This window comes from Mesorhizobium delmotii, assembly GCF_900149755.1.
Taxonomy (GTDB): domain Bacteria; phylum Pseudomonadota; class Alphaproteobacteria; order Rhizobiales; family Rhizobiaceae; genus Mesorhizobium; species Mesorhizobium delmotii.
Genome location: NZ_FUIG01000039.1, coordinates 119,698 through 175,937, shown reverse-complemented (window position 1 = coordinate 175,937; position 56,240 = coordinate 119,698). Strand labels below are relative to the sequence as shown.

The 56,240-nt window shown below is 62.7% G+C and carries 46 protein-coding genes and 1 tRNA gene (1 of these 47 running past the window's edge); 25 read left to right on the top strand and 22 right to left on the bottom strand.

Translation table 11 applies throughout. From position 1 onward, the window contains the following. Window positions 1–235: 235 nt before the first annotated feature. Window positions 236–661, top strand: a complete 426-nt coding sequence (locus tag BQ8482_RS23140; RefSeq protein WP_133254814.1) for a hypothetical protein — start codon at window positions 236–238, stop codon at window positions 659–661. Next, window positions 612–1,571 (top strand): ankyrin repeat domain-containing protein, encoded by a 960-nt coding sequence (locus tag BQ8482_RS23135; protein ID WP_244602938.1) that lies wholly within the window; start codon window positions 612–614, stop codon window positions 1,569–1,571. The genes BQ8482_RS23140 and BQ8482_RS23135 overlap by 50 nt, the downstream gene beginning before the upstream one ends. Before the next feature lie 402 nt (window positions 1,572–1,973). Here the strand turns inward: BQ8482_RS23135 and BQ8482_RS23130 are convergent, their stop codons facing one another. Then, window positions 1,974–2,801 carry a MurR/RpiR family transcriptional regulator gene (locus BQ8482_RS23130; RefSeq protein ID WP_123149722.1) on the bottom strand — a complete coding sequence of 276 codons (828 nt, stop codon included), beginning with the start codon at window positions 2,799–2,801 and terminating at the stop codon, window positions 1,974–1,976. 148 nt (window positions 2,802–2,949) lie between these two features. Between BQ8482_RS23130 and BQ8482_RS23125 the strand changes: the two genes are divergently transcribed. The 10 genes from BQ8482_RS23125 to BQ8482_RS23080 all read left to right on the top strand — a co-directional run bounded on the left by BQ8482_RS23125 (window position 2,950) and on the right by BQ8482_RS23080 (window position 13,992). Then, a complete protein-coding gene (locus BQ8482_RS23125; protein ID WP_123149691.1) occupies window positions 2,950–3,768 on the top strand; it encodes an N-formylglutamate amidohydrolase in 819 nt (272 codons plus the stop codon). Window positions 3,769–3,787: 19 nt separating this feature from the next. Further along, window positions 3,788–5,350 carry an amino acid permease gene (locus BQ8482_RS23120; RefSeq protein WP_123149690.1) on the top strand — a complete coding sequence of 521 codons (1,563 nt, stop codon included), beginning with the start codon at window positions 3,788–3,790 and terminating at the stop codon, window positions 5,348–5,350. 116 nt (window positions 5,351–5,466) lie between these two features. Further along, window positions 5,467–6,837 carry a glutamine synthetase family protein gene (locus tag BQ8482_RS23115; RefSeq protein WP_123149689.1) on the top strand — a complete coding sequence of 457 codons (1,371 nt, stop codon included), beginning with the start codon at window positions 5,467–5,469 and terminating at the stop codon, window positions 6,835–6,837. Window positions 6,838–6,840: 3 nt separating this feature from the next. Beyond that, a complete protein-coding gene (locus tag BQ8482_RS23110) occupies window positions 6,841–7,203 on the top strand; it encodes a hypothetical protein (RefSeq protein WP_123149688.1) in 363 nt (120 codons plus the stop codon). Window positions 7,204–7,219: 16 nt separating this feature from the next. Beyond that, window positions 7,220–8,605 carry an aldehyde dehydrogenase family protein gene (locus BQ8482_RS23105; RefSeq protein WP_123149687.1) on the top strand — a complete coding sequence of 462 codons (1,386 nt, stop codon included), beginning with the start codon at window positions 7,220–7,222 and terminating at the stop codon, window positions 8,603–8,605. Between the two features lie 17 nt (window positions 8,606–8,622). Then, window positions 8,623–9,795, top strand: a complete 1,173-nt coding sequence (locus tag BQ8482_RS23100; RefSeq protein ID WP_123149686.1) for an iron-containing alcohol dehydrogenase — start codon at window positions 8,623–8,625, stop codon at window positions 9,793–9,795. Window positions 9,796–10,035: 240 nt separating this feature from the next. Next, a complete protein-coding gene (locus tag BQ8482_RS23095; protein WP_123149685.1) occupies window positions 10,036–11,142 on the top strand; it encodes an ABC transporter substrate-binding protein in 1,107 nt (368 codons plus the stop codon). Between the two features lie 72 nt (window positions 11,143–11,214). Further along, on the top strand, window positions 11,215–12,108 hold the full coding sequence (locus BQ8482_RS23090) for an ABC transporter permease (protein ID WP_244602942.1): 894 nt from the start codon (window positions 11,215–11,217) through the stop codon (window positions 12,106–12,108). Continuing rightward, window positions 12,105–12,899, top strand: a complete 795-nt coding sequence (locus tag BQ8482_RS23085; protein WP_123149683.1) for an ABC transporter permease — start codon at window positions 12,105–12,107, stop codon at window positions 12,897–12,899. The genes BQ8482_RS23090 and BQ8482_RS23085 overlap by 4 nt, the downstream gene beginning before the upstream one ends. 28 nt (window positions 12,900–12,927) lie before the next feature. Beyond that, window positions 12,928–13,992: an ABC transporter ATP-binding protein gene (locus BQ8482_RS23080; RefSeq protein WP_123149682.1), complete on the top strand. Its 1,065-nt coding sequence runs from the start codon at window positions 12,928–12,930 to the stop codon at window positions 13,990–13,992. A gap of 30 nt (window positions 13,993–14,022) precedes the next feature. Here BQ8482_RS23080 and BQ8482_RS23075 read toward each other — a convergent pair whose 3' ends face one another. Further along, a complete protein-coding gene (locus tag BQ8482_RS23075) occupies window positions 14,023–14,649 on the bottom strand; it encodes a glutathione S-transferase family protein (protein ID WP_123149681.1) in 627 nt (208 codons plus the stop codon). Between the two features lie 125 nt (window positions 14,650–14,774). Between BQ8482_RS23075 and BQ8482_RS23070 the strand changes: the two genes are divergently transcribed. The 3 genes from BQ8482_RS23070 to BQ8482_RS23060 all read left to right on the top strand — a co-directional run bounded on the left by BQ8482_RS23070 (window position 14,775) and on the right by BQ8482_RS23060 (window position 18,266). Then, complete coding sequence (locus BQ8482_RS23070; protein ID WP_123149680.1) at window positions 14,775–16,325, top strand: cation:proton antiporter; 1,551 nt, start codon at window positions 14,775–14,777, stop codon at window positions 16,323–16,325. A 173-nt stretch (window positions 16,326–16,498) separates the two neighbouring features. Continuing rightward, window positions 16,499–17,413: an endonuclease/exonuclease/phosphatase family protein gene (locus tag BQ8482_RS23065; RefSeq protein WP_123149679.1), complete on the top strand. Its 915-nt coding sequence runs from the start codon at window positions 16,499–16,501 to the stop codon at window positions 17,411–17,413. A gap of 7 nt (window positions 17,414–17,420) precedes the next feature. Next, entirely contained in the window at window positions 17,421–18,266 is an 846-nt protein-coding gene (locus tag BQ8482_RS23060; RefSeq protein ID WP_123149678.1) for an EamA family transporter, read from the top strand. Window position 18,267: 1 nt separating this feature from the next. Here the strand turns inward: BQ8482_RS23060 and BQ8482_RS23055 are convergent, their stop codons facing one another. The 13 genes from BQ8482_RS23055 to BQ8482_RS22995 form a co-directional block, all read right to left on the bottom strand. Beyond that, window positions 18,268–18,582, bottom strand: coding sequence for a Dabb family protein (locus tag BQ8482_RS23055; RefSeq protein WP_123149677.1), 315 nt, complete (start codon window positions 18,580–18,582; stop codon window positions 18,268–18,270). A 10-nt stretch (window positions 18,583–18,592) separates the two neighbouring features. Continuing rightward, window positions 18,593–20,221 (bottom strand): GMC family oxidoreductase, encoded by a 1,629-nt coding sequence (locus tag BQ8482_RS23050; RefSeq protein WP_123149676.1) that lies wholly within the window; start codon window positions 20,219–20,221, stop codon window positions 18,593–18,595. A gap of 12 nt (window positions 20,222–20,233) precedes the next feature. Continuing rightward, window positions 20,234–20,995, bottom strand: coding sequence for a 3-ketoacyl-ACP reductase (locus BQ8482_RS23045; RefSeq protein WP_123149675.1), 762 nt, complete (start codon window positions 20,993–20,995; stop codon window positions 20,234–20,236). After that, window positions 20,992–22,506 carry an FAD-dependent oxidoreductase gene (locus BQ8482_RS23040; RefSeq protein WP_123149674.1) on the bottom strand — a complete coding sequence of 505 codons (1,515 nt, stop codon included), beginning with the start codon at window positions 22,504–22,506 and terminating at the stop codon, window positions 20,992–20,994. The genes BQ8482_RS23045 and BQ8482_RS23040 overlap by 4 nt, the downstream gene beginning before the upstream one ends. Window positions 22,507–22,511: 5 nt before the next feature. Beyond that, window positions 22,512–23,627: an ABC transporter ATP-binding protein gene (locus BQ8482_RS23035; RefSeq protein ID WP_123149673.1), complete on the bottom strand. Its 1,116-nt coding sequence runs from the start codon at window positions 23,625–23,627 to the stop codon at window positions 22,512–22,514. 4 nt (window positions 23,628–23,631) lie between these two features. After that, complete coding sequence (locus BQ8482_RS23030; RefSeq protein ID WP_123149672.1) at window positions 23,632–24,570, bottom strand: carbohydrate ABC transporter permease; 939 nt, start codon at window positions 24,568–24,570, stop codon at window positions 23,632–23,634. Continuing rightward, window positions 24,567–25,523, bottom strand: coding sequence for a carbohydrate ABC transporter permease (locus BQ8482_RS23025; protein ID WP_123149721.1), 957 nt, complete (start codon window positions 25,521–25,523; stop codon window positions 24,567–24,569). Before BQ8482_RS23025 ends, BQ8482_RS23030 begins: the two co-directional genes overlap by 4 nt. A 164-nt stretch (window positions 25,524–25,687) precedes the next feature. Then, window positions 25,688–26,941 carry an ABC transporter substrate-binding protein gene (locus BQ8482_RS23020; protein ID WP_091600411.1) on the bottom strand — a complete coding sequence of 418 codons (1,254 nt, stop codon included), beginning with the start codon at window positions 26,939–26,941 and terminating at the stop codon, window positions 25,688–25,690. A 59-nt stretch (window positions 26,942–27,000) separates the two neighbouring features. Next, window positions 27,001–28,512: an aldehyde dehydrogenase family protein gene (locus BQ8482_RS23015; protein ID WP_123149671.1), complete on the bottom strand. Its 1,512-nt coding sequence runs from the start codon at window positions 28,510–28,512 to the stop codon at window positions 27,001–27,003. A 25-nt stretch (window positions 28,513–28,537) separates the two neighbouring features. Further along, window positions 28,538–29,314, bottom strand: a complete 777-nt coding sequence (locus BQ8482_RS23010) for an enoyl-CoA hydratase/isomerase family protein (RefSeq protein ID WP_123149720.1) — start codon at window positions 29,312–29,314, stop codon at window positions 28,538–28,540. Further along, complete coding sequence (locus tag BQ8482_RS23005) at window positions 29,307–30,908, bottom strand: acyl CoA:acetate/3-ketoacid CoA transferase (protein WP_123149670.1); 1,602 nt, start codon at window positions 30,906–30,908, stop codon at window positions 29,307–29,309. The genes BQ8482_RS23010 and BQ8482_RS23005 overlap by 8 nt, the downstream gene beginning before the upstream one ends. Beyond that, window positions 30,905–31,921, bottom strand: a complete 1,017-nt coding sequence (locus tag BQ8482_RS23000) for a Gfo/Idh/MocA family protein (RefSeq protein ID WP_123149669.1) — start codon at window positions 31,919–31,921, stop codon at window positions 30,905–30,907. Before BQ8482_RS23000 ends, BQ8482_RS23005 begins: the two co-directional genes overlap by 4 nt. After that, window positions 31,918–32,961: a LacI family DNA-binding transcriptional regulator gene (locus tag BQ8482_RS22995; RefSeq protein ID WP_123149668.1), complete on the bottom strand. Its 1,044-nt coding sequence runs from the start codon at window positions 32,959–32,961 to the stop codon at window positions 31,918–31,920. The genes BQ8482_RS23000 and BQ8482_RS22995 overlap by 4 nt, the downstream gene beginning before the upstream one ends. A 235-nt stretch (window positions 32,962–33,196) precedes the next feature. Between BQ8482_RS22995 and BQ8482_RS22990 the strand changes: the two genes are divergently transcribed. Both BQ8482_RS22990 and fcl read left to right on the top strand, forming a co-directional pair. After that, complete coding sequence (locus BQ8482_RS22990; RefSeq protein ID WP_123149667.1) at window positions 33,197–34,351, top strand: dihydrodipicolinate synthase family protein; 1,155 nt, start codon at window positions 33,197–33,199, stop codon at window positions 34,349–34,351. A gap of 142 nt (window positions 34,352–34,493) precedes the next feature. Continuing rightward, entirely contained in the window at window positions 34,494–35,456 is a 963-nt protein-coding gene (gene fcl / locus BQ8482_RS22985) for a GDP-L-fucose synthase (RefSeq protein ID WP_123149666.1), read from the top strand. A gap of 337 nt (window positions 35,457–35,793) precedes the next feature. Here fcl and BQ8482_RS22980 read toward each other — a convergent pair. Both BQ8482_RS22980 and cpdR read right to left on the bottom strand, forming a co-directional pair. Beyond that, a tRNA-Val gene (locus tag BQ8482_RS22980) sits at window positions 35,794–35,868 on the bottom strand. Between the two features lie 115 nt (window positions 35,869–35,983). After that, entirely contained in the window at window positions 35,984–36,346 is a 363-nt protein-coding gene (gene cpdR, locus BQ8482_RS22975; protein WP_006199474.1) for a cell cycle two-component system response regulator CpdR, read from the bottom strand. 147 nt (window positions 36,347–36,493) lie between these two features. On the opposite strand from cpdR, the gene BQ8482_RS22970 reads away from it, so the two are divergent. The 3 genes from BQ8482_RS22970 (at window position 36,494) to BQ8482_RS22960 (ending at window position 39,414) form a co-directional block, all read left to right on the top strand. Beyond that, window positions 36,494–37,450, top strand: a complete 957-nt coding sequence (locus BQ8482_RS22970) for an N-formylglutamate amidohydrolase (RefSeq protein WP_123149665.1) — start codon at window positions 36,494–36,496, stop codon at window positions 37,448–37,450. 374 nt (window positions 37,451–37,824) lie between these two features. Continuing rightward, on the top strand, window positions 37,825–38,598 hold the full coding sequence (gene hisN, locus BQ8482_RS22965; protein WP_123149719.1) for a histidinol-phosphatase: 774 nt from the start codon (window positions 37,825–37,827) through the stop codon (window positions 38,596–38,598). A 120-nt stretch (window positions 38,599–38,718) separates the two neighbouring features. After that, window positions 38,719–39,414, top strand: coding sequence for a DUF1579 domain-containing protein (locus BQ8482_RS22960; RefSeq protein ID WP_244602937.1), 696 nt, complete (start codon window positions 38,719–38,721; stop codon window positions 39,412–39,414). Here the strand turns inward: BQ8482_RS22960 and BQ8482_RS22955 are convergent. Next, window positions 39,351–40,325, bottom strand: a complete 975-nt coding sequence (locus BQ8482_RS22955) for an alpha/beta fold hydrolase (RefSeq protein ID WP_123149718.1) — start codon at window positions 40,323–40,325, stop codon at window positions 39,351–39,353. The genes BQ8482_RS22960 and BQ8482_RS22955 overlap by 64 nt on opposite strands. Before the next feature lie 542 nt (window positions 40,326–40,867). Here BQ8482_RS22955 and BQ8482_RS22950 point away from each other — a divergent pair. Further along, window positions 40,868–41,335: an Hsp20 family protein gene (locus BQ8482_RS22950; RefSeq protein ID WP_123149664.1), complete on the top strand. Its 468-nt coding sequence runs from the start codon at window positions 40,868–40,870 to the stop codon at window positions 41,333–41,335. A 177-nt stretch (window positions 41,336–41,512) separates the two neighbouring features. Here the strand turns inward: BQ8482_RS22950 and BQ8482_RS22945 are convergent, their stop codons facing one another. After that, the gene (locus tag BQ8482_RS22945) at window positions 41,513–42,565 is read right to left on the bottom strand and encodes a threonine aldolase family protein (RefSeq protein ID WP_123149663.1); all 1,053 of its coding nucleotides are present in this window, start codon (window positions 42,563–42,565) and stop codon (window positions 41,513–41,515) included. A 471-nt stretch (window positions 42,566–43,036) separates the two neighbouring features. Here BQ8482_RS22945 and gltB point away from each other — a divergent pair, with 471 nt between their 5' ends. Both gltB and BQ8482_RS22935 read left to right on the top strand, forming a co-directional pair. Then, the gene (gene gltB, locus BQ8482_RS22940; protein ID WP_123149717.1) at window positions 43,037–47,785 is read left to right on the top strand and encodes a glutamate synthase large subunit; all 4,749 of its coding nucleotides are present in this window, start codon (window positions 43,037–43,039) and stop codon (window positions 47,783–47,785) included. 144 nt (window positions 47,786–47,929) lie between these two features. Beyond that, the gene (locus BQ8482_RS22935; RefSeq protein WP_123149662.1) at window positions 47,930–49,384 is read left to right on the top strand and encodes a glutamate synthase subunit beta; all 1,455 of its coding nucleotides are present in this window, start codon (window positions 47,930–47,932) and stop codon (window positions 49,382–49,384) included. 173 nt (window positions 49,385–49,557) lie between these two features. Here BQ8482_RS22935 and BQ8482_RS22930 read toward each other — a convergent pair whose 3' ends face one another. Beyond that, complete coding sequence (locus tag BQ8482_RS22930) at window positions 49,558–50,793, bottom strand: SGNH/GDSL hydrolase family protein (protein ID WP_123149661.1); 1,236 nt, start codon at window positions 50,791–50,793, stop codon at window positions 49,558–49,560. Window positions 50,794–50,921: 128 nt separating this feature from the next. Next, window positions 50,922–52,148, bottom strand: coding sequence for a lytic murein transglycosylase (locus BQ8482_RS22925; RefSeq protein ID WP_123149716.1), 1,227 nt, complete (start codon window positions 52,146–52,148; stop codon window positions 50,922–50,924). Between the two features lie 213 nt (window positions 52,149–52,361). Here BQ8482_RS22925 and galU point away from each other — a divergent pair, with 213 nt between their 5' ends. Continuing rightward, the gene (gene galU, locus BQ8482_RS22920) at window positions 52,362–53,267 is read left to right on the top strand and encodes a UTP--glucose-1-phosphate uridylyltransferase GalU (RefSeq protein ID WP_123149660.1); all 906 of its coding nucleotides are present in this window, start codon (window positions 52,362–52,364) and stop codon (window positions 53,265–53,267) included. Between the two features lie 246 nt (window positions 53,268–53,513). Here galU and BQ8482_RS22915 read toward each other — a convergent pair whose 3' ends face one another. Continuing rightward, entirely contained in the window at window positions 53,514–55,262 is a 1,749-nt protein-coding gene (locus BQ8482_RS22915) for an outer membrane beta-barrel protein (RefSeq protein WP_123149659.1), read from the bottom strand. Window positions 55,263–55,414: 152 nt separating this feature from the next. Between BQ8482_RS22915 and BQ8482_RS22910 the strand changes: the two genes are divergently transcribed. Beyond that, on the top strand, window positions 55,415–56,240 hold the 5' portion of the coding sequence (locus tag BQ8482_RS22910; protein ID WP_123149658.1) for a KpsF/GutQ family sugar-phosphate isomerase. 176 nt of this gene lie beyond the right edge of the window; only the first 826 of its 1,002 coding nucleotides appear in the window; the start codon lies at window positions 55,415–55,417; its stop codon lies beyond the right edge, outside the window.

Here is a 56,240-nt window from a genome sequence, read left to right as displayed (position 1 = left end):
TGTCCCCGCAACCAAATACACAAAACGGCCCGCCTCGCGCGGGCCGTTTTGCGTTTGCGGCCTGGCGCGGTCGGTTTTTGATGCTCGTCAAGGCCCGCAAGGGAGGCGAGCCGACACAACTGGACAGAGAATGTCAAATCCTCTCCCGGCAATCAGTTTAAACCTGCCGAACAAGAGCCTCATTGTCTTTTGGTGAAATCCAAGTTGAGTTATGGTGGCAGTAGGGAAGAGCGCGATGCTCCGGCCAATTCTCCTCGCCACCATTCTTGCTGCCGCCATAGCGCCGGCCGCAGCCTACTCCAACGCCGCGAATTACCTTATCGCCGAACAGATCGCTTCGGCTTGCGAGGGCAATGTGGGAGAGATCGACCCCAGCTCCGTGATCGAGCGCGATCTTACCGGCGACGGCAAGGCCGATCTCATCCTAAGCCACGAGGGCATAAACTGTTCAGCAGGCGCGTCAACGAGCCGGAGCAGTTTTTGCGGTGCGCAGATATGCGCGGTGGACATCTATGTGCGGCGGGGCGCGCTTCTGGAGCTCAAGACTGAAATGCTCGGGGCGGGCGTAAGCGTCGGCGAAGGGCAGGTCCCGGAAATCCGAATGCACGCACATGGGGGCGAAGCAGCGACGCTCAAATGGGATGGGCGGGAGTTTCGCTAAGGGGAGGCAACTGATGCGCGCTGGAATGCTCTTATGGATATGTTTCTGTTTGATCCCGCTGACATCACAGGCGGCAGCCATTCATGACGCTGCCAAGAAGGGCGATATGGCTGCCATTACGGCGGCCCTCGATGCAGGCGCAAACGTCAACGACCCTGATGGGTTTGCAACGCCGCTCTACTATGCAGTCAGCAGGCAGCATCTCGATGCGGCCAAATTGCTGATCGACCGCGGCGCAGACGTCAACGCCGGATCGAAGATAGGCGGTCCGCCCCTGAAGGTGGCCGTAGCGAAAAACAAGCTCGAACTCATCACGCTGCTGTTGGCGCATGGCGCCGCTCCGAACTCAGCTGTAGGAGATCAGACTGTTCTTCACGAGGCCGTCCGGCACGGCTGCCTGGATTGCGTCAAGGCGCTGGTCGAAGCGGGCGCCGATGTCAACGCCCGAACAGCGGACTCCTTCGCCCGGACACCGCTCCATCTCGCCAGATTTAACGAATATTCCGAGATATCCGACTATCTCATGGCGCATGGCGCCGCGCTGCCTAAGCCCGCACCGATTGCCACAAACTTGGCTGCCGCCGCTGTCGAGAAGGGCCGGATTTATTTCGGCAAAAATTGTGACGGGTGCCACAACAACGAACCAGGCAAGGGCAGCAAGACTGGTCCGAACTTGTGGGAGGTCGTCGGCCGTGACAAGGCATCGGTGCCAGAATTCAATTATTCCAAGACTTTGCGGGATTGGGAGGGCGCGTGGACTTACGAGGATCTGAACACCTTTCTCTATGATCCCGTCCTCACCACGCCCGGTGTCCGCATGGAAATTTCCGGCGTTCCCGACGAGACCGAGCGTGTTAATCTGATTGCCTATTTGCGTACGCTAAGCGACAAGCCGATCCCTCTGCCCTAAGTCCCGGCTGATGCGCGAGCGCGGCATGCAACTCGATGTGCTTCCACAGCTCCGCTTCGGTCTGCGTGACTCCAAAGAGCGTTCGCCGCGACCTCGCCACTCCGGCCCCTTCACATGGGACCGGTCATGCATCATTTTGGGATTGGCTAGCCCGAGTCCCCGGCGCATCGAAGAGTAGGTTAGGGCGGCTGCAAGCGCAATCTGTTCGACCTGCCGCACGAGTTTGACCGTCCGGGCACCCGACGGCCGCTCTGCTTACCGGCCGCAAGGACAAGACGGTTGCGCGTCCCCGCAACCAAATATCAAAACGGCCCGCCTCGCGCGGGCCGCTTTGGTATTTGGGCCTAGCGCGCTCGCCTTCCCGGCACGGAGGCAATCATGCCGTCGGGGTCAGACCGCGCCCTACCGCAGGCTTTCCAGCTCGCGGATGCGTTTGGCGCCGTCGGCCTCGAGCTGCCGGGTGACGGCGCCGATCAGCGTTTCGGCAACGACGAAAAGGGCCGCGGAGGAGTCCCAGGCCGAGGGCACGGCGGTGCGCCCGGCGATGACATGGCGGGCAAAGCGGGCGATCGGCGACAACCATTGGTCGGTGAACAGCACGATCTGCACGCCGCGCTGATGCGCCGTCTCGGCAAAGCGGACGAGGCTGTCCTGGTAGCGCCTGATGTCGAAGATCACCAGCACGTCGCGCTTGCCCATGTCGATCAGCCGGTCGCGCCAGACGCTTTCCTGTCCGGCGAGGTGAAAGACGTTGGGCTGGATGATGGCGAGGTGGGCGGCCATGTAGCGCGCCAGCGGATCGGTGAAGCGGCCACCGATCAGGAATGTCTTGCCGCGCCGGTCGGCAAGCTTTGCAACGATGTCGGCAAGCTGCTTGTCCGACAGGTGCCTGAACGTCTCGCGCAAGTTGTCGAGCGTCGCCTCCAGCATCGGCGACACCGCGCCGCCGTTCGGCGATGGCGGGTTGAACGTCCGCGACGCCGGCGACTGCAGTTGCGCCGCCAGTTCGTCCTGCAGCGCCGACTGGAATTCCGGGTAGTTCTGGAAGCCGAGCCGGGCGACGAAACGCAGGATCGTCGGCGAGGAGACGCCGGCGGCAGCTGAGAATTCGGCGACCGTCTTCAGGCCGATCAGCGGATAGCTGGCGATCAGCGTTTGCGCTGCGCGGCGCTCGCCCGCCGGCATCGTACCGATGCGGTCCGAGATCAGTTCGGCAATGCTCGAAATCATCTTTTCCCCACCCTGGCCTTTTGCCGAAATCGCATTTGACCCGAAATCGCGTTTGACAAAGCCGGATAAACTGTATGAAATCATCCACAGGGACGCAATGAGACAAAATACGTAATATACGATACAGCGCTCCCCGGGGACTAAAACAATGGAGACGGCACGGCACGCCAGCCTTGCATCGCCTGAGGCCGTGAGGGTGACAAACCCTGGCGGATCGAGCCCTTTCGTGCTGACCTGCGACCACGCCTCCAATTTCCTGCCGCCGGAATTCGGAACGCTCGGTCTTGCTGCCGAGCAGCTTTCCCGCCACATCGCCTGGGACCCCGGCGCGCTGCCGGTCGCCCGCCGCATGGCCGAGGCGCTTGACGCGACGCTGGTCGAGACCCGCGTTTCGCGACTTGTCATCGACTGCAACCGGCCACTGGATGCGCCGGACCTGGTGCCGCCGGTCAGCGAGACCACGGCCATTCCGGGCAATGCCGGCCTGTCGGAAAGACAGCGCGCTGGGCGCATCGCCCTGTCCTGGCAACCCTTCCATGACGCGGTCGCGAGCATCATCGACAAAAGGCTGGCGCGCGGGCTGGAGACGCGGCTAGTTTCAATCCATTCCTTCACCCCGGTCTACAAGGGTATGAACCGGCCCTGGCATATCGGCATCATCCATGACGAGGATCGCCGGCTGGCAGCGCCGCTTGTCGCCGCGCTGCAGCGGCTCGCCGGCGTCACGGTCGGCGTCAACGAACCCTATTCGCCGGCCGACCGCGTTTATTTCACGCTGGAACGCCACGCGCGCCCGCGGGGGCTACCCTGCGCGATGATCGAGATCCGCAACGACGAAATATCCGACGAAGCCGGGCAGCGAAAATGGGCGGATCTGCTCACGGGTATTTTTCTAGATCTGGAGCCCGAGGAGGCCAGGAGCTCCCGACCAAGCGCAGTGGGAAAGTCAGTACAATCGGCCAGCTAAGAACCAGAAGGGGACAAAAATGTCAGCGCAAGACTACACTGAAGTCGACAAGAAGGAGGACCTTAATGTTCTCCACGGCATGGGCTATGCCCAGGAACTGTCGCGAAGCATGAGCCGCTTCTCGAATTTCGCGATCTCGTTCTCGATCATCTGCATCCTGTCGGGTGGCATCAATTCCTTCGCGCAAGCGACATCGTCGATCGGTGGCGCGGGGGCTGGTATCGGCTGGATCGTCGGGTGCATGGTTTCGGGATTCTTCGCGCTCGCCATGGCCCAGATCGCCTCTGCATTTCCGACCGCAGGCGGCCTCTATCATTGGGCATCCATTCTAGGGAACCGTTTCACTGGCTGGCTCACCGCATGGCTCAACCTGCTCGGCCTGATCACGGTGCTCGGCGCGATCAACATCGGTACTGCTTTCTTCTTCGTAGGCACTTTCGGCGGAGCCTTTGGCCTGACTGGTACACCTGGCGAGATCGTCGGGTTTGTCGCCTTCATCACCGTGTTGCAGGCGCTGCTCAACCATTTCGGCATCAAGTTGACGGCTATGCTGACGGACGCCTCCGGCTTCCTGATCCTGGCAACGACAGCCGTGCTGATCGTCGCTTGCCTGATGTTTGCTCCAGCGATCGACATCACGCGGTTGTGGACGTTCACGAACTATTCGGGTGATGCGGGCGGCGGCGTTTTCCCGCAGTCCGATTCCATGGGGTATCTCTTCCTGCTTTGCCTGCTACTGCCGGTCTACACCATCACTGGCTATGACGCGTCGGCGCATACCTCGGAAGAAACGTTGAAGGCGGCGCACTCCGTTCCGCGGGCAATCGTTTCGTCCGTGCTCTGGTCCTCGCTGATCGGCTGGGTGATGCTGTGCGCGATCGTATTGGCGATCCCGGATCTGGCGGCCGGCGCCAAACAGGGCTGGGGCGTGTTCTTCGCGACGATGGACGCGATCTTGCCGTCGTGGCTGAAGACGCTGCTCTATCTCGCAATCCTGATCGCGCAGTTCCTCTGCGGCCTTGCTACCGTGACGTCGGCCTCACGCATGCTGTTTGCCTTCTCGCGCGACGGCGGCATGCCGGCCGGTTCGGCCTCGCTCGCCAAAGTCAGTCCGACCTGGCGCACGCCGGTCAACGCCATCTGGACGGCTGCGGTCCTCGAGATCATCTATGTCTTTCTTGCCCAATTCATTTCGATCGGCGGCACCAACATCTACACCATCGTCGTCAATTCGACGCTGGTGTTCCTGTTCCTGTCCTTCATCATTCCGATCGTGCTCGGCATGATGGCTTTCGGAACCGAGAAATGGCCGAATCCCGGCCCGTGGAATCTCGGCGCCGGTCTGTTCAAGCTATTTTGCATCCTGTCGGTCATCGGCATGGTGATCATCTTCTACATCGCCATCCAGCCGCCGAACGACAAGGTGCTCTACATCACCCTGGGCTTCATTGTGCTGACCGCTGTGCTTTGGTTTGGTTTCGAGAACCGCCGCTTCAAGGGTCCGCCCGTCGGCGACCAGATTGCCAAGCGCCAAGCGGCGATCAAGGCTGCCGAGGTGGCCATAGGCGAAGCCGGCGTCTGACACCCTCTTCATGATCATGGCCGGCGCCTTGCCGGCCATGGCTTTCCACATCTTCAAAGCGACAAGCCCGATCAAAGGGCCAAGCCCAAAACGACAAGCGCTGGAGTGCCGTAGAAATGGCCGGAAATTTATCGTTCGATCAGTTGAAGAAGGCAGTCTCCAGCGGCGAGGTCGACACCGTGCTGGCCTGCATCGTCGACATGCAGGGGCGGCTGGCGGGAAAGCGGTTCCTGGCACAGTATTTCGTCGATTCCGCCCATGACGAGACGCATGGCTGCAACTATCTCTTGGCCGCCGACATCGATATGGAACCGGTGCCCGGCTACAAGGCGGCGAGCTGGTCGAAGGGTTACGGCGACTTCGTCATGAAGCCCGATCTGTCGACGCTGCGGCGCATTCCTTGGCTGGAAAAGACGGCGCTGGTGATCTGCGACGTGCTCGACCACCACACCCATGACGACCTGCCGCATTCGCCGCGCGCCATTCTGAAGAAGCAGGTCAAACGGCTGAGCGACCGCGGCTATCTCGGCTATTTCGCCTCCGAACTCGAATTCTATCTGTTCAGCGAAACCTACGATTCCGCCCGCAAGAAGCACTGGCAAGGCCTCGACACTGCCTCGCCCTATATCGGTGACTACCAGATCGGCATCACCACCAAGGAAGAAGGGGTCATGCGCCGGCTGCGCAACGAGATGCAAGCAGGCGGCATTCCGATCGAGAACTCCAAGGGCGAGTGGGGTCCGGGCCAGGAAGAAATCAATGTGCGTTATGCCGAGGCGCTCGAGATGGCCGACCGCCACGTCATCCTGAAGAACGGCGCCAAGGAGATCGCCGAGTCCGAAGGCAAGGCGATTTCGTTCATGGCCAAGTACAATTATGGGCTGGCCGGCAATTCCAGCCACATCCATAATTCGCTGTGGAGCGCCGACGGCGAGACGCCGCTTTTCTACGACAAGAAGGCCGACTGGACACTGTCGACGCTGGGCCAGCAATGGGCGGCGGGCCAGCTCAAATACGCCAAGGAATTCACCTGGTTCCTGGCGCCCTACGTCAACTCCTACAAGCGCTTCCAGGCCGGCACCTTCGCGCCGACCAAGATCATGTGGAGCGAGGACAACCGCACCGCCGGTTTCCGCCTGTGCGGCGAGGGCACCAAAGGCATCCGCATGGAATGCCGCATCGGCGGCGCCGATCTGAACCCCTATCTCGCCTTCGCCGCGCTGATCGCGGCCGGCCTTGCCGGCATCGACGAAAAGCTTGAACTGCAAAAACCCTTCGTCGGCGATGCCTATCAAGCCTCGCAGCTGCCGGAAATTCCGAAGACCCTGCGTGATGCCACCGAGACGCTGGCGAAATCGGAGATGCTGAAGCAGGCGCTCGGCGACGGCGTGCTCGAGCATTATGTCCATACGGCGCACTGGGAGCAGTTCGAATACGACCGCCGCATTACCGATTGGGAACTGCACAGGGGGTTTGAAAGGTATTAGGCAATGGATCGAAACAAGCGCCATCGCTCGTTTGATACATCGGCTGGAGAATGGATTGCGCTTATTCCGAACGAGTTGCAGGTCGATGCAGTAGGCTTGTGGCAGATTATTCCAGTGGGACGTCACGAGTTTGGATTCGAGGGACGAGATCTTGAAGAGTTCACTAGAGAGGCATTGAAAGGTCTGTTGGCCAAAGGGGCCATGCCGATCACAGGGCAGGAAAAAGTCTGGGTTTTCGAACCCCGCTATGGAACTAAGTCCAACGAAATAATCGACAGGGTTGTGAAGACTTGGCTGTCGGAAGGTATGCGTGAACCAGACGTCGGAGACGTCTGGTTCGGACTCACAGCCGTCGTAGGAAATTGAACTCAGGAGTGCATAATTGGAAACCGTGAAAATAAAATCTCCCGTCGATGGTTCGATCTATGCCGAACGGCCAATCGCCACGGACCAGGCGATCAATGCCGCGGTCGAGCGTGCCAAGGCGGCGCAGGAGAAATGGGCTGAGACGCCGATCGTCGAGCGCGGCAAATACATGCTTGCCATGCTGGAAGCGCTGGTCGCCATGACCGACGAGATCGTGCCGGAGATCGCCTGGCAGATGGGTCGTCCGGTGCGCTATGGCGGCGAGTTCGGCGGCGTCAGGGAACGTACCAGCTACATGGTCGAGATCGCCGAAGCGGCACTCAAGCCGGTGATGGCCTCCGATCCCAAGAACGGGTTTCGCCGCTATGTGAAGAAGGTGCCGCTCGGCGTGGTCATGGTGATTGCGCCGTGGAACTATCCCTATCTCACCGCCGTCAACACCATCGTGCCGGCGCTGATGGCCGGCAGTGCCGTCATCCTCAAGCACGCGGCGCAGACGCTGCTGGTCGGCGAACGTTTTCAACAGGCGTTCGACAAGGCCGGCCTGCCCAAGGGCCTGTTCCAGAACCTCGTCATGAACCACGCGCAGACCGAAAAACTGCTCGGCTCGGGCAAGATCGATCATGTCAATTTCACCGGCTCCGTCGCTGGCGGCCGCGCCATCGAGAAGGCCGCGGCAGGCACCTTCATGACGCTCGGCCTCGAACTCGGCGGCAAGGACCCGGCCTATGTCCTGGCCGATGCCAAGATGGACCATGCCGTCGCCAATCTGGTCGACGGCGCCTTCTACAATTCCGGCCAGTGCTGCTGCGGCATCGAACGCGTCTATGTCCACGAGAAGGTCTATGACGAATTCGTCGAAGGCTTCATCGCCGAAACCAAGAACTACGTCATCGGCAACCCGCTCGATCAGGCGACGACGATGGGGCCGATGGCCCAGGCGCGCTTCGCCGACCTGATCCGCGAGCAGAAGGCCGAGGCGCTGCGCAAGGGCGCCAGGGCACATATCAACATGAAGGTGGCCAATGACGAGCAAGGCTCGCCTTACCTAGCGCCGGAAGTGCTGACCGAGGTCGATCACCAGATGAGCGTCATGCGCGAGGAGAGCTTTGGGCCGATCGTCGGCATCATGAAGGTGCGCAATGACGAGGACGCGATCGCGCTGATGAACGACAGCCCCTACGGGCTGACGGCCTCGATCTGGACACGCGACACCGAGCATGCGGCGGCGATCGGCGATCGCATCGAGACCGGCACCGTGTTCATGAACCGCTGCGACTATCTCGATCCGGCGCTGGTCTGGACCGGCGTCAAAGACACCGGCAAGGGCGCTGCCCTGTCGGCCATCGGCTACGACAATCTGACGAGACCGAAATCATTTCACCTGCGTGAAGCCATCTGATTTTCTGAAAGACAAAAATGACAAAACTGATTTCCAAATGGAATTATCCGACAACCGTGCGCTTCGGCGCGGGGCGCATCAAGGAATTGCCTGATGTGCTTGATGCGACCGGCATCAAACGGCCGCTCTTCGTTACCGATCCAGGGCTGGCGAAGCTGCCGGTAGTCGCTTCTACCTTGAAGATCCTCGACGACGCCAAGGTACCCTATGGCGTGTTTTCCGAGGTCAAGCCTAACCCGGTGGATTCCAACCTGACCGCTGGCATTGCCGTTTTCAAGAAGGGCAAGCACGACGGAGTCATCGCCTTCGGCGGCGGCTCGGCGCTCGACCTCGGCAAGCTGATCGCCTTCCAGGCCGGCCAGACGCGGCCGGTCTGGGATTTCGAGGATGTCGGTGACTGGTGGACGCGCGCCAATTCCGACGCGATCGCACCGATCATCGCCGTGCCGACGACGGCCGGCACCGGATCGGAGGTCGGCCGCGCCGGCGTCATCACCAATGAAGCGACCTACACCAAGAAGGTCATCTTCCATCCGAAACTTTTGCCGGCTATCGTCATCGCCGATCCGGAACTGTCGGTCGGCATGCCGGGCTTCATCACCGCCGGCACCGGCATGGACGCGCTCGCCCACTGCCTCGAAGCCTATTGCGCGCCGGGCTATCATCCGATGGCCGACGGCATCGCGGTCGAAGGCGTGCGCCTCGTCTTCGAAAACCTGCCGAAAGCCTATGCCAACGGCAAGGATCTTGTCGCCCGCGCCCACATGATGAGTGCGGCAGCGATGGGTGCTGCCGCCTTCCAGAAGGGGCTGGGCGCCATCCACTCGCTGTCGCATCCGATCGGCGCGCTTTACGACACCCATCATGGCATGACCAACGCCGTGTTCATGCCTTATGTACTGGCCTTCAACCGCGACGCCATCGAGGTGCGCATCGCCCGGCTCGCGGCCTATTGCGGCATCAAGGGCGGCTTCGACGGCTTCGCCAAGGCCGTCATCAAGCTGCGCAAGGAATTGAAGGTGCCGCACGCGCTGCCGGGCCTGATCAAGGGGCTCGACATGGACAAGAAGCGCAAGGGCCTGATCGCCGACATGGCGGTGGTCGATCCGACCGCCGGCGGCAACCCGGTCAAGCTGACCAGGAAGGCGGCGCTGACGCTGCTCGACAATGCCATTGCCGGCACCGTTTGAGACGGTTTTCGCGCCGGAAATTGATCTGGGAAATGAGGGCAAAGAAAGGGGAAAGATGAAAGGTAAGACCGAAATTCATTAGCCGGAAAAAGAATCGCGGAGCGATTGCTACAGTTGGTTAAAAAGAGTTTACTTTTTGCACTGCAGGGCATCGCTTTCACGAAGCTTTCATCTGGCTGTCACACGAGAACGATACCGCATCGCAGGCGTCCAATGGCGTCAGTTCAACGGAGAGAACACATGTTCAAATTCACGGGAAAAGTGCTTTCCCTTACGGCCGTCGCCCTGATGGCGACCTCTGCCATCTCGTCGGCCCAGTCCATGGATGAACTGGTCGCCGCCGCCAAGGCGGAAGGCCAGCTCACCACCATCGCGCTGCCGCACAGCTGGTGCGGCTACGGCGACGTCATCGCCGGCTTCAAGGCGAAGTATCCGGAAATCACCATCAACGAGCTCAATCCCGATGCCGGCTCCGGCGACGAGATCGAGGCGATCAAGGCCAACAAGGACAATAAGGGCCCGCAGGCGCCTGATGTCATCGACGTCGGCCTGTCTTTTGGCCCGTCCGCCAAGGCAGACAGCCTGATCCAGCCCTACAAGGTGTCGACTTGGGATACGATCCCTGACAGCGCCAAGGATGCCGATGGCTACTGGTACGGCGACTACTATGGCGTGCTCGCCTTCGGCGTGAACAAGGCCGTCGTGCAGAACGCACCACAGGACTGGGCTGACCTGCAGAAGCCGGAATACGCCAACTCGGTGGCGCTCGCCGGTGACCCGCGCACGTCGAACAACGCCGTCATTTCGGTTTACGCTTCGGGCCTCGCGGCTGGCGGTACCGGCGGCCAGGACGCCGCAGCCAAGGGTCTGCAGTTCTTCAAGCAGCTCAACGATGCCGGCAACTTCGTGCCGGTCGAGGGTGAAGCGGCAGCTGTCGCCCAGGGCACGACACCAATCGTGATGAACTGGGACTACAACCTGCTTGCCATGCGCGACAAGATGGCCGGCAATCCGGAAATCGAAATCGTCGTGCCAAAGGGAGCGGTGGTCGCGGGCGTCTACGTACAGGCGATCAGCGCCTATGCGCCGCATCCGAACGCCGCCAAGCTGTGGATGGAGTATCTGTATTCAGACGAAGGCCAGCTCGGCTGGCTGAAGGGCTACTGCCACCCGATCCGCTTCAATGACCTCGCCAAGAAGGGCGTGATCCCGAAGGAGATGCTGGACAAGCTGCCGGCCGCCGAGACCTACGAAAAAGCGATATTCCCAACCTTGGAGGAACAGAACGCTGCCAAGAAGGAAATCAGCACGAACTGGGATGCCATCGTTGGCGCCGTCGTGAAGTAATTCATAGAGCGCCGGGCGGTTCGCCGCCCGGCGCCCTGTGCCAACTTCGGAAATTCCATGGCAGACTCCACAATGTCCCAGACAGCCAGCGTCAGTCCTGGCGCGCCGGAGATCAGCCGCCTTCGGCTGCCACTGCATTGGTTAGGCGTAACTCCGTTCTTCGTTTTCGCACTGATCTTTCTGATCTTGCCCACGGTAGGGCTGATCGCGGGCGCGTTCAAAAATGCAGCCGGCGACTATACGTTCGACAACATCATAGCGTTGTCGCAACCCAAGCTCGCCGCGGCCTATTGGGTATCCATTCAGATCAGCTTTGTCTCTGCGGTCCTTGGCGCCTTGATCGGCCTGGCAATGGCGGTGGCAGTGGTTCGCGGCGGCTTGCCGCCGTGGTTACGCTCGGCAACCTTGACCTTCTCGGGCGTCGCCTCGAATTTTGCCGGCGTACCGCTGGCATTCTCGTTCATCGCGACTCTAGGTCGGCTCGGAGTGGCGACGATCCTGTTGCGAGACATTTTCGGAATTAACATCTATTCGCTCGGCTTCAGTATCTTTTCGTTTTGGGGCCTGATCCTCACCTACCTCTATTTCCAGATTCCATTGATGATCGTCATCATCACGCCGGCGGTCGATGGGTTGAAGAAGGAATGGGGCGAAGCTGCCGCCACGCTCGGGGCAACCAATTGGCAATATTGGCGCATGGTGGTCATCCCGGTGTTATGGCCGAGCTTTCTCGGAACGACGGTCCTCCTCTTTGCCAACGCGTTCGGGGCGGTCGCAACGGCCTATGCACTGACGGGGCCGTCACTCAACATCGTGCCAATCCAGCTGTTCGCGCAGATTCGCGGCGACGTGCTTTACAATCCGAATCTAGGTTATGCGCTTGCATTCGGCATGATAGTCATCACCGGCTTGGCCAATCTCTTCTATATTTTGTTCCAACGGCGAGCCGAACGGTGGCTGAAATGAAGCAAGGCAGCCGTTTTTGGGCTTGGCTCGTTTTTGGCGTGGGAACCACCTATTTTATCCTGCCGCTTTTGGCGACCTTTGAATTCTCTTTGCGTAAGCGGCGAGGGGAATACTCCTTTGACGCCTACCGCTCAGTCTTCGGAGATCCGAATTTCCAGACGACATTTACCTATTCCGTCGTTGTGGCGGTCTTTACCATTCTTTTGGGCGTGCTCCTCGTTGTACCGACGGCCTACTGGATACGGCTGCGGCTACCGCATCTGCGGCCGGTCGTAGAGTTCATCACCCTGCTGCCGCTGGTTATCCCCGCTATCGTCATCGTCTTCGGCTACATCAGAATGTTCGGGTCGAATTCAACGCTGCCTTTTCTGGCGACAGCGCGCGGCACCGATGCTCTGCTGGTCATCGGCTATGCAGTGCTGGCGCTGCCCTATATGTACCGGGCGGTCGATACCGGTCTCAGGACCATCGACGTCAGAACGCTCACCGAAGCCGCACAAATCCTCGGCGCCGGCTGGACCACCATCATCGCCCGCATCATCCTGCCGAACGTACTGATCGCTGTCTTATCCGGCGCGTTCCTGAGTTTTGCCATCGTCATCGGCGAGTTCACCATGGCGTCGCTGCTGAATCGCCCGGCCTTCGGCCCCTATCTGCAGAACATCGGCGCCAACAGTGCCTATGAGCCGTCGGCACTGGCGCTCATTTCGTTCGCCATCACCTGGGGCTGCATGTCGCTGATCCAGATCCTGTCGCGTTTTGCGCCGCGATCGGCGAACCGGCCAAACTGATCGAAAAGTACTGACCGAAAGAAAAGCCATGGCCGAGCCATTCCTCTCCATCCAGCAGGTTCGAAAAGCCTTCGGCGCCACCACCGTCGTCCAGGACTTCAATCTCGACGTCGAGCCGGGCGAATTTGTCTCGTTCCTCGGGCCGTCGGGCTGCGGCAAGACGACGGTGCTGCGCATGGTCGCCGGCTTCGAGGAACCGAGCGCCGGCAAGATCGTCGTGGCCGGCAAGGACATCACCCGGCTCAAGCCCAACCAGCGCAATGTCGGCATGGTGTTCCAAGCCTATGCGCTGTTTCCCAACCTGACCGTAGCGCAGAACATCGGCTTCGGGCTGAAGGTCGCGGGCATGCCTAAGGCCGATGCCGACAGCCGCGTTGCCGAGATGCTCGACCTCATCAAGCTGCCGCAGATGGGCGACCGCTATCCCTATCAGCTCTCCGGCGGTCAACAGCAGCGTATCGCGCTGGCGCGGGCGATTGCGCCGAAACCGAAGCTCCTGCTGCTCGACGAACCGCTGTCGGCGCTCGACGCCAAGGTGCGCGTGTCGCTGCGCGAGGAAATCCGCTCGATCCAGAAGAAGCTCGGCATCACCACCGTCTTCGTCACCCACGACCAGGAAGAGGCGCTGTCGATCTCCGACCGCATCGCCGTCATGTATGGCGGCAAGGCCGAGCAGGTCGGCACGCCGTTCGAGATCTACAACCGGCCGGCAACCAAGTTCGTCGCCAATTTCGTCGGCACACTGAACGTGCTCGAAGGTACCGTCACCGACGCGGCGTCGGGCAAGGTACGCGTCAACGCGCAAGAGATCTCGCTGCAGGGAAAGCTCAACGGCTCCAAGTCCGGCGACACGCTGTCGCTGGCACTGCGGCCCGAGGCGATTTCGCTCGGCCGCCATCCTGGCCGAGACTCCAGCCTTTCGGGCGAGATCACCGAAGTGCATTTCCTCGGCTCGGTCATCCGGGTTCGCGTCGGCATCGGCGGCAGCACGGTGTCGCTCGACACGTTCAACAGCCCGGCCACCCCGCCGCCCGCCGTCGGCGAAAAGGCCGAGATTTCGTTCTCGTCGGGCGACATGCTGGTGCTGCACTGACCCGGAGAGAAACCGACAGGGCCGAAGCGTTCAGGCCGGCGGGATAAAAGGCTGCGAGATCGCCTGAAAGACGGGCAGGGCCTCCATCCGAGCGGCATGAGCCTCTAACGCCGGAAGGCCGACCAGCGGAACCATGCCCGGATGCGCTTCACCAAGGAAACGCAGCACGGCGGCAACCACGACATCGGCATGACCGATGCTATCGCCGAACCAATAGACCCCAGACCTCGCGGCGCGGTCCGCTTCCAATGCAGCCAGGACGCTCTCTATCTGCGTCCGGCAGCGGCCGACCCAAAGGTCGGAGACCTTCTCGTGCAAGCGCTTTTCGTAAAACAGGCTGACGCTCTTGTCGCCGAGCCCGGTGGCCAGGGCCGCAATCCCCAGCGCCTGATGGCGGGCGGGTTCGCCTGTCGGAAACATCCTTCGTTCGACCGCAACCAGGTTGTCCAGATAATCGAGCATCTGGTGGCTTTCCGTCAGCACCTCGCCGTTGTCCAGCACCAGTGTCGGCACCCTCGTCAGCGGGTTGTAGGAACGAATCTTGTCGGCATCGCCGAAGGCCGACCATGGCCGATGCTCGAAGGGGAGGCCGTAGAACGTCAGTGCGATGCCGACGCGGCGAACAAAAGGCGAGTCATACTGGCCAATAAGGATCATGATTGCTGTTATACGCCGGCGGCGCCTGAAGGCATACGGTCAGCCAGCCCGGCTGTGCTGGACAATCAACAGCATCCTGATTCTTTGCCACTGCCAACAATCGCGTTTCGTCGCTACGATGAAACATGGCCCTTTTCGAGCTTACCCTTGTTCTCCTGCTCATCGCCGTTGCGCTGACGGCGCTGTCGCGACGGCTGGAGGTTCCTTATCCGTCCCTGCTGGCTCTGGCCGGGGTTGGGATTGCCTTCGTGCCCGGTGCACCGACCATCGAGATCGACCCGGAACTGGCTCTTGCCCTATTCATCGCGCCGGTGCTTCTCGATGCCGCCTATGACACCTCGTTGCGCGACCTGAAGCGCTACCGGCTGTCGCTGGCGCTGCTGGCGCTTGGCGCCGTTGTCTTCACCACTGGGGTCGTTGCAGTCGTGGGCTGGAAGATGGCCGGTCTGCCGATCGCGGCGGCGATCGCGCTCGGCGCCATCGTCGCACCGCCGGACGCGGTGGCGGCAAGCGCCGTGCTCGGGCAGTTCAAGGTGCCGCACCGCCTCACCGCCATCCTGCAGGGCGAGAGTTTGCTCAACGATGCCACTGCGCTGTTGATCTACCGAATCGCGGTTTCGGCTGCCATCGGCTCGGTCATGCTCAAGGACGCTGTACCTGTAATCCTGCTGTCAACGGTTGGCAGCGTAGTCGCCGGCTATCTGTTCGGCCGCTTCTCGCTGCTGACGCTCTCGCGCATCGAGGATGCGGCAAGCAGCACGGTGGTGCAGTTTGCCGGAACCTTTGCCGTCTGGATCATTGCCGACAAGCTCGGCCTTTCAGCCATTATCACCATCGTCGTCTACGCCATCACCATCGCGCGCAGGGCGCCGCGCCGCATGTCGGCCAGAAGGCGCGTTAGCACCTATTCAGTCTGGGAGTCGGCGGTGTTCGTGCTCAACGTGCTGGCTTTCGTGCTGATGGGCCTGCAGGCCCGATCGATCGTCGGCCGGCTCTCCGGCGAAGGGCAAGGCGATGCATTTCTCTTCGCCGCAACGGTACTCGTAGTCGTCATCGTCGCGCGCCTCGTCTGGGTAACGAGTTACGTTGCGATCATAAGATGGTTTGCCCGCTTCGACGGCGAAGACAAAAGGCAAGATATGCCGACGTTTCGCGGCGCCGTGCTCGTCGGTTGGTGCGGCATGCGGGGGCTGGTGACGCTGGTGGTGGCCATTGCACTGCCGGCCGACTTCCCCGGCCGCGATCCGATCGTGCTTGCCGCCTTCGCCGTCGTGCTCGGCACGCTGGTGCTGCAAGGCATGACGCTGAAGCCGCTGCTGCGCCTGCTCAACTTCGATCCAGACACGACAGTCGATCGCGAAGTGGCGCAGGCGCGTGTCGCCATCATGCAGGCCGCGCTCAACGTGCTGAGCGGCAAGACATCGAATGCCGCTGCCGCCGTGCGCGAGCAATATACGGCCCAGCGCACGATCGCCGAAAACCCTGGGAACGCGCAGGCGGCGACGGAGTATGACCGGCTGCGCCTCTATGCCATCAACAGCCAGCGCGATGCACTGGAGGAACTGCGCCGGAACGGGACGATCGGTGACGAAGCCTATCATCGCCTGGAGGAAGAGATCGACTGGTCGGAACTGGCGGCGTCGCCGGCCGGGCGGTTCCAGCCGCTGACGACCTAGGGTGGGCTGATATTCAGGTGATGTCGGCCTGACCTGAATCTGAACACACCCTGGCCGGGGAGGGAAGCTGATTGCTGACTATCCGTGCTTGGCCCATACCCACCACCGTAGCGGTCCATTGCCAGGCTGCCGCCGGACCGCTACTGCCACATCGAAATTGAGCCGGGTAAGCGATGAAGCTGGTCAGCTACAACATCCAGTACGGCTTCGGCAGCGACGGCCGCTACGATCTCGCGCGCGCGGCACGCGTCGTGGCCGGCGCCGACATCATCGCCTTGCAAGAGGTGGAGCGGCACTGGCTGCGCAGCAGCGATGACGACCAGCCGGAACTTCTTTCGCGACTGCTGCCCGAATACTATTGGGTTTATGGGCCGGCCTTCGACATGGACGCCAGCGAGCGGCGTGACGGCCGCATCGTCAACCGGCGGCGGCAATTCGGCACCATGGTCCTGTCCAAGCTGCCGATCGTCTGGTCGCGCCTGCACACGCTGCCGCTGCGCCGCACCGTGCGTCCGCTCAACACCCGCAACGCAGCGCTGGAATGCATGATCCGCACGCCTGCCGGTCCGGTGCGGGTGCTGTCGCTGCATCTCGCGCATATTGCCGCCGAGGAGCGGCTGGAGCAGATCGATTACCTGCTCGCCGAGCATCGCCGCGCGCCGTACGACGGCGGCCCGTGGAGCGGCGCCGACGATGAGCCCGTGCGCAACTGGAGCAATGGCCAGCCGGAGCCGGAAAACCCGCTGGCGGCGATCTGGATGGGCGATTTCAACATGGAGCCAGGCAGCGCCGAGTACCGGCGCATCGTCGGCAGCACGCCCTATCATCGCGGTGCCGCCTATCTCGACGGTTTCGTCGATGCCGCCGCCGTCACCGGCGAACCGACGTCGGATTTCCACACCCATGTGAAAACCATCGACGGCAGGCTGATAAGGCGCCGGCTCGATCATTGCTTCGTCGGCGGGATGTTGGCGGGACGGGTGCGCTCGGTCAGCGCCGATATCGGCGAAGTCGCTTCGGATCATTTTCCGCTGCGGGTCGACATCGACCTGGAAACGCCGTTCGCGACGGGGGCCGGAGGCGGATGAGCCGCCGATGACCTTGTCCGTCTTCTTCGCGGTGCTTGCTGCCGCCGCCATGCACGCGATCTGGAACGCGCTGGTCAAGGTGCATCTCGACCGCTTCCTGTCGATCACGCTGATGACGCTCGGCATGGGCGCCGTGGCGCTTCTGGCGCTGCCTTTCGTCGGGGTGCCGAAAGCGGAAGTGTGGCCTTATATCATCGCCTCGATGATCTTCCACATGGGCTACAGGACGTTCCTGATCGGCGCCTACAAGGCCGGCGATTTCGCCCAGACCTATCCGCTGGCGCGCGGCACGGCACCGCTGCTGGCTGCACTTGGCGGCATCGTGGTCGTCGCCGAGGTACCGGCGCCACTCGCTATTCTCGGCATCGTCCTGCTGTCGGCGGGCACGCTGGTGCTGTCGTTTCGCGGCGGCGCACATCTGGAGAGGCTGAACCTGCGCGCGGTCGGCTTTGCGCTTGGCACCTCGATCTTCATCGCCGGCTATACGCTTTCCGACGGCAGCGGCGCGCGGCTGGCCGCTACCGCCTCAAGCTATGCGGCATGGCTGTTCGTCTGTGACGCGGCATGGGCGTTGGTGCTGTGCCTGATCTTTCGCGGACCAAAAGCGCTGCCGCTGCTGGCGCGCGACTGGAAGGCGGGCGTGTACACCGGCGTGCTCAGCGGCGCCGCCTACTGGATCGTGATGTGGGCGATGACCAAGGCGCCGATCGCCTCGGTCGCGGCGCTGCGCGAAACCTCGATCCTGTTCGCCATGATGATCTCGGTGTTTGCGCTCGGCGAGAAGATGACAGGATGGCGCGGTGCCGCCGTGCTCAGCATTGTTGCCGGCGTCGTCGCGCTGAGGCTCGGATAGGCTAAGCGCCTATGTCGAGGTCGAACACCATCAGCCCGTCGGTTCCGCCTTCAAGCGCCGCGACCAGCCGAGCGCCGGCTCGGCTGTGAGCCTCATGCACCAGATAGGCGTCGCGTGCGGCGGCATCGCGGAAGTCGATGGTGAAGCCGTGCGTGAAGCCGCGCGCGAACGGCTCTGGGCTGGTGTTGACGCTGAATTCGACCTTGCCCATACCGTCGATCACCCGCCGCAGCGCCTCAAGATCGGCATGGATTGCCGCGCGCTCGTCATCGGTGACGTCATTGCGGAATCGAACGAAAACACAGTGCCTGATCATTCTTGGGATCTCATGCCGCTTGGTTGGTGGAAAACACGGCCGGCGGCAGTGGTTCGCGGCCAAGGATCAGATCGGCCCCCTTTTCGCCGACCATGATGGTCGGCGCATTGGTGTTGGATGAGGGGATGCGCGGCATCACCGAGGCGTCGCAGACGCGCAACCCTTCGATGCCGCGCAGCCTGAGATCCGGCGTCACCACGCTCATCGCATCATGGCCCATGCGGCAGGTGCCGACAGGGTGATGGTCGGTCTTGGAACTGCGGCAGGCATAGTCGAACAGCTCGTCGTCGCTGGTGAGTTTCGGCCCCGGCAACACCTCGCGCAGCACATAAGGGGCAAGTGCCTTCTGCCGCATGATCTCGCGCGCCAGCCTGAGCCCCTTGATCGACATGTCGCGATCGTAGGGGTCTGACCAGTAATTCGGATCGATCAGCGGGTGGTCGGCAGGGTCGGCGCTGTTCAGCCGCACCGTGCCGCGCGAGCGCGGGCGCAGGAAAGCCGAGTTCAGCGTCACGCCCGGATTTTTCAGTTTTTCGACACCGGCCTCGATGCCGGAGCCGAGGCCGAGATGGAGCTGGATATCGGGCGAGGCAGCGGTCGGATCGGCGTACCAGAAGCCGCCGGTTTCGAACAGGCTGGAGGCAACGGGACCTTTTTTCAGCAGCAGGTACTGCAAGCCGGCCCACACCGTCCGGTGCAGCTTGGCGTAATTGTCGTAGGTGTGGTCGCCGGTGCATTCGGCAATGACGAACAGGTCGAGATGATCCTGCAGGTTGGAGCCGACGCCGGGCAGGTCGTGGACTAGCGTCACGCCGACCGACTTCAGGTGGTCGGCCGGGCCGATGCCCGATTGCATCAGCAGCTTCGGCGAGCCGATGGCGCCGGACGAGACGATCACTTCGCGCTCGGCACGCAGGGTCGTCGGCTGGCCGCCCGGCCTGTCGACGATCTCGACACCGACGGCGCGGCCGCTCTCGACGACGATGCGCGTCACCAGCACGCCGGTCCTGACGGTCAGGTTCTTGCGCTCGCGGATCGGCCTGAGATAGGCGACCGAGGCGGAGGAGCGTCTCGCGTCCTTCTGCGTCAATTGGTAATAACCGACGCCTTCTTGGGCTATCCCGTTGAAGTCCGGATTGAAGGGAATGCCCATCTCCTGTCCGGCGCGGAAATAAGCCTCGCAGATCGGCAGCGGCGCAATCGGGTTCGACACGCCGAGCGGACCCTGGTCGCCGTGAAAATCGTTGGCGTAGCGCTGGTTGTTCTCGGCCCGCTTGAAATAGGGCAGCACGTCGCGATAGCCCCAGCCGGCAAGGCCCTCTTCCTTCTCCCAGGCGTCGTAATCGCGGGCGTTGCCGCGTGTATAGATCTGGGCGTTGATGGAGGAGCCACCGCCGATCACCTTGGCCTGTGTGTACCGGAAGACGCGGTCCTTCGTGTGCTTTTGCGGCACGGTCGACCAGCCCCAGGCGGCGATGCCCTTGGTCATCTTGGCGAAACCGGCCGGCATGTGGATCAGCGGGTGCCAGTCCTTGCCGCCGGCCTCGAGCAGCAGCACCTGATGCGACGGATCTTCGCTCAGCCGGTTGGCCAGCACGCAGCCGGCCGGGCCGGCTCCGACGATGATGTAGTCGGTCATGGCGTCACCTGTTCACAGCCTCGGCACCGACAGCGCACCGTCGACATTGATGATCGAGCCGGTCGAAAAACCGAGCTTGCCGCCGGCGAGTGCCACTACGGCGGCGCCGACATCGGCGGCTTCGCCCCAGCGCTTCGCCGGCACCAGCCCGCCGTCGATCAGCGCGTCGTATTTGGCGGTGACGCCTGCGGTCATGTCGGTGCGGATGATGCCCGGCCGCACCTCGAACACACCGATATTTTCGGGAGCAAGCCGCAGCGCCAGGGTCTTCACCCACATCGAAAGCCCGGCTTTGGAGATGCAATAGTCGGCACGTTCGGGCGAGGCCATTTCGGCGCTGACCGAGGTGATGGTGATGATCGACCGGGGGTAGGCACCCGGCTCAGCAAGCATCGCCTTGGCGACGGCCTGGCTGAGGAAGACGGTGCCGCGCAGATTTATGGCGAGGATCCGGTCGAAATTTTCCGGTTTCAGTTCCAGCAGGTCGCCGCGTACCAGGGCGCCGATGCCGGCATTGTTGACCAGGCAGTCGATGCGGCCGAAGGCGCTTATCGCGGCATCGACCAGTGCTGCATGGCGGTCGAGATCGGCGATGTCGCCGCAATGGTAGGCGAATTTCGCGCCGCGGGCGGTGATGTCAGCGGCAAGCCCGTCGCCGGCTTTTTCGGCAAGGTCCACGACAAGGATATCGAAGCCCGCATCGGCCAGCGCTTCGGCGCAGGCAAGGCCGATGCCGCGCGCGCCGCCGGTAACGATGGCTGCCGGGCGGCTCATGCGACAAGCTCCGTCTTGCGGATGTGGTCGGCGACGCGCAGCGCTTGTGCTGCGATCGACAGTGCCGGATTGACCGCGGCCGAGTTCGGCAGGAAGCTAGCGTCGACGACAAACAGGTTGTGGTGGTCGAACGACCGGCAGAACGGGTCGAGCGGCGAGGTTGCCGGATCGTCGCCCATCTTGACCGTGCCGCACTGGTGCGATGGCGTGCGCTTGTCGAAAGGCCGCGACAGGACGATCGGATAGCCGCAGGCGCGGAAATTCTCGCGCATCACCTTGGTCAGCCCGTCGAGCGACTGCATATTGGAGCGCCGCCACTGCATGACGATGTCCTTGCCGTCGACCATGAAGCGGCTTTCGGGATCGGGCAGGTCCTCGCACATCAGGTACCAGTCGACGGCGTGGCCGGCCAGGAAATCCAGCGCGAATTTGGGTGCAAGCTTGACGTTGGCCCTCAGGATATAACCGTCGATCTTACCGAGAAGCTGGACGTTGCCGAGCGGCTTGCCGCCCTTGCCATCGGACAGATAATAGTCATTGAGCATCAGCGTTTTCTGGTAGACGGATGTGTTCCTGCGGCGCGGGTCGATCGCCAGCATGGCGCTCGAATTGTGGTTCATGAAGTTGCGGCCGACCTGGTCGGAACGGTTGGCGAGTCCGTTGCCGCCTCCCTTGCTGCTGGGGGAGGGCGAGCGCAGCAGGATGACCGCCGAATTGACCGCGCCGGCCGAGAGGATGACCAGCTTCGGCGTCACTTTCTTCAGCGTGCCATTCTGGCGATAATGAACGCCGGCGATCGTTCTGGCATCCGATGACGCTTCGAGATATTCGACATGGGCACCGGTCTCGAGCTTGATGTTCCGGTCGGCCAGTGCCGCCGCGAGCGGCCCCGTTTGGGCGTCGACCTTGCCGGTCCCGGTGTTGGGAAACGCGTCCCAGCCTGTCTTGCCGTCCTTCAGCCAGGCATCGATGTCGACGCCGAGCGGCAGCGATGCCGGGTGCAGGCCGAGGCCTTTGAGTTCGGCGCGGGCGCGGGCGATGGGCGGCTCGTCGGGCACCGGCCCGAAGGCATAGGGGATCGAGTGGAACGGCTCGGTCGGGTCTTCGCCGAGTGCGCCGCGCACGCGAAAAAGCTGCTCGGCCTTGGAATACCAAGGCTCGAATTCCTCATAGGAGAACGGCCAGGCCGGCGAGACGCCGCCATAGTGCTCCATGGCCGAAAAGTCTTCCCTGCGGTAGCGGATCAGCACCGCGCCATAGAATTTCGAATTGCCGCCGACATAGTAGTAGTTGCCGGGATTGAACGCAGCACCCCCGGCCTCGCGCCACATCTCCTTCGGCCGATAGTGGCCGTCGACGAAGATGGCGCGCGTGTCGCGCGTATGCGGCGTCGCCGGCAGTGGTTCGCCGCGCTCCAGCATCAGGATCGAGGCACCACTGCCGGCAAGGCCGGAAGCGATCGTGGCGCCGCCGATGCCGGAGCCGATGATGACGATGTCCGGGTTTGTCATGGCTGTCAGAGGATGCGGTTCTCGGTCGCCGGATCGAAGAACACCGCCTTGGTCAGGTTGAAGGCGAGCGGCGTGACCGTGCCCGGCTGGATATTTGCGTCGGCGCGCAGCCGCGCCACCACCGCCTTGCCGCCGAGATTGGTGACGGCGAAGGTATCGGAGCCGGCCGGTTCCACGACTTCGATGTGACAGTCGGCGGTGGCGATGTTCGATGCGTTGCGTTCGGCTCCTTCAGGATCGGTCAGGGCCTCGGGGCGGACGCCAAAAATGATCGGCTTGCTGTGGAATGCCGACAGACCCGTCGGCGCATCGGCCAGCGGCAGCGAGATCGGCTCGCGCGCCTCGCGCTGCAGCACCACGGAAAGCGCATTGCCATTGCCGCCGATCGTCGCCGGAATCAGATTCATCGCCGGCGAGCCCATGAAGTCGGCAACAAACAGGTTGGTCGGGTTGTTATAGATTTCGGCCGGCGTGCCGAACTGCTGCACCTCGCCATCGCGCATCACCGCGATCTTGGTGGCCAGCGTCATCGCTTCGATCTGGTCGTGGGTGACGTAGACGATTGTCGTGCCGGTGGTCGCGTGCAGCCGCTTGATCTCGATGCGCATGTCGACGCGCAGCTTGGCGTCGAGATTGGAGAGCGGCTCGTCGAAGAGAAAGAGCTTGGGGTCGCGCACCAGCGCGCGGCCCATGGCGACGCGCTGGCGCTGGCCGCCGGAGAGCTGGCTCGGCTTGCGCTGCAGGAGGTGGCCGATCTGCAGCACCTTCGCCACCTTGTCGATCGCCTTCTGGCGCTCCGCTGCCGGCACGCCGCGCATCTCCATGCCGAAGGCAATGTTCCCCGCGACGGTCATGTTCGGATAGAGCGCGTAGCTCTGGAACACCATGGCGATGTCGCGTTTCGAGGGGTGGAGATCGTTGATCGTCCGTCCATCGACACGGATTTCGCCTTCGGTGATGGTTTCGAGGCCGGCGATGGTGTTGAGCAAGGTCGACTTGCCGCAGCCGGACGGGCCGACCAGCACCAGGAAGCCGCCCTTTTCGAGATCGACGTCGATGCCCTTCAGGATCTCGACCGATCCGAACCGCTTCCTCAGCCCATTAATTTCGAGAAAAGCCATTCGATTATCCTTTGACGGCGCCGGCCATCAGGCCGCGCACAAAATAGCGGCCAGCGACCACATAGACGAGAAGGGTCGGCAGTGCGGCGATCATCGCTGCCGCCATGTTGACGTTGTATTCGACGACACCGGTCGAGGTATTGACGACGTTGTTCAGCGCCACGGTCATCGGCATCGCGTCACCGGTGCCGGCATAGGCCGAGGCGAACAGGAAGTCGTTCCAGATGTTGGTGAACTGGTAGATGACGGTGACGACGAAGATCGGCATCGAATTCGGCAGCATGATGCGCCGGAAGATCTGGAAGAAGCTGGCGCCGTCGACCTGTGCCGCCTTGACCAGTTCGGTCGGGAACGCCTCGTAATAATTGCGGAAGAACAAAGTGGTGAAGCCGAGCCCATAGACGACGTGGACAAAGACCAGATTGACCGTCGGATTGCCCAAGCCGAATGAAAATCCCGTGGCGTTTCGCAGCGTCACGCCGAAGCGGCCGAGGCTGCCGAGGATCGTTGCCATCGGCAACAGCACCGACTGGAACGGAATGAAGCAGGCAAACAGCATCAGCCCGAAGACCAGCGTGTGGCCGCGGAAGCGCCATTTGGTCAGGACATAGCCGTTGAGCGCGCCGAGCAGCGTCGAGATCAGCACCGCCGGAACCACCATCTTGATGGAATTCCAGAAATAGCCCTTGATGCCGGCGCAGGTCAGGCCGACGCAGGTCTCGCCCCACGCCTTCAGCCACGGCTCGAAGGTCGGCGCCTGCGGCAGCGCCAGCATGTTGCCGTTCTGGATCTCGTCCATCGTCTTGAACGAAGTCACCAGCATGACGAACAGCGGCATCAGGTAGAACAGCGCGAACAGCGCCAGCAGGCCGTAGATGACGATGCGGTTGACGGTCCTGGCGCTGATGCCGCCAGTGCGAGCGGGCGAGGCAATGACGCTCATCGCGGTCGCTCCCTGAGCTCGGAATAGAGATAGGGCACGATGATCGCGGTGATGGTCATCAGCATGATCACGGCGCTGGCCGAGCCGACGGCCATTTCGTTGCGCTTGAAGGTGTACTCATACATGAAGTTCGACGGCAGCCAGGCTGAGCCGCCCGGCCCGCCGCTGGTCAGTGCTACGACCAGATCGTAGGACTTGATGGCGAGGTGCGCGAGCACGATGAAGGCCGAGAGGAACACCGGCCGCAGCAGCGGGATGACGATGCGGCGATAGAGCTGGAACGTGGTTGCGCCGTCGATCTGCGCCGCCTTCATGATCTCCCCGTCGATGCCGCGAAGGCCGGCGAGGAACATCGCCATGACGAAGCCCGAGGCCTGCCAGACGCCGGCGATCACCACGGTGTAGATGACGAAATCCTTGTTCTTGATCCAGTCGAAATGGAAGCTCGTCCAGCCCCACTGGTGCAGCGTCTGCTCAAGGCCGAGGCCGGGATCGAGGAACCATTTCCAGGCGACGCCGGTGACGATGAAGGATAGCGCCATCGGGTAGAGGTAGATCGGCCGCAACATGCCTTCGCCGCGGATCTTCTGGTCGAGCAGGATGGCCAGGAAAAGGCCGAGCGCCAGGCAGATGAAGATGTAGAGAAAGCCGAAAATGCCCATATTGATAATCGAGGTGTACCAGCTCGATGGTGGGTCGCTTTCGAAGGTCCAGCGCCACAGCCGCTGATAGGCCCGCGGCCCGGTGAGCGCATAGGACGGGAAGGTCTTGGAATTGGTGAACGACAGATAGACCGTCCACAGGATGAAGCCGTAGACGAAGACGATTGTGATCGCAAAGCTTGGCGCCAGTACGATCTTCGGCAGCGCGTCCTGCAGGCGCGAACGCATGGAGACACCCGGGCGGGCATTATGCTCCGGCGTCAGCTTGATCTGGGTCGCGACCGTAGTCATGGGCTCCTCCCTCTCGGGTCCCTTCACCGCCAGGCGGGGAAGGATAACCCCGTCGAGACGGGGCGTGTTGGTTGATCGCCGGCGCCATTCCGACCAGAGGCCGACCATCCTGGCTTGGTGGAACCTTCCCCACCGGAGCGGGGAAGGTCCTTTCATGCCGGTTCTTATTTGGCGTCTTCGATTGCGTTAACCAGCTGGGTCACGGCCTCGTCCGAGGTCTTGATCTGGCCGTGGACGAACTTCGAGACGACGTCCTTATAGGCATTGGCGACAGCCGGCGGCGCGCCATAGCCTTGCGCCAGCGAACCGAACAGCGTGCCGCCTTCGTTGGCGGCCTTCAGGTCGGCCATGCCCTTCTTGCCGCAAGCGTCGAAGTCGGTGTCGGGCACGTCGGTGCGGGCCGGGACCGAGCCCTTGACGACGTTGAAAGCCGACTGGAAGCTCTTCGACAAAGTGGCGGTGGCCAAGGCGGCCTGGGCGGCCTTGCGGTCCTCAGGAACGTCGAACATGCCGAACATGTCGGAGTTGTAGACCACGCTGCCGTCGGTGCCCGGGAAGCGGTAGCACAGGAAGTCGGTGCCCGGGGTCTTCTTGGCGGCGTTGAATTCGCCCTTGGCCCAGTCGCCCATGACCTGCACCAGCGCATCGCCCTTGATGACCATGGCGGTGGCAAGGTTCCAGTCGCGGCCGGAGAAGTTCGGGTCGACATAGGTGACGAGCTTGGCAAGGTTGTCGAACGACTTCTTCATCGTGTCGGACTTCAGCTGCTCCTCGTCGAGGTCGTTGAAGGCCTTCTTGTAGAACTCAGGTCCGCCGGTCGACAGCACGACCGAATCGAACATGGTGGCTTCCTGCCAGTTCTGGCCGCCGAGCGCGAGCGGGATGACGCCCGCCGCCTTGGCCTTGTCGAGCAGCGCGATGAATTCGTCGAAGGTCTTGGGCTCGGTGCCGCCGATCTTGTCCATCACCGCCTTGTTGATCCACAGCCAGTTGACGGAGTGGACGTTGACCGGAGCCGCGACCCACTTGCCGTCATAGACCGAGAATTTCTGCAGGGCGGCCGGAACGGATTTGTCCCAGCCTTCCTTTACCGCCGTCTCGGTCAGGTCGCCCATCACGCCGGCCGCGGCATAATCGAGCACGGTATAGCCGAGCATCTGGGAGGCGGTCGGGTAGTTGCCGGCCGCGACCATCGCCTTCAGCGCGGTCATGGCGGCGTCGCCGCCGCCGCCGGCCACGGGCACGTCCTTCCAGGCAAAGCCTTGCTTGGCCAGATCCTCCTTGAGCACGTTCAAGGCAGCCGCTTCGCCGCCAGACGTCCACCAATGCAGCATCTCGACTTCCTTGACGTCCTGGGCATGGGCCGCGAACGCAAGACCCGAGCCGAGAGCCGTTCCGATAAGCAATTTGCGCAACATGTACTTCCTCCCTTGTTGCAGCTACACGACCGGCGATTGTCCGCCGGGTTCTTCCCAACTCAGCCGACCCACCATCCGGTGCGCTGGCCGCGATGAAACTGGATTGTCTTTTCTTCGGTATAGTCCTCAACGGCGCGCTTGCCGAGTTCGCGTCCCAGACCGGACTGCTTGTAGCCTCCGAAAGGCAGCTCGGGATAACCTTCCATGAACGTGTTCACCCAAACGGTTCCCGAACGCGCATTCCGCGCCACCGACATGCAGGTGTCGATGCTGGCGCTCCACACGCCCGCCGATAGACCATAAGGCGTGTTGTTGGCGATGCGCAACGCCTCTTCAATCGATCCAAACGTCAGCACCGACAGCACCGGTCCAAACACTTCTTCACGCGCAATGGCCATGTCTTCGGTGACGCCGCGAAGGATGGTCGGATCGAGATATTGACCGGCACTGGAGGCGATTTGCTTGCCGCCGCTATAGATGCTGCTGCCGTCGTTTGCCGCCGCCGCCACGTAGCCGGTCACCTTGGAAAGGTGCTCGGAAGAGATCATCGCGCCGACCTTGGTGCTGATATCGAGCGGATCGCCGACGGTGACCCTTGCGGTGAGCGCCTTCACTGCGCCGAGGAAGTCGTCGGCTATCGCCTCGTGGACGATTAGCCGGCTGCCGGCGTTGCAGCATTCGCCAGCGTTGAAAAAGCCGCCGAACACCGCCGCGTCGGCGGCGGCATCGAGGTCGGCGTCTGGAAAGACGATCTGGCCGTTCTTGCCGCCGAGCTCCATCGAGACTTTCTTCAGAGAGTTCGCAGCCGACGCCATGGTCATCTTGCCGACCCGGGTGGAGCCGGTGAACGACACCATCTCGACCAGCGGATGGCTGACCATCGCGGCGCCGACATCGGCGCCCAGACCAGCGAGGATGTTGACAACGCCATCCGGCAAGCCGGCCTGCATCAGGATGTCGCCGAGCACGAAGGTGGAGGCCGAGGTCATCTCGCTCGGCTTGACCACCGCCGTGCAGCCGGCGGCGAGCGCGAACGGTAGTTTCTGGCTGACGATGAGGAAGGGAAAATTCCACGGCGTGATGATCGAGACGACGCCGATCGGTTCACGCAGCACGACGCCCAGCATGGCGTCGCCGAGGTTGGCGTAGGTTTCGCCATGGAGCGTGCGGGCAAGCGCCGCGGCATAGCGCCAGATGTCGACGGCGCCGCCGATCTCGCCGCGCGCCTGGGCGATCGGCTTGCCGGATTCCAGCACGTCGAGCCGGGCGATCTCCTCGAGCCGCGCCTCGATCAGGTCCGCCGCCTTGAGCAGGATCGCTGCGCGCTCGCCGGCCTTCATGTGCGGCCAGGGGCCGGTCACGAAAGCCTTGTGCGCGGCGGTCACCGCCGCCTCGACGTCCGCTTCGCCGGCTTGCGCATAGCGCGAAACGGTGAAGCCGTGGCCGGGACTGTTGCGCTCCAGCGTGCGGCCGTCGCGGGCATCGACGAACTTGCCGTCGATCAGCAGCCGGTAGGTCTTCGGCGTCGCGGCTGCCTCGGCGGGCATGGCGATGGTGAGGGGCAAGTTCATGTGATTTCCAGGTTCCGCTCGCATTCTATGATCTTGAAAACGCTGGTTTCTGCTTGGCCTTGAAAGCGTCGACACCAGCCTTGAGATCGCCGGTCAGCGCGATGAAGCCACTGGCCAGCGCCTCTGTCGCGGCAGCACTTTCCTCGCTCTCGGCGACCGCGATCATCAGCTTGGCGGCCTGCGTTGCCAGCGGGCCGCGCTCGGAGATCTTGCCGGCCCAGGCCTTGGCCTCGATGAACGCCTTGCCCGTGTCGACCACCCGGTCGACGATGCCCAGAGCGAGTGCTTCGGCCGCCACGAACGTCTCGCCGCCGATTGCCATGCGCCGCACCGTCTGCGCGCCGAAGCGGCGCACCGCGCGCTGCGTGCCGGACCAGCCGGGCACCACGCCGATCGAGGTTTCCGGGAAGCCTAATTTCACCTGCGCCTCGGCGACCCGGAAGTCGCAGGCGACCGCCAGTTCCAGCCCGCCGCCCAGCACATGGCCGGACAGCACGGCGACGGTCGGTTGCCGTAGCCGCGCCAGACGGTCGAAGACGCGGTGGCCGTAGCGAACCCATTGCACCTGGAAATCGGCGGCACTCATTTGCGACCAGGCTTCGACATCACCACCCGAGCAAAAGCCCTTGCCTTCGCCGAGCAGCAGCACGACACGAACGCTGTCCGCAGCTTCCGCCGCGTCGAGCGCGGCTTCCAGCGCGCGCAGCATCGGGATGTCGAGCGCGTTGAATTTCTCCGGCCGGCGCAGCGTGACGATGCCGAGGTCGCCGTCGGTTTCAAAGGTGACGAGACGCTCAGCCATGCGCGCCTCCAAGCGAGGCGCCGCCATTGAGCGACAGTCCGATCGGCCGGTCACGGTAGAGCGCGTCCGGCGTGACTTTCAGGTCGTTGGCGACGGCGAGCGGAATCTCGGCCTGCGCCAGCACGTCGCGCTGAAGATCGATACCGGGTGCCAGCTCAGTCACCATCAGCCCATCCGGCGTCAGCTTCATCACGCAGCGTTCGGTGACATAGGTGATGTCCTGTCCTTGCGCGACCGCGCGCTTGCCCGAGAAGGAGATGTGCTCGACCTCGCCGACCACTTTCTTGACCTTGCCTTCCCCGTCGATACTGATGCCGCCATCGGCCAGCGACAGCTTGGCCCCGGCATTGAAAAAGCCGGAAAACACGATCTTCTTCGCCCGCGCGGTGATGTCGACAAAACCGCCGGCGCCGGCGGTGACATGCGGCCTGGCCGAAAGCTTCGACACGTTGACCGAGCCATTGCGATCGATCTGCAGGAAGGACAGCAGCGAGGCGTCGAAGCCGCCGCCCTGGAAGTAGATGAACTGGTGTGGCGAAGGCATGAACGCGTCGGCGTTCGACGAGCAGCCGAACTTGAAATCGAGCAGCGGCACGCCGCCGACCGCGCCCTGTTCGATTACCCAGGTGACCTTGCCGTGCTGGCCTTCCTCGATAAGGATGCGCGGCACGTTGGCCGAGATGCCGAAGCCGATATTGACGGCCATGCCGTCGGCAAGCTCCATCGCGACGCGCCGCGCGATCACCTTCTGGACGCTCATCTCGGCGTTGCGGAAGGTCGACAGCGGCCGGAAGATCTCGCCCGAGATCGCCGGATCGTAGGGCGTCAGCGTCGTTTGCAACTGGTCGGGCGCCACCACGATATGGTCGACCAGCACACCGGGCACGCGCACGTCATGCGGCTTCAGCGTGCCGTTCTCGACGACGCGCTTGACCTGCGCGATGACGATGCCACCGTTGTTGCGGGCGGCGAGCGCCTGTTCCAGCCCGCCGAGATAGGCGCCCTCGTGCTCATAGGTGAGGTTGCCGCGCTCATCGGCCGTCGTCGCCCGGATGACTGAGACGTCAGGCACGATCGAGCGGAAATAGAGCCATTCCTCGCCGTCGAACTGCTGCACCGAAACGATCGGCTCGCTGGCCGCCGCATTCATGGCGCAGCCCTGATGACGCGGGTCGGCGAAGGTATCGAGGCCGACCTTGGTCAGCACGCCGGGGCGCTTGGCAGCGGCTTCGCGGTGCATGTCGAACAGGATGCCAGACGGCACGTTGTAGGCGGCGACCGAATTGTCGCCGATCATCTTCCAGATCTGCGGCGGCTCCGACGATGACGGGCCCGAGGGATAGGAGCCGCACAGCGTGCGCTTCAACAGGCCGGGCTTGGCCAGATGGTCGATACCCCTAATGCCGTACATGTCGCCGGCGGCGATTGGATGCAGCGTCGTGATGTCCTTGGGATGGCCTTCCGCTTCGAAGCGCTCACCGATGGAGGCGAGCACCGCATCCGGGCAGCCGAGGCCGCTCGACGACGACACGGAAACGACCATGCCGTCCCTGATCAGGCTGGCGGCTTGCGCTACGGAAACGAGTTTGCTCACCCTGCGCCCCCGAGTTTCGGATCGATCGCGGCTGATTTGCCGGACTTGGCTGACTGCAACGCCGCCTCGGCCGCGGCCAGCGACCAGACGCCGTCCTCGCCGGTGGCCGACGGCTGGCCTTCGCCACGGATCGCCGCATGGAGCTGGCGCAAAGACCTGACATAGAGATCTTCGCGGTCGAAGCTCAATTCCTCCTCGCCTTTTGCCGTGCGCAGCAGCACAGAGCCGATCGGCTTCTGCGTCATCACATCTTTCGCGATCAGCGAGCCTTCGCTGCCATGCACCTCGAAGCCGGTGCCGGCGAACTTGGTGGTGAAGCCCTCATGCGACTGGGCGATGATGCCCGATTTGAAGCGCCAGATGCACATGGCGCCGTCCTCCAGGCCGCCGGCGGCCATGCCTGCGGCCTGGGTGAACGCTGAAACCTCGAGCGGATCGTCGTCGAGCACGAAACGCAGCGTGTCGGCATCGTGCACGGTGATGTCGAGCACGACGCCGCCGCCGGCTTCCGGCCTGGTGATGCGCCAACCCTGCAAATTCTCAGGTAGATAGACGGAGTGAAAGACGCGCGCAGCGATCGGCTTGCCGATGCGGCCGGCGGCGATGGCTTCGCGCATCGCCCGGTGCGAGCCGGCATTGCGCAAATGATGGTTGGTGCCGAGCACGATGCCGGCCGCCTTGGCGGCGGCGACCATCTTGCGCGCATCGGCGCCGGTCAGCGCGAGCGGCTTTTCGCACAACACATGTTTTCCCGCCCTGATGGCGGCTAGTGCCTGTTCGAGATGCAGTTCGTTGGTGGTCGAGATGTAGACGGCGTCGATGTCAGAGCCGAGCAATTCATCGAGCGTCGAGACGGCAAACGGAATGCCGTTCTCCCTGGCATAGGCAGCGGCGCGCTCCGGGCTGGAACTCATCACCGCCGTGATCTCGCTGTTCGGTTGCGCGCGGATGGCGTTGATCATGAATTGCCTGGCGATCGTGCTTGCGCCGATCAGTCCCCATTTGACGGTCATGCCGCGTCTCCCATTCCAGCACGGCGATCAGGACCGCAACTGTCCCTGACGACGAGGTTGACGGCGCCGATATGATCCTCGGCGCGCGTGGTGCGCGACTGGATCATCTTCAGCATGACATGGGCGGCGCGCTCGCCCAGGCCTGCCGAATCCACCGCGACGCTGGTCAGCGCCGGCATGTAGTGCTGGGCTTCGATCACGTCGTCGAAGCCGACGACGGCGAAATCCGCGCCGGGCTCGAGGCCGCGCTTGCGCAGCGCCAGCATGACGCCGAAGGCGACCGCATCGTTGAAGCACAGCGCCGCGGTCGGCGGCTCGGCCATGGCGAGGGCCGTCTCCAGGCAGGCAATGCCGCCCTTGCGGCTGGTTTCGCCTTCGACGACGAGTATATCGCGTTTGGCGATGCCGAGCCCCTCGCAGGCCTCGCGAAAACCGCCCAGCCGCTCGTGATAGACCACCAGATCCGATGAGCCGCCGAAGAAGGCCAGCCGGCGATGCCCTTTGCCGATCAGATGGGCGGTGGCGAGCCAGGCGCCGCGATGATTGTCAGGCGCGATCACCGGGATGCGGCTTTCAGGAAGGCGGCGCATGGTGAACACGATCGGAAGCCCCGCCGTCTCGATGCGGCGGAAAGCACCGGGCGTCGTGCCGCGCGCCGGCGACACGATCAGCCCGGCGACACCTTGCTCCATCAGCGATTTCAGCACCTCTTCCTGGCGCACCGGGTTCTCCGCCGTGTTGGCGATGAACGGCACGATGCCCGCCGACTGGAAGACACGCTCCATGCCGACCGCCATTTCGGCGAAAAACGGGTTGGTAAGGTCGTTGATGACCATGCCGATGACGTTGGAGTGGGCCTTGCGCAGATTGGCGGCGCCGCGGTTGTAGACATAGCCGACATCCTCGATCGCCTTGCGAACCTTCAGCGCGGTCTCAGGCCGGATCAGACCGCTGCCCTGCAGCACGAGCGACACCGTCGACTTGGACACGCCCGCCTCACGGGCAATGTCGAGTATCGTCGCCTTGGGCCTGCTGGCCATCCCGATCGTCCTCCGGTATTTTCTGGTCGAATTTATTGGAACGTTCTAATTCCGTGCTGCATTTGAGTCAATCAGGATTTTTCTCGAATCCAGAAAACGAGTACCCGCGGCTGAAGGCGGTGCACTCAAAGGGCTTTGTCGCTGCGAGGCAGCATTTCGGGGCATGGATTGAGAATCAAAAGGTTCTTGATTTATTGGAACGTTCCATTTATAGGCGCGACCAAGGGAGAGATCGATGGACATTGCCTTGCCCGGGGAGGGCGGTCGCAGCACTCGCTACCGCCTTGTCGGCCAGCCGGCACAGCCGGTGATCGGCGCGCGGTTTTCGCGCATTGCCTATGCCGCCGCCCATGTCGTTGCCGATCCCCTTGAGATGACCGATCCATGGGCTCATCCAGCGGTCGACTGGGAGCGCACGATGGCGTTTCGCCATCATCTGTGGCGGCTCGGCTTCCGCATCGCCGAGGCGATGGATACTGCACAGCGTGGCATGGGTTTCGACTGGACAAACGCCAGGGAATTGATCCGCCGCTCGATCGCCGAGGCGCGAACCGTCGGGGGCGCCGAGCTCGCCTCAGGTGCCGGAACAGACCATCTGGCGCCAGGCGCCGTCAGGACACTCGACGATGTCATCGCGGCCTATGAAGAGCAGTTCGATTTCATCGAAGGCCTGGGCGGCACGGCGATCATGATGGCCAGCCGCGCGCTGGCGGCTGTCGCCAAGGGTCCCGACGACTATATAAGCGTCTATGATCGCATCCTGTCCCAGGCATCCGGCAAGGTCATCCTGCACTGGCTGGGCGACATGTTCGATCCGGCGCTGAAGGGTTATTGGGGCAGCCATGATTTCGACACCGCGCTCGACACGGTCGTCGCCATCATCGAACGCCACGCCGGCAAGGTCGAGGGGATCAAGATATCGCTGCTCGATGCCGGCAAAGAGGTTGCCCTGCGCAACCGGCTGCCGGAAGGGGTCGTCATGTTCACCGGCGACGACTTTAACTACCCCGAGCTGATCGCCGGCGACGGCGAAAGACATTCGCATGCGCTGCTCGGGATTTTCGACGCTATCGCGCCGGTCGCCAATGCCGCGCTGGCGAGGCTGGCCGACGGCGACCGCGCCGGCTATGACGCGCTGATGGCGCCGACAGTGCCTTTGTCGCGAAAGATCTTCGAGGCGCCGACCGAGTACTACAAGGCCGGTATCGTCTTTATGGCGTGGCTGAACGGCCACCAGGACCATTTCTCGATGGTCGGCGGCATGCAGTCGGCGCGTGGCATTAGCCACTATGCGGATGTGTTCCGTCTTGCCGACCAGGCCGGATTGCTGGCCGACCCGGAGCTTGCCGTCGCAAGAATGAAGAACCTGTGCGCCGTGGCGGGCGTTTGAGCGCCAACCACAAGAAGAGCTCGCCCGAAATCTCCGATTTGCCTTGTCCGGGCAAATCTGTATGCGCTATGCGTCCGACGCAGGACCATCTGGCGCGGCGACGCCAGTGGTCATAGCGGCCGTTCTGCATAGGGATACGCCAATGGATTTCGACCTTCAGCGCAAGCGCGTTTTCGTGGCCGGGCATCGCGGCATGGTCGGATCGGCCATATTGCGCAGGCTGGCGGACGAGGACTGCGAGGTCCTGACCGCATCCCGCGATGAACTCGACCTGATGGACCAGGCCGGCGTGCGGCGCTGGATGGCAGACCACAGGCCGGATGCGGTGGTGATGGCGGCGGCCAAGGTCGGCGGTATCCTGGCAAACAACAGGTTGCCGGTCGATTTTCTGCAGGACAATCTCATCATGCAGACCAATGTCATCGAGAGCGCTTTTCGCAACGAGGTGCAGAAATTGCTGTTTCTCGGTTCGTCCTGCATCTATCCGAAGTTTGCGGCACAGCCGATCTCCGAGGACGCCTTGCTGACCGGTCCGCTCGAACCGACCAACGAATGGTACGCGATCGCCAAGATCGCTGGGCTGAAACTGTGCCAGGCCTATCGGCGCCAATACGGTGTCGAGTACATCTCGGCGATGCCGACCAACCTCTATGGCCCCGGCGACAATTTCGACCTCTCCACCAGCCATGTCGTACCAGCCCTTATGCGCAAGGCGCACAAGGCCAAGCGGGCCGGCGACAAAACCCTGGAGGTCTGGGGATCGGGCACGCCGATGCGCGAGTTCCTGCATGTCGACGACGCCGCCGACGCTCTGGTCTGGCTACTGAAAAACTATGCCGGCGACAGCCACGTCAATGTCGGCTCGGGCGAAGACATCACCATTGCCGAGCTGGCCCGCACCATGCTCTCCGTCGTCGGCGCCGACGCGGTGCTCACATTCGATGCGACGAAGCCGGACGGCACGCCGCGCAAGCTGATGGACGTGTCGCGCCTGTTTGCCACGGGCTGGCGCCCGCGGTACTCGCTTCAGAGCGGATTGGAACAGACCTATGCCTGGTTTCTCCAGCATATCGAGACAGGTGACCTCCGCCTCGGCGCGGCCTGATCCTCAACGACGCTGATTGCCGCACCAGACATGACGGCTTGGGCGGCCGTCTCTTGGCCATGGCCAATGCAAAGTCGCTCGCCGACACGCTTGGATACCGTTTCGGATTCACCTGGGAGAGCGATGCCTCCAACGGACACCAAATTTCATATCGTCGAGGTGGCCGAAGAGATATTTTCTGCCGACTTCGCCGACTTCATTGAGAGCATTGGCTGGGCCAAAGAATCAAGGCGTCCGATTCTGGCATTCTCGAGAATACGGCGTTCACGCCGTCCAGCCCGAAGCGCTCGTCAGACGAGGAAATCCGCGGGGCACGAGATGCGGCGGATTGTCTGGATGGTGGGCGTGACAGGGATTGAACCTGTGACCCCTGCAATGTCAATGCAGTGCTCTCCCGCTGAGCTACACGCCCATCCGAAGCCGCGCATACACCATTTTTGCCACGGCGCGTCAATAGGAGGAAAAGGGAAAGAACGGTTCGCCTCGCCACGCCGCTGAAGGGGTGCCGAAGGCCTGCCAGAATCGGTTCAGGCCGCCTGCAGCATCTTTTCGACTTCGTTGACGAGGTCACGCAGATGGAACGGTTTCGACAGCACCTTGGCGTCTTTCGGCGCCTTGGAATCCGGATTGAGCGCAACGGCGGCGAAGCCGGTGATGAACATGACCTTGAGGTCGGGATCGATCTCGGTGGCGCGGCGGGCGAGTTCTATGCCGTCCATCTCCGGCATGACGATGTCGGTCAAGAGCAGCGAGAAGGGCTCTTCGCGCAGCCGCTCATAGGCGCTGGCACCATTGTCGAAGTCGCTGACCTGGTAGCCGGCACGCTCCAGCGCCTTGACGAGGAACCGGCGCATGTCATCGTCGTCTTCCGCCAGTAGAATGCGTGCCATCTTATCCCGTCCGAATCACCCGTCCGAGACTGCCGTGGGGCAGCCCGTTAACCATCCTGTATATGAGGAGGTGACGGTAAACATCAAGTGAACGATAAAGGCCCGATCGGCCTTTAACAAAGCGGTCCGGACGCCGAAACGCTGGACATGCGGCCGGGGAGGTGGCACCTTTCCAACCATGATGCATTGGTGTTTCCGGATTCGTTCAAATTGAAAACGGCAGCCGAGGATTTTTCGGTCGTTCCCCCCTTCGAAATCCGGTCGGGCGCCGAACAGCGCGTCCCCTTCCTCTTCAACTCGCCGCATAGCGGCCGTCACTATCCGGACCGGTTCCTGGCGATGGCAAGGCTGGACCGAAACGCCATCCGCCGCTCCGAAGATTGCTATGTCGACGAATTGTTCGGTGGCGCCGTCGCGCTCGGCGCGCCGATGCTGGCGGCAAACTTCCCGCGCGCCTATCTCGACGTCAACCGGGAGCCGTGGGAACTCGATCCGCGGATGTTCGCCGAACCCGTGCCGTCCTTCTGCAACATCCGCTCGGCACGCGTGGCCGGCGGGCTTGGCACCGTGCCCAAGCTGGTGGGAGAGGGGCTCGAAATCTATGCCGGCCGCTTGCCACTGGCGGAAGCCGTCGCGCGTGTCGAGGCTGTCTACAAGCCTTATCACGAGACGCTGAAACGGCTTTTGACCAGGACCCATGCGCGGTTCGGCTTTGCCGTGCTGATCGATTGCCACTCGATGCCGGCGAGCATCAGGGTCGGCGACAGCGGTGTCAGGCCCGACTTCATCGTCGGCGACCGTTTCGGCATCTCCGCCTCGGCAGCGTTGACCGAGACGGCGATCGGCCTGCTGATCGGCATGGGTTACACCGTCGCCCATAACAAGCCTTACGCCGGAGGCTTCATCACCGAGCACTATGGCCGCCCCGTGCGCCATCTCCATGCACTGCAGATCGAGGTCAATCGCGGGCTTTACATGAACGAGCGGACGTTCCAGAAATCCGCCGGCTTCGATGCACTCGCCGACGATCTGGCACAATTCTCGGCCGATCTGATGGCGATGCCCGACCACCATTTTATCGATCTGCCGCTTGCCGCCGAATGATGCCGAAAATCGAAACGAGACCTTTCGCCAGATAAAGGCGTCGACGTGCGGGTCGGGGAAGCGCAATCCGCTGGATGCCGCGCCGAAAAAAAGACCGCATCGTTTGCACGACACGGTCGAAGTCTAGGGAGGAAACGCCCAAGGAGGGCATGGACAGGAAAGCCTGTCCGAGAACAAATCTATTGTGCGATGCACAAATGTCAAGCCGTCGACCGGAGTTTTTAATTCACGGTGATGTGGAAACTGAATTCGAGGGCGCCAGCGTTGCATTCGAGCAACAGTTGACGATGCGCAAAAGTTCCGCACGCCCTTGCTTTGGCGGAAAACCACAGGCAAACGACGGTTCCAGCAGGCTGCAACGCGGGGAGACTCAGTTGGATATCAGCATCGATTTCATGCGGCGCATTGCGCATGCCGCCGCGGCCGAAACCTTGCCGCGCTTCCGCAGCCAGGGCGCGGTCGCCAACAAGGAGCAAGGCAGCTTCGACCCGGTCACCGAGGCCGACCGCGAGGCCGAGCGGGTCATCCGGGCGCTTATATCAGCGGAATATCCCGATCATGGCATCCTCGGCGAGGAGCATGGCAGCGAGAACATTTCCAGCAGGCATGTCTGGGTGATCGATCCGATCGACGGCACCCGCGCCTTCATTTCCGGCCTGCCGGTGTGGGGAACGTTGGTCGGGCTGACGGTCGACGGCGATGCCGTCGCCGGCATGATGTCGCAGCCCTTCACCGGCGAGCTTTTTTACGCCAACGCGTCCGGTGCCCATTATGAAGGCCCGGGCGGACCGCGAAGGCTGACGACACGCAAGACGACGAGCCTCGCCGAGGCGACGCTGTTCACCACCACGCCGGCACTGTTCAAGGGAGACGCGCGCCTGCGCTACGACCTGTTCGAGCAGCAGGTCCAACTCGCCCGCTACGGCACCGACTGCTATGCCTTCGCCATGGTCGCGGCGGGAAGCGTCGACATCGTCGCCGACCCCGGTTTGAAACCCTATGATATCGTCGCGCTGATCCCGATCATCGAGAAGGCCGGCGGCGTCGTCACCACCTTCGAAGGGGGACCGGCGGAAAGGGGCGGCGACATCCTGGCTGCGGCAACGCCGGAGCTTCATGCCGCCGCGATGGCGGCGCTGCGTGGCTGAACCGGCTGGGCAGCTGGCCATTACGGACTGAGGTGCCCACGGCGACGACAATCCCATGCTCCTGACGGGAGGGTGTCAGGGGCTCTCGGTTATGGAGACAATGTCACGGGAGGGAATCACATGCCGACGCAGTCAACAACCAACCGTTCCGAAGATGCGCCGGCAGAAAATGCTCCAGCAGAAAATGCTCCAGTAGACGGGCGGGCCGATTTCGATTTTTTCTTCGGACGCTGGAACGTCAGCCATCGAAGGTTGCAGAAGCGGCTGCAAGGCGACACGAATCGGGAGGTGTTTGGCGGGACATGCGACGTGCGCCCGATCCTTGGCGGCCTCGGTAATGTCGACGACAATGTCATTGAATTGCCCGGCGACGCCTATCGCGCCGCCACGCTGCGGACGTTCGATCCGGCGACGAGACAATGGTCGATCTGGTGGATCGACGGCCGCAACCCGGCGACCATCGATGTTCCGATGCGCGGCACCTTCGAAGCAGGCGTCGGCACGTTCCTGTGCGACGACGTCTTCGACGGACGCCATATCCAGGTTCGCTTCCTCTGGTCGCGGATCACTGAAAAATCGGCGCGCTGGGAGCAGGCTTTTTCACCGGATGGCGGCAAGACCTGGGAGACCAACTGGATCATGGATTTCGCCCGGCAGGGGCCGACGAGGTTGGCAGGCATTTTTCAAGCCGAGGCATGGACTTCAATGACTTGGAGCGCTCTTGGAGCGTCCGGAGGGAGTGCGGCACTCAATCAGGCCGTGTCGTCGCTTCCCGGGATGAAGGCATCGAAGGCGGCAAAGAATTGCTCGCGATAGAAGTCGGCTTCCTGCAATATTTCATGGCGCGCACCATCGATCACCAGCAGCGAACCGAGGCGCAGACGTCTGGTGTAGGTTTCCACCGCCTTGGTCGAGACGACCTGGTCGGCACCGGCGGCGATCACCAGCAAGGGTACCTGGATCCTGGCCATGAAGTCGGGATCGCTGATGGCCTCGGACGCCTGCGCCGCCGCTTTCAGCCAGCGTATCGTCGGGCCGCCGAGCGCCAGTTGCGGGTAGGTTTCGTAGATCAGCGTGTTGCGTCGATACCGCTCCGGATCTGATGTCACCATGTTGGCGGCAAACGGAATGGTTCTTCTGGGCCGCGGACCCCAGGCGGCATAAAGCTTGCCAAGGCCCAGAAGACAGAACAGCGAGCAGAGGCGGCGAACGGTGGTTGTCGAGACCGGCAGGTCGGGAACGGCCAGGAATGGCGCGATCAGCACCATGCGCCGTACGCGGTTCACCATCGACGGTGCGGCAAGCAGCGTAATCACCGCCCCAGCCGAATGGGCCAATATGTAATATGGCCCCCGGCAGTCGGGCAGCACGATGTCCTCGAAGAACTGTTCCAGGTCGCCGGTATAGTCGAAGAAGCTCCGGACATAGCCGCGCTCGCGGTCGCTGATCAGCCGGTCGGAACCGCCCTGGCCGCGCCAGTCGAGGGTGGCGACGCCGAAGCCGCGATCGGCAAGGTTGCGGATGGTCTCGAAATATTTTTCGATGCACTCGTTGCGGCCGGTCAAGACGACCACGGTGCCCTTCATCGGGCGCGCAACGGCGGGAAAGAGGCCGTAGCGGATCTTCTTGCCATCGCGCGTCGTAAAGAAACCACCGGCCGCATTTTCCGGTAACGGATTGCCCGGAATTTCGCGGAAGAGGGGAATTTTGTTGAGGAGGTCCGTCATTCGGCGCTGCGTTTGTGTGTCGCTGCCTGCATGGCGCAAGCTCTGGTAGGCATAGACGCCCATGCAGCAAAAGCAAAGGAATTCCGGACGCGTTGGAAAGGCTGAACGAGGCAGCCGGCGAGTGAGGCCGAAAGCAGCTTGCGGCATGCTTCCGGCCCCCCCTCGATCCGGGAGGAAGGGACGTTACACCCGGTCGGCCCCGTTGCGGCATCTCGCGCGTGACCCCGAAAATCGGACCCGATTTTCGCTGTGAATCATGCGCAATCAAAGTGTTACAGCGTCCTTTGCGCGTCCGAGAGGACGCGCGACGCCGTAACCGCCGCCTGTTCCTTGATCCTGGAAGCAGTCTAGCTCCGCTTAGCTGAACGCCCGCCGAAGCCGCGGTTCATCTGCCGTTCATCGAGAAATCTTGAAATGCTTTCAGGTGTTCCCCAAATGTCTGTTGCGGCCGCCAATGTCGGGGCCGCTGGCCTAGCCGGAACGCCGTCACGGGTTTCGCACCGGCCATACGCAAACCTTGTTGCTCAACAGGAGAACACACCATGCGTCACGTTGATTTTTCCCCGCTCTATCGTTCGACCGTCGGTTTCGACCGGCTGTTCACCATGCTCGATTCGCTTGCGCAGCCCGAAGGCGCGCAGACCTATCCGCCCTACAACATCGAGCGCACCGGTGAGGATTCCTATCGCATCTCGATGGCGGTCGCCGGCTTCTCGGACGACGAGCTCTCGATCGAAGCTCACCGCAACGTTCTGACCGTCAAGGGTGAGCGCAAGGAAGAAGGCAATGGCGAAGGCTCCGAACTGCTCTATCGCGGTATCGCGAGCAGGGCCTTTGAGCGCCGCTTCCAGCTTGCCGACCACGTTGACGTCGTCGGCGCCTCGCTGAAGAACGGCCTGCTCTTCGTCGACCTCAAGCGCAACATTCCCGAGGAGCTGAAGCCCCGCAAGATCGCGATCACCGCGTCTTCGGCGAAGGCCAAGCAGATCGAGGCCAAGACCGCCGCGTGAGCTGCGTCACAAGGACGACTTAAAGCGCGTCGCGGCTGAGTGGATTCATGCGACGCGCTTTAAGTTCTTGTTTTTATGCATGTCGTTATCGCAAAACCGCTGCGCACTTTTGCGCGACATGCATTAAGGCACGAAGGGCGGCGCCAGGCGCCGCCCTTTTTTGATGGATAGGTGCCGCTATCCAGCAATTAGCTGGCCAAAGCGGTCAACCTCTTCGGTCGTGGTCGCAAAGCTGGTGACGAAACGGTATAGCGCCTCGTCCTCGCCGATATGGCCGTCAAGGCCATGCGGCACCCCCCAATCGTAGAATTTGGCGCCGGCGGCCTGCAACCGTTCGGCATTGTTGCGGCTGAGGATTGCGAAGACTTCATTGGCCGGGGGAAGCCAGGCGAGCCGGGCCGAAGCAGAATCCTCAATTGCTGCCGCCAGCCGAGCCGACATGGCGTTGGCGTGTCGCGCGGTTTCCAGCCACAGATTGTTGGCGAAATAGGCTTCGAACTGGGCCGAGATGAAGCGCGACTTGGAAAAGTTCTGGGCGGCGCGATGGCGCAACAGGCGCAAATCATGCCCCAGGTCTGGATTAAGAACCACGACCGCGTCGGCCATCCAGCAACCGTTCTTGGTGCCGCCAAAGGAGACGATATCGACGCCGCTCTTCCAGGTCATTTCCGCCACAGTAGTGTCTATCGCGGCAATCGCGTTGGCGAAGCGTGCGCCGTCCATATGCAAAGGCAACCCATGACGATGGCTCACTTCGGAGATGGCTGTGATCTCGGCGGCGGTGTAGACGGTGCCGACTTCAGTCGCCTGCGTGATCGTGACCGCCATCGGTTGCCCGGCGGGAGCCAAGTCTTGGGAATAGCGCATGATGGCCCTATCGAGCGCCTGCGGATTGATGCGCCCCAATACCCCCGGCACCGGCGACAAACGCGCTCCTCCGGTGAAAAAGCCCGACGCGCCGAATTCATCGACGGTCATATGCGCTTCGGAATGGCAGAAGGCGACGCCGCCAATGCGGTTGCACGCGCTCATGGATAGGGCGTTGGCCGCCGTACCGGTTGCGACGAAGAACACTGCAACCTCGCGTTCGAAAATTTCGCTGAAGCGCCGATAGATGGCGCGGTCCAGGTCACTGTCGCCGTAAGCAGTGGCAGCACCTGCGGCATGCCTGGATAAATTGGCTGAGATGTCGGGATGGGCGCCTGCCCAATTGTCGGAAGCGAAATTCATGCGTTTGCCTGTGCTGGGAAAATCGATTGCAACCTTGGCCGCTTTCGCATGCCGCTCGCAAGTGCCAAGCGCCGGAAAAGCGGTAAAGCCAGTGAGAGCGGAGAGCCGGCGATACGATCGAAGGTTGCGTTTTGGCGTAGCCGTGCGTAATTTTCTGTCGCGAACAGCCCAAGATTGTTGTGAATCGGTCTTGTGCGCATCCGCAATTTCTGTCATAAAAATTTAGGACAGTAGTGCTGTCTTATTTTGTCGCACAAAACAGGCTGGATTGGCGTATCATTAGGCCTCTCCGGCCGTTGCCGCGAGCGACAGGTAGACAGCCCGACTCTGGCCTGTACGATTGCCGGATGCGAACCAGGCCGCCTGGTTCGGCAAGGATTTCGCAAGACGTGCCGCAAGGATGCGAGGGAAGCCCAGGCGCTTCCCGACGGAAACCAGCGCCCTGAGGGGCGCGGAATGGAGGACAGGATGATGACGGAAGTGACGCCATCTGCGACGAACGGCCCGGCCGCGCAGACGAAAGCGCCAGCTGTCAAAAATCGGTCCAACGCCACTGGCCTGACCAATATCGGGCGCACCCATACCGGCTTCGCCGCCCACGGCCTTTACGACCCCCGCAACGAGCACGATGCCTGCGGCGTCGGCTTCATCGTCAACATGAAGGGCGTGAAGTCGCATCAGATCGTCAAGGACGGCCTTGCGGTGCTCGAAAACCTGACGCATCGCGGCGCCGTCGGCGCCGATCCGCTGATGGGCGACGGCGCCGGCGTGCTGGTGCAGCTTCCCGACCGCTTCTTCCGCGAGGAGATGGCCGACCAGGGCGTCGAACTGCCCAAGCCCGGCCATTACGCCGTCGGCCATGTGTTCATGCCGCGCGATCCTGAGCTTCAGGCGCATATCGAAGGCATCATCGCCGAGGTGGCGCAACTTGAAGGCCAGCCGCTGCTCGGCTTTCGCGATGTGCCGGTCGACAATTCATTGCTATCAAAGGCACCGGATATCGCTGCTTCCGAACCGGTCCAGCGGCAGGTGTTTTTGGGTCGTGGCGCCGAGATCGAGAGCGACGATGATTACGAGCGGCGGCTCTACATCCTGCGCAAGGTCATTTCCGGTCGCATCCATGAAGAGACCAAGGGCGTCGATAATGGCTTCTACGTCGTGTCGATGTCATCGCGGACCATCGTCTACAAGGGCATGTTCCTGGCCTATCAGGTCGGCGCCTATTACAAGGATCTGACCGATCCGCGTTTCGAGACGGCGCTGATCCTCGTCCACCAGCGTTTCTCGACCAACACCTTCCCGTCGTGGAAGCTGGCGCATCCCTATCGCATGGTCGCCCATAATGGCGAGATCAATACGCTGCGCGGCAACGTCAACTGGATGGCGGCGCGGCAGGCCTCGGTCGATTCCGAATTGTTCGGCAACGACATCTCCAAGCTGTGGCCGATCTCCTATGAGGGGCAGTCGGACACCGCCTGTTTCGACAATGCGCTCGAATTCCTGACGCAGGGCGGCTACTCGCTCGCCCATGCGATGATGATGCTGATCCCGGAAGCCTGGGCCGGCAACAAGTTGATGGATCAGGATCGCAAGGCCTTTTACGAATACCACGCGGCCCTGATGGAGCCGTGGGACGGGCCGGCGGCGGTGGCCTTTACCGACGGCCGCCAGATCGGCGCCACACTCGACCGCAACGGGCTACGCCCGGCGCGCTACATCGTCACCGACGACGATCGCGTCATCATGGCCTCGGAAGCCGGCGTGCTGCCGGTGCCGGAGGAAAGAATCGTCAAGAAGTGGCGGCTGCAGCCCGGCCGCATGCTTTTGATCGACCTGGAGAAGGGCCGCATCGTTTCCGATGAGGAGATCAAGTCGGAGATCGCGACCAGGCATCCCTACAAGAGCTGGCTCGCCAACACCCAACTCATCCTTGAAGACCTGAAGCCGGTCGAGCCGCGCGCGCTGCGCAGGGACGTCAGCCTGCTCGATCGCCAGCAGGCGTTCGGCTACACCCAGGAAGACACCAAGCTGCTGATGTCGCCGATGGCAACCACCGGCCAGGAAGCGGTCGGCTCGATGGGCACCGACACGCCGATTTCGGCTATGTCGGACAGATCGAAGCTGCTCTACACCTATTTCAAGCAGAACTTCGCCCAGGTCACCAATCCGCCGATCGACCCGATCCGCGAGGAACTGGTGATGAGCCTGGTGTCCTTCATCGGGCCGAGGCCCAACATCTTCGACCTCGTCGGCAATTCGCGTCGCAAGCGGCTCGAAGTGCGCCAGCCGATCCTGACCAATGGCGATCTGGAGAAGATCCGCTCCATCGGTCATACCGAGGACCGTTTCGACACCAAGACGATCGACATCACCTATGCTTCGAACGAAGGCGCGGCCGGCATGCAGGGCGCCATCGACCGGCTGTGCGAGCGCGCCGAGGCGGCGGTCGCCGGCGGCTACAACATCATCATCCTGTCCGACCGTCAGCTCGGGCCGGACCGCATCGCCATTCCGGCACTTCTGGCGACGGCGGCGGTCCACCATCATCTGATCCGCAAGGGATTGCGCACGTCGGTGGGGCTCGTCGTCGAGTCCGGCGAGCCGCGTGAGGTGCATCATTTCTGCTGCCTTGCCGGCTACGGCGCCGAGGCGATCAATCCTTACCTGGCCTTCGACACGCTGCTCGACATGCACAAGCGCGGCGAGCTGCCAGCCGAGGTCGACGCCTATGAGGTCGTCTCCCGCTACATCAAGTCGATCGGCAAGGGCATTCTCAAGGTGATGTCGAAGATGGGCATCTCGACCTACCAGTCCTATTGCGGCGCGCAGATCTTCGACGCCATCGGGCTGAAGACTGATTTCGTGCAGAAGTATTTCACCGGCACCGCGACGCTGATCGAAGGCGTCGGGCTGGAAGAGATCGCTGCCGAGACGGTCAGCCGCCACGCCGACGGCTTCGGCAACGACCCGGTGCTGCGCAACAGCCTCGAGGTTGGCGGCGAATACATGTTCCGCATGCGCGGCGAAGCGCATATCTGGTCACCCGATGCCGTGGCCACCCTCCAGCACGCCGTGCGCCAAGGATCGTGGGAGACGTTCAAGGACTATTCCGCTCAGATCGACAGCGAGGCGGCGCGGGCGCAGAGCATTCGCGGCCTGTTCAAGATCAGGTTCGCCGAAGAAACCGGCCGCAAGAAGGTCGCGCTCGACGAGGTTATGTCGGCGGCCGATATCGTCAAGCGGTTCTCGACCGGTGCGATGTCCTTCGGCTCGATTTCCAGGGAAGCGCACACCACGCTGGCGCGCGCCATGAACACGATAGGCGGCAAGTCGAACACCGGCGAGGGCGGCGAAGAGGCCGACCGCTACCTGCCGCTGCCGGGCGGCGGCAAGAACCCCGAGCGTTCGGCGATCAAGCAGGTCGCTTCCGGGCGGTTCGGCGTGACGGCGGAATATCTGGTGAATTCCGATGTGATGCAGATCAAGGTCGCGCAAGGCGCAAAGCCCGGCGAGGGCGGTCAGCTGCCCGGCCACAAGGTCGATGCCACCATTGCCAAGGTCAGGCATTCGACGCCCGGCGTCGGCCTGATCTCGCCGCCGCCGCACCACGACATCTATTCGATCGAGGATCTGGCGCAGCTCATCTACGACCTTAAGAACGTTAATCCGGCGGCGGATGTGTCGGTCAAGCTGGTGTCCGAAGTCGGTGTCGGCACGGTTGCGGCCGGCGTCGCCAAGGCGCGCGCCGATCACATCACCATTTCCGGCTATGACGGCGGCACCGGCGCATCGCCGCTGACCTCGCTCAAGCACGCCGGCAGCCCGTGGGAAATGGGCCTTGCCGAGACGCACCAGACGCTGGTGCTCAACGGCCTCAGGTCGCGCGTCGCGCTGCAGGTCGATGGCGGCCTGCGCACCGGTCGCGACGTCGTCATCGGTGCATTGCTTGGCGCCGACGAATTCGGCTTCTCGACCGCGCCACTTATCGCGGCCGGCTGTATCATGATGCGCAAGTGCCATCTCAACACCTGCCCGGTCGGCGTCGCGACGCAGGATCCGGTGTTGCGCAAGCGTTTCAAGGGCACGCCGGAACACGTCATCAACTTCTTCTTCTATGTGGCGGAAGAGGTGCGGGCGCTGCTCGCCGAGATGGGCTACACCCATCTTGACCAGATCATCGGCGACACCGAACTCTTGGAGAAGCGGGCGCTGATCCAGCACTGGAAGGCGCGCGGGCTCGATTTCAGCAAGATGTTCTTCAAGCCGGATGCCCCGCATGAGGCGGTGCACTGGACCGAGCGGCAGAAGCATCCGATCGACGACGTGCTCGACCGCAGGCTGATCGAGTTGGCCAAGCCGGCGCTCGAGGCCAGGCAGCCGGTCAGCATCGAGCTGCCGATCCGCAATGTCGACCGTTCCACCGGCGCCATGCTGTCCGGTGAAGTGGCAAAGCGCTTCAAGCACAAGGGCCTGCGTGAGGACACGATCTCGGTGAAGCTCACCGGCACCGCCGGCCAGTCCTTTGGCGCCTTCCTGGCGCGGGGGGTTTCGTTCGAACTGATTGGCGCCGGCAACGACTATGTCGGCAAGGGCCTGTCGGGTGGACGCATCGTCATCCGCCCACCGGAGAACACGAAGATCGTCGCAGCGGAGTCGATCATCGTCGGCAACACCGTGCTCTACGGCGCAACCGAAGGCGAGGCCTATTTCTGCGGCGTTGCAGGTGAGCGTTTTGCGGTTCGCAATTCGGGCGTGGCCGCCGTCGTCGAAGGCGTTGGCGACCATGGCTGCGAGTACATGACCGGCGGCATTGTCGTCGTCATCGGCCAGACCGGCCGCAACTTCGCCGCCGGCATGTCGGGCGGCGTCGCCTATGTGCTCGACGAGGAAGGTGATTTCGCCGAGCGCTGCAACATGGCGATGGTCGAGCTGGAACCCGTTCCCGAAGAAGACGACCTGATGGAGAAACTGCTCCATCATGGCGGCGACCTCGACCACAAAGGCCGCGTTGACGTGTCCGGCGACATGACCAGCCATGACGAGGAGCGGCTCTATCAGCTGATCTCGAACCACGTCCATTATACGGGTTCGGTGCGAGGCCGCGAGATCCTCGACAACTGGGCGACTTTCCGGCCGAAATTCCGGAAGATCATGCCGGTCGAATACCGTCGCGCGCTGATCGAAATGGAACGCATGCGCATGGGCGTGGCGGCGGAATAGGCTTTGGGAGTTGCCGGGAAGCGAGGCTTCCCGGTCGACGCCTTCATCAACAATCCTGGCCTCGGACTGAAGGTTGCCATGGCTGCCTTATGAGGTTAACGGGTGCGTCGTCGAGCGCGCCATCTGGACAGCAGGGACTGGACTATGGGCAAGGTAACAGGGTTTCTCGAGATCGACCGGCAGGTGCACAAGTACCAGCCGGCTTCCGACCGCATCCGGCATTTTCGCGAGTTCACGTTGCCGATGTCGGATAAGGAGGTCGAGAAACAGGCCGCGCGCTGTATGGATTGCGGCATTCCGTACTGCCACGGGCCGACCGGCTGCCCGGTCCACAACCAGATCCCGGACTGGAACGACCTCGTCTACAATGGCGACTGGGACAATGCGATCCGCAACCTGCACTCGACCAACAATTTCCCGGAATTCACCGGCCGCATCTGTCCGGCACCTTGCGAGGAAGCCTGCACGCTGAACCTTGAGGACATTCCGGTCGCCATCAAGACGATTGAGCAGGCGATCGCCGACAAGGCCTATGAAACCGGTCATATCCGGCCCTACCCGCCGGAAAAGAAGACCGGCAGGCGCGTCGCCGTCGTTGGCTCGGGGCCGGCCGGCATGGCGGCCGCCCAGCAGCTTGGCCGCGCCGGCCACGACGTCCACGTCTATGAGCGCGAGAGCCGGCCGGGTGGGCTGATGCGCTACGGCATCCCCGACTTCAAGATCGAGAAGCACTATATCGACCGGCGCATCGAGCAGATGCAAGGCGAGGGCGTGAGCTTCCATTGCGGCGTCAATGTCGGCGTCGACAAACCGGTGGCGGAACTGCTCGCCGAATACGATGCTGTGCTCTATTGCGGCGGTTCGGAAACGCCGCGCCCGGCCAACATTCCCGGCGACGATCTCGACGGCGTGCATGACGCGATGCCCTATCTGGTGCAGCAGAACAAGCGCATCGGCGGCGAGCCGATCCAGTCGGTGGCGTGGCCCTCGCCGCCGATCGTCGCCGGCGGCCAGCATGTCGTCGTCGTCGGCGGCGGCGACACCGCCTCCGACTGCGTCGGCACCGCCTTCCGCCAGGGCGCAGTGCGCGTCACACAGCTCGACATCCGGCCGCAGCCGCCGGAAAAGGAAGACAAGCTTTCAGTCTGGCCTTACTGGGCGACGAAGATGCGCACCTCGTCCTCGCAGGCTGAAGGCGCCGAGCGCGAGTTCCAGGTGGCGACGCTCGAATTCATCGGCGAGGACGGCGCGTTGACCGGCGTCAAATGCTGCGAGGTCGATGAAAAGCGCAAGCCGATCGCCGGCACGGAATTCGTCATCCGCGCGGATCTCGCCTTCATCGCCATCGGCTTTGCCGGGCCGGCTACCGTCGGACCGGTGTCGGAACTGGCTGGCCAGATGAAGATCGTCATCGACAGCCGCCGCTCGAACAACGTCGAGGCCAATGACCGCGACTACAAGACCAGCGTCGAAAAGCTCTATGCGGCGGGCGATGTGCGCCGCGGTCAATCGCTGGTCGTCTGGGCGATCCGCGAGGGCCGGCAGGCGGCTCGTTCGATCGACGAGGCGCTGATGGGATCGAGCGTGTTGCCGCGCTGAGTCTGTCTCGAGCGCTACTCCTGCGGCCATCTGAAGGCGCTTTCCGTCCTTCCGGTGGCCGGGGCAGGTTTAATGCATGTCGCGCAAAAGTGTGCAGCGGTTTTGCGATAACGACATGCATAAAAACAACAACCTAAAGCGCGTCACATGAGGCCGGTCACACGCGACGCGCTTTAGGGAGTGATCGCCGTGGTCGTTTCGGTTGCGGCCGCCGCCGCAGGCTGTCCCCTGGGCGGCCAGGAAAAATCGTCGGCGCGGCCGGGCGAAGCAGCTGATGCCTTGCCCTCGACGACAAGTTTTTCGCCAGGCCCGTCCGCCTTTGCCGGCGCTGCGGCGCCGAGAAGTTCCGAGCCGCCGTCGAGTGCCGGATCGTTGAGCAGCATCGGCACGGTGCGATCGACGGCCATGGGTGTCGGCGCCGGCGCCCCGACGGGAGCGCCGGCTGGCGCATAAGCTGCCAGTGTGCCGGGGGGAGCGGTCATTCCAAGGATCTTCAGCAAGGGTTTTTCGGCATAGAAGGCGAGCTTGCGTTTGCCGGCTTTCGAGACATAGATGCCGTCGTCGGTGCGCAGGCGCACCGGCTGGCCGTTGATATCAGGCCCGCTGGTGACAAAGGCGCCTTCCTCGTCGACGAAACCGTCCCAGATGTCGATGAATTCGCCGCCGTGACTTTCGGCCGTCGAGCGGTAGATGTCGTTGAAAGCCAGCATGTCGGAGGTCATCTTCGGCGCCTTGAAGGCCGGCACGCCGACCCACAGATATGGCACCTTGGCCGACGCAATGGCCTTGCCGAACGCTTCGGTGCGGCGCTCGTATTCCTTGGTCCAGGCTTCGGACCGCGGCTGTTCGCGTTCACCGTTCACGCGCATTTGCTGCCGATCGTTGGAGCCCAGCATGACGATCACGGCCGCCGGCTTTTCGGTCTCGATCAGCGACTTGATCTGTTCGGGCCAGTTGTAGAAATCGTCACGCACGAAACCCGACGAACCGTTGCTGCGAACGACGATCCTGACCTTGGTGTTTTCGGCAAAGGCGGTGTCGAGACCTTCGGCGAGGCCGCTCGCCATGAAATCGCCGACCACCAGAACGGTGCGGGCATCCGGCGCCTTCTCGACAATCGGGGCTGCCGGCTCAGCCGGCCGGCGCGGCGCGGCACGGGCCTTTCTGGCTTTTGGCTTGCGTGGCCCCATCCTCTGAATCCGTCGCGGCTGAATCAGTCGCGGCGGTTCCACCCGCTCGCTTCGGCGCAGAAACAACAAGTCGCGCAGCGACCAGCCACGCCTTTGTTCTTCCTGCGCCACGGCCGGCGTGTGAAAGACGGCGGCAGTGCTGACGGCCAGAACGGCAATAGCCAGAATCAGGATCGGCACGCGACGAAGGATCACACGGATACGCGCAGCCGAAACCAATTACCGTCTCCATCCCTTAAGAGCGCCGGACTCCAATACAACCGTGCCGCCGCTCTATCTTTTTTTGGAGCATCGGATTCCCCAAAACCGGTTTGGGTCCGATGCTCCAGGTCAGCCCCTATGCGAAGCTAGTTCTGCCTGAGCCATTTGAGCACTTCCATGCTCGGATGTCCGTCCTGGGTCAAGCCAGCCTTTGCCTGGAAGGCCATGATGGCGGCTCTCGATCCCTCGCCGATCTTGCCGTCGAACTTGCCGTCGTAGTAGCCGTACTGGGAAAGCCGTTGCTGAAGCTCCTGCCTCTCCTCGAAGGAGAGCTTCGTGAAAGGCCGCTTCCAGTCCTGCACAAGCCCGCCATAGCCGGCGATTTCGTCGGCAAGAAGGCCAACGGCAACCGCGTATTTGTCGGCATTGTTGTAGCGCTTGATGACCGAAAAATTCTTGACCATCAGGAAAGCCGGGCCGCCGCGGCCGCCTGGCACCTTCAGCGTGGCCTTCTCCGCACTATTCTTGAACGGCTTGCCGTTGACACGCGTGACACCCAGCGCTTGCCATTGCGACAGTGACTTCGATCCGGCCGGGAACTTCTTTCCGTCGGGAAGGCTGACTTCATAGCCCCAGGTCTTGCCGGCCTGCCAGCCGTTCTTCTTAAGCAGATTGGCGGCCGTTGCCAATGCATCGGGAATCGAATTCCAGATGTCGCGCTTGCCGTCGCCGTCCATATCGACCGCATAGGCCTGATAGCTGGTGGGAATGAATTGGGTATGGCCCATGGCGCCAGCCCATGAGCCGCTGAGGTGGCTTTTATCGATGTCGCCCCTTTGCAGGATTTTCAGCGCCGCGATCAACTGGGTGCGGGCAAATTTCGATCGTCTCGAGTCGGCATAGCCAAGCGTTGCCAGCGAACGCACGACATTGCGCATGACATCGTCGCGCTTGAGGATTTCGCCGTAGTTCGATTCCATCGACCAGATGGCCAGCAGGATATGACGGTCGACCCCGTATTTTGCCTCGATCCTGTCTAGCCACGGCTTCCACTTCCTGGCCATCTGCCGGCCAACAGCGACCGACTGGTCGTGGACGCGGTTGTCGAAATAGTCCCAGGCGGGCGCGGTGAATTCGGGTTGATAACGCGCTTTTTCCAGCACGACCGGGTCGGCATCGCTGATGCCCTCGAATGCCCGGTCGTAAACGGCGCCGGAAACGCCGCTCCGCACCGCGGTGGCGCGGAAACTCGCCACCCATTGCCGGAAACCGGCGTCGGCAAAAGCCGATCCGGTGGGCAACAGCAAGGCAAGCGACAGGCTGGCGGCCGCAACGAAGCTTGTGAAGCGCGTTGCGGCGTTGCGAACGGACATCTTTTCCTCCTTCTTCATCACAGGAAGATCATTCATCGCCGAACCCGGTTAGCATTTAGTTTACCATAGGTGCCGTTGGGAACGAAAAGGCGGGTTGGTGCTTTACGGACCACAAATTTTTTTCTGACTAGCCGTTCCATAATCCTAGATTCCGGCACGAAAATGTCTCGAGGCGGGATTGCCGAACAGGCTTAGAAGCGGATAATTGACAGCATGAAGAGAGTTCGCAAGGCAGTTTTCCCGGTCGCCGGTCTCGGCACGCGTTTTCTCCCGGCCACCAAGGCCATACCCAAGGAAATGCTGACGGTCGTCGACAGGCCAGTCATCCAGTATGTGGTCGACGAGGCACGCGAAGCCGGCATCGAGCATTTCATCTTCGTGACCGGCCGCAACAAGGCGGTCATCGAGGACCATTTCGACGTCCAGTTCGAACTCTATGACACGCTCGCCCAGCGCGGCAAGGACGACGAGCTCGCCCGCCTGCAGCGGCTGCAACCCTCGCCGGGACAGACCAGCTTCACGCGCCAGCAGGTACCGCTTGGCCTCGGCCATGCCGTCTGGTGCGCCCGCGAGCTGGTCGGCGACGAGCCCTTCGCGCTGCTTTTGCCTGACATGATCATGCAGTCGGAAAAAAGCTGCATGAAGGAGATGGTCGAGCTTTATGCCGAGACCGGCAACAACATCGTCGCGGTTCAGGAATGCGACCCCGCCGAGGCCCATAAATATGGCATCGTCGGCCGTGGCGAGGATACGCATCACGGTTTCCGCATCACCGGCATGGTGGAGAAGCCGAAGGCCGGCACGGCGCCCTCCAACCTATACATCAACGGGCGCTACATCCTGCAGCCGGAGATATTTGGGATTCTCGAGGGCCAGGAGAAGGGCGCTGGCAACGAAATCCAACTCACCGATGCGATGCTGAAGCTGGAGAAGCAACAGCCCTTTTATGGCTGCCATTACCAGGGGCGCACCTTCGATTGCGGATCGCCGGAAGGCTTTGTCGAGGCCAACGTCGCCTTCGCGCTGTGGCGCAGCGACATAAACGGCCGCATGGCGGGCATTATCCGCAAGCTTCTCGACGAGATGAAACCGTCGGAGCAGCGGGGCGCGGCGTTCTAGCTATATCGCCCAAAAGCATGCCCGCGGTCTTGAACCCAGGGTGCGCAGCAAGAAAGCGCGTTGCATGAATCCCTTCAAACGCGACCGCTTTAGGCATGTCGGGTAGTCAGCCGGCCAGCGAACGGCGGTTTCCTGCGCTTCTGGTACTTGCATACCCCAATGTAGGCCGCGTTCAGGTCTCGAAACCATCGTTCCCGCCACCGCCTGACTTGAATCTCGACATACCCAAACCTTCAACGGTTTGCTTTACGGCTGCAGCTTCACCCCGACGAAGATGCTGTGGGCAGTGTAGTCGCGGCCCTCCAGGTTGCTGGTCTGTTTTTCGGTTCTGGCCCGGGTGGTCAGTCCGGCATACCGGTTCAGCCACCATGTCAGTCCGGCCTCGGCGCTCAGCGTCAGATCGTGGCCGTCGGACCCGATGTAGTCGCGCCAGCCCACGCCGAAAGCTGCGTTCCCAATCAGGTTGCCACGGATTTCCCGCTCGCCCGTCAGGAGGCCAGAGTAAAGGATGTCGCCGCTTTCGTTGGCGGTTGTCGTGCCCTCGACGGTCGTTTGTCCGATGAGGCCGATCGTGGTGCCGCGTTCCGGCGACCATCTGAGGTCGGCGTTCACCGTGGCACCCGAAATTGCCGGCAGCCGGTCGTCGTCGATCGCCTCCCGCAGCCAGCCGGCCGAGAATTCGCCGGCAAGCTTCTCGCCGAGGTCGAGCTCGGCGCCGGCCCGAACCCCAAGCCCCGTCGAGGATCGTTCGAAACCATTGGTGTCGACGCGCAAATCATAGACCCGGCGGCCGATTTCGACTTCGGTGAAGGGGGTGATAGCGGGGGAAATCTCGTAGCCGGTGCGCAAGGTGGCGGTATAGAGCGTCGAGTCGCGGTCTTTCTGCGACAGCGTTCCGCCCGTCGAAAGCTTGGCGTCGCCGTAGATGTCGTGTTCGACTGCGCCGGTCAGGGCGAAGCGCATCTTGCCGGCATCCTTCTCGACCGCGAGGCTGCCGTTAATGCTCTGGCGCACCGGCTGCTCGACGGTGCCTTCGATGACGACCGGCGACGAAGCCGATTCCGGCGCCGCCTCGTAACCAAGGTTGGCGATAGCGCGCAGATCGTTGTCGAGGTCGACATTGAGCGTGCCGTCGACACGGCCCCGTGCCTCCTGAACCTCGTCGCCCGATATGGTCTTGAGAAAGATGCCATAGCCGTCGATGACAGCCGAATTCTCCCGCCAGTCGGAGATGGCATTGAAGCGCAGCGCCGTTTCGGACAGCAGGGCCGGTTTGCCTTCGGTGCTTGAATCGGCATTCGACGACGCCGTCAGGCCTTGCTCGAGCGTCGGCCTGATCACGAAGGAGCCGAGTTTGATGCCGGTGGCGGCGAACGGGTCGTCCTCGGCCCTCTTGTCCTGACCTTCGATGGCTTCGGCGCGCTCGGCGCCCGGATCGAGCTGCTGCCTGTCGGCGGAATCAATGGTGACGGCACGGGGATTGGTGGCGTCCTGGTCAGTTTCGCCGGTGTCCGTGTCATCCGTCGTGGCTGCAGTCGCGGCGGCGGCCCCGGCGGCGGCCTCGGCGGCCACGTCTTGATCGTCCGCGCGTTGCGTTACGCTCGATGGCCGGCGCGGCGGGATTGGAGCGGGCGTGTCTGCAAACGCATCGTCGGTGGCTTCCGGCGGATCAAAAATGCTGCCGGTCGCGGGTGCCGTGTCGTCGTCCTGCACGGCGCCCGGGCTGGCCGGCTGATAGGTCGGCGCCGGTGCATTGCCCTGGATGGCTGCGTCGGCCCGTGCCGTCTGATCCTGGGCGCTGGCCATGCTCAACTGCCTGGTTTCGCGCTGCTGGTCGTCCAGAATCGCTGATTCCGAAACCTCGCCGCGCAGCTCGGTTACCTGGGCATAGGGCTGCGCAGGCCGCAGCAAGGCGAAGACGCTGGTCGCCAACAGCAAGGCGTAGACCGCCTTGCCGTTTCGCCTTCCTTTCTGTTCATGCTGGGCCCCGGACATTGCCACCACTGCTTGCGCGGCGCCCGCGCGCCATACTTACCGAACCGTAAATGGGGATGGTTAATGGAGGGTTGAGGCGGCGTTGGTTTAAAGCCCGGCTGGATGGCAATTCCGTTGGACAGGCGCGCAGCAAAGCGCTAATCGCATCAGCCATGCATGCGGGATCCCCAGACAAGAAGCGGTTCGACGGGCAAGCTTCGATCGCCTCGGCGCTCAGAACGGTAGCGACTGAGCAGGCCGGTGTCGCGGCGCTGGCGGCCGCGCTCGAAAACGGATTGACCGAACCGTTCGCGCGCGCCGTCGACATGGTGTCGCAGATCGAGGGCCGCGTCATCGTCACCGGCGTCGGCAAGAGCGGCCATATCGGCTCAAAGATCGCCGCGACGCTCGCCTCGACCGGCACGCCGGCTTTCTTCGTCCATCCTGCCGAAGCCAATCACGGCGACCTCGGCATGATCGCCAGGGACGATGCCATCATCGCCATGTCGTGGTCGGGCGAGAGCCGGGAGCTCAAGGGCATCATCGCCTATTCCAGACGCTTCTCGATTCCGCTGATCGCGGTCACCGCCGGAGAGCGATCGGCGCTGGCGCGCGCGGCCGACGTGGTGCTTCTGCTGCCGCGTGCGCCGGAAGCCTGCCCGCATGGCCTGGCGCCGACGACATCGACGCTGCTGCAACTGGTGATCGGCGATGCGCTGGCCATCGCGTTGCTCGAAGCGCGCGGCTTCACGCCGGATCATTTCCGCACCTTCCATCCCGGCGGGCAACTTGGCGCCAATCTGACGCAGATCCGCGACATCATGCATGTCGGCGACAGGCTGCCGCTGGTGCCTTCCGGCACCGGAATGCACGAAGCGATCCTCGAATTGTCGCGCAAGGGGTTTGGCTGCGTGGCGATAACCGCTGCGGATGGTGCGCTGATCGGCATTATCACCGACGGCGACATCAGGCGCCACATCGGCAGCAATCTTTTGGCGA

What these genes read in the sequence shown, in the direction of transcription:
- BQ8482_RS23140 (WP_133254814.1), top strand. Translation starts at nt 236, where the DNA reads ATGCTCCGGCCAATTCTCCTCGCCACCATTCTTGCTGCCGCCATAGCG.
- BQ8482_RS23135 (WP_244602938.1), top strand. Translation starts at nt 612, where the DNA reads ATGGGGGCGAAGCAGCGACGCTCAAATGGGATGGGCGGGAGTTTCGCT.
- BQ8482_RS23130 (WP_123149722.1), bottom strand. Translation starts at nt 2,801, where the DNA reads ATGATTTCGAGCATTGCCGAACTGATCTCGGACCGCATCGGTACGATG.
- BQ8482_RS23125 (WP_123149691.1), top strand. Translation starts at nt 2,950, where the DNA reads ATGGAGACGGCACGGCACGCCAGCCTTGCATCGCCTGAGGCCGTGAGG.
- BQ8482_RS23120 (WP_123149690.1), top strand. Translation starts at nt 3,788, where the DNA reads ATGTCAGCGCAAGACTACACTGAAGTCGACAAGAAGGAGGACCTTAAT.
- BQ8482_RS23115 (WP_123149689.1), top strand. Translation starts at nt 5,467, where the DNA reads ATGGCCGGAAATTTATCGTTCGATCAGTTGAAGAAGGCAGTCTCCAGC.
- BQ8482_RS23110 (WP_123149688.1), top strand. Translation starts at nt 6,841, where the DNA reads ATGGATCGAAACAAGCGCCATCGCTCGTTTGATACATCGGCTGGAGAA.
- BQ8482_RS23100 (WP_123149686.1), top strand. Translation starts at nt 8,623, where the DNA reads ATGACAAAACTGATTTCCAAATGGAATTATCCGACAACCGTGCGCTTC.
- BQ8482_RS23095 (WP_123149685.1), top strand. Translation starts at nt 10,036, where the DNA reads ATGTTCAAATTCACGGGAAAAGTGCTTTCCCTTACGGCCGTCGCCCTG.
- BQ8482_RS23090 (WP_244602942.1), top strand. Translation starts at nt 11,215, where the DNA reads ATGTCCCAGACAGCCAGCGTCAGTCCTGGCGCGCCGGAGATCAGCCGC.
- BQ8482_RS23085 (WP_123149683.1), top strand. Translation starts at nt 12,105, where the DNA reads ATGAAGCAAGGCAGCCGTTTTTGGGCTTGGCTCGTTTTTGGCGTGGGA.
- BQ8482_RS23080 (WP_123149682.1), top strand. Translation starts at nt 12,928, where the DNA reads ATGGCCGAGCCATTCCTCTCCATCCAGCAGGTTCGAAAAGCCTTCGGC.
- BQ8482_RS23075 (WP_123149681.1), bottom strand. Translation starts at nt 14,649, where the DNA reads ATGATCCTTATTGGCCAGTATGACTCGCCTTTTGTTCGCCGCGTCGGC.
- BQ8482_RS23070 (WP_123149680.1), top strand. Translation starts at nt 14,775, where the DNA reads ATGGCCCTTTTCGAGCTTACCCTTGTTCTCCTGCTCATCGCCGTTGCG.
- BQ8482_RS23065 (WP_123149679.1), top strand. Translation starts at nt 16,499, where the DNA reads ATGAAGCTGGTCAGCTACAACATCCAGTACGGCTTCGGCAGCGACGGC.
- BQ8482_RS23060 (WP_123149678.1), top strand. Translation starts at nt 17,421, where the DNA reads ATGACCTTGTCCGTCTTCTTCGCGGTGCTTGCTGCCGCCGCCATGCAC.
- BQ8482_RS23055 (WP_123149677.1), bottom strand. Translation starts at nt 18,582, where the DNA reads ATGATCAGGCACTGTGTTTTCGTTCGATTCCGCAATGACGTCACCGAT.
- BQ8482_RS23050 (WP_123149676.1), bottom strand. Translation starts at nt 20,221, where the DNA reads ATGACCGACTACATCATCGTCGGAGCCGGCCCGGCCGGCTGCGTGCTG.
- BQ8482_RS23045 (WP_123149675.1), bottom strand. Translation starts at nt 20,995, where the DNA reads ATGAGCCGCCCGGCAGCCATCGTTACCGGCGGCGCGCGCGGCATCGGC.
- BQ8482_RS23040 (WP_123149674.1), bottom strand. Translation starts at nt 22,506, where the DNA reads ATGACAAACCCGGACATCGTCATCATCGGCTCCGGCATCGGCGGCGCC.
- BQ8482_RS23035 (WP_123149673.1), bottom strand. Translation starts at nt 23,627, where the DNA reads ATGGCTTTTCTCGAAATTAATGGGCTGAGGAAGCGGTTCGGATCGGTC.
- BQ8482_RS23030 (WP_123149672.1), bottom strand. Translation starts at nt 24,570, where the DNA reads ATGAGCGTCATTGCCTCGCCCGCTCGCACTGGCGGCATCAGCGCCAGG.
- BQ8482_RS23025 (WP_123149721.1), bottom strand. Translation starts at nt 25,523, where the DNA reads ATGACTACGGTCGCGACCCAGATCAAGCTGACGCCGGAGCATAATGCC.
- BQ8482_RS23020 (WP_091600411.1), bottom strand. Translation starts at nt 26,941, where the DNA reads ATGTTGCGCAAATTGCTTATCGGAACGGCTCTCGGCTCGGGTCTTGCG.
- BQ8482_RS23015 (WP_123149671.1), bottom strand. Translation starts at nt 28,512, where the DNA reads ATGAACTTGCCCCTCACCATCGCCATGCCCGCCGAGGCAGCCGCGACG.
- BQ8482_RS23010 (WP_123149720.1), bottom strand. Translation starts at nt 29,314, where the DNA reads ATGGCTGAGCGTCTCGTCACCTTTGAAACCGACGGCGACCTCGGCATC.
- BQ8482_RS23000 (WP_123149669.1), bottom strand. Translation starts at nt 31,921, where the DNA reads ATGACCGTCAAATGGGGACTGATCGGCGCAAGCACGATCGCCAGGCAA.
- BQ8482_RS22995 (WP_123149668.1), bottom strand. Translation starts at nt 32,961, where the DNA reads ATGGCCAGCAGGCCCAAGGCGACGATACTCGACATTGCCCGTGAGGCG.
- BQ8482_RS22990 (WP_123149667.1), top strand. Translation starts at nt 33,197, where the DNA reads ATGGACATTGCCTTGCCCGGGGAGGGCGGTCGCAGCACTCGCTACCGC.
- fcl (WP_123149666.1), top strand. Translation starts at nt 34,494, where the DNA reads ATGGATTTCGACCTTCAGCGCAAGCGCGTTTTCGTGGCCGGGCATCGC.
- cpdR (WP_006199474.1), bottom strand. Translation starts at nt 36,346, where the DNA reads ATGGCACGCATTCTACTGGCGGAAGACGACGATGACATGCGCCGGTTC.
- BQ8482_RS22970 (WP_123149665.1), top strand. Translation starts at nt 36,494, where the DNA reads ATGCGGCCGGGGAGGTGGCACCTTTCCAACCATGATGCATTGGTGTTT.
- BQ8482_RS22960 (WP_244602937.1), top strand. Translation starts at nt 38,719, where the DNA reads ATGCCGACGCAGTCAACAACCAACCGTTCCGAAGATGCGCCGGCAGAA.
- BQ8482_RS22955 (WP_123149718.1), bottom strand. Translation starts at nt 40,325, where the DNA reads ATGACGGACCTCCTCAACAAAATTCCCCTCTTCCGCGAAATTCCGGGC.
- BQ8482_RS22950 (WP_123149664.1), top strand. Translation starts at nt 40,868, where the DNA reads ATGCGTCACGTTGATTTTTCCCCGCTCTATCGTTCGACCGTCGGTTTC.
- BQ8482_RS22945 (WP_123149663.1), bottom strand. Translation starts at nt 42,565, where the DNA reads ATGAATTTCGCTTCCGACAATTGGGCAGGCGCCCATCCCGACATCTCA.
- gltB (WP_123149717.1), top strand. Translation starts at nt 43,037, where the DNA reads ATGACGGAAGTGACGCCATCTGCGACGAACGGCCCGGCCGCGCAGACG.
- BQ8482_RS22935 (WP_123149662.1), top strand. Translation starts at nt 47,930, where the DNA reads ATGGGCAAGGTAACAGGGTTTCTCGAGATCGACCGGCAGGTGCACAAG.
- BQ8482_RS22925 (WP_123149716.1), bottom strand. Translation starts at nt 52,148, where the DNA reads ATGTCCGTTCGCAACGCCGCAACGCGCTTCACAAGCTTCGTTGCGGCC.
- galU (WP_123149660.1), top strand. Translation starts at nt 52,362, where the DNA reads ATGAAGAGAGTTCGCAAGGCAGTTTTCCCGGTCGCCGGTCTCGGCACG.
- BQ8482_RS22915 (WP_123149659.1), bottom strand. Translation starts at nt 55,262, where the DNA reads ATGTCCGGGGCCCAGCATGAACAGAAAGGAAGGCGAAACGGCAAGGCG.